We start from the raw sequence: 56,906 nt of genomic DNA, 5'->3' as shown, positions 1-56,906 counted from the left end.
TCGGCATGACGAAGGTGCCGCGTTTGACTTCGGCGGCATCGGCGATGGCGACCTGGTACACCGAGCGGCCTTTCTCGCGCATGCCCTGGATATGCTTCTCGATGCCGGCCTTGGCTTCGGCGTCGATCACCGGGCCGATGTCCACGGCCAGGCGGTCCGGGCAGCCCAGGCGGCTTTCGGCCATGGCGCCCTTGAGCATCTCGATCACGCGGTCGGCGGAGTCTTCCTGCAGGCACAGCACGCGCAGGGCCGAGCAGCGCTGGCCGGCGCTGTCGAAGGCCGAGGACACCACATCGATCACCACCTGCTCGGTCAGCGCCGAGGAGTCGACGATCATTGCGTTCTGGCCACCGGTTTCGGCGATCAGCGGGATCGGTCGGCCCTGGTTGTCCAGGCGGCCGGCCACGTTGCGCTGCAGCAGGCGGGCGACTTCGGTGGAACCGGTGAACATCACGCCCTTGACCCGCTCGTCGCCGACCAGGCCGGCACCGACGGTTTCTCCGCGGCCTGGCAGCAACTGCAGCACGCCCTGCGGAATGCCGGCTTCGAGCAGCAGGCGCACAGCCTGAGCGGCAATCAGCGGCGTCTGCTCGGCGGGCTTGGCCAGTACCGGGTTACCGGCAGCCAGGGCCGCGGCCACCTGGCCGGTGAAGATCGCCAGCGGGAAGTTCCACGGGCTGATGCACACCACCGGGCCCAGCGGGCGGTGGGCGTCGTTGCTGAAGTCGTTGCGTGCCTGCACCGCGTAGTAGCGCAGGAAATCCACGGCCTCGCGCACTTCGGCGATGGCGTTGGCGAAGGTCTTGCCGGCCTCGCGGATGAGCAGGCCCATCAGTGGCTGGATCTCGGCTTCCATCAGGTCGGCGGTACGCTCGAGGATGGCGGCGCGCTCGGCTGGCGGCGTGGCCTGCCAGATCGGTGCGGCGTTCAGCGCGCACTGGATGGCGTTGTCGACATCGGCGACGGTGGCTTCCTGCACATGGCCTACCACGTCGCGGTGGTCTGCCGGGTTCAGTACCGGTGCGGCAGCGGCCTCGCTGGCCGCGCAGGCCAGCAGCGGCGCTGCCTTCCAGTCGTTGTGGGCGGTGGCCAGCATGGCGCAGGACAGTGACGCCAGGCGGTGTTCGTTGGCCATGTCGATACCGGCCGAGTTGGCCCGCTCGCTGCCATACAGTTCACGCGGCAGCGGGATGCGCGGGTGTGGCAGGCCGAGGCTGCCTTCCTGGGTGCCCATGCGCTCGATGCTGGCGACCGGGTCGGCGACCAGTTCCTGGATGGAGATCGAGTGGTCGGCGATGCGGTTGACGAACGAGGTGTTGGCGCCGTTTTCCAGCAGGCGGCGGACCAGGTAGGCCAGCAGGGTTTCGTGGGTGCCGACCGGCGCGTACACGCGGCATGGGCGGTTCAGCTTGCCGTCGGCGACCTTGCCTACCACCTGTTCGTACAGGGGTTCGCCCATGCCGTGCAGGCACTGGAACTCGTACTGGCCCGGGTAATAGTTCTGGCCGGCGATGTGGTAGATGGCCGACAAGGTGTGGGCGTTGTGGGTGGCGAACTGCGGGTAGATGGACTCTGGCACGGCCAGCAGCTTGCGGGCACAGGCCACGTAGGACACGTCGGTGTACACCTTGCGGGTATACACCGGGTAGCCTTCCAGGCCTTCGACCTGGGCGCGCTTGATCTCGCTGTCCCAGTAGGCGCCTTTCACCAGGCGGATCATCAGGCGGTGGCGGCTGCGCTTGGCCAGGTCGATGACGTAGTCGATCACATACGGGCAACGCTTCTGGTAGGCCTGGATGACGAAGCCGATGCCGTTCCAGCCGGCCAGGGCCGGTTCGAAGCACAGGCGCTCGAGCAGGTCGAGGGACAGCTCCAGGCGGTCGGCTTCCTCGGCGTCGATGTTCAGGCCGATGTCGTACTGCTTGGCCAGCAAGGTCAGCGCCAGCAGGCGCGGGTACAGCTCTTCCATCACGCGTTCGTACTGGGCGCGGCTGTAGCGCGGGTGCAGCGCCGAGAGCTTGATGGAGATGCCCGGGCCTTCATAGATGCCGCGGCCATGGGAGGCCTTGCCGATCGAGTGGATCGCCTGCTCGTAGGACGCCAGGTACTTCTGCGCGTCATGCTCGGTCAGTGCGGCTTCGCCGAGCATGTCGTAGGAATAGCGGAAGCCCTTGGCTTCGAAGCGGCTGGCGTTGGCCAGGGCTTCGGCGATGGTTTCGCCGGTGACGAACTGCTCGCCCATCAGGCGCATGGCCATGTCGACGCCCTTGCGGATCATCGGCTCGCCGCTCTTGCCGATGATGCGGGTGAGCGAGGAGGTGAGGCCGGCTTCGTTATGGGTGGAGACCAGCTTGCCGGTCAGCAGCAGGCCCCAGGTGGCGGCGTTGACGAACAGCGACGGGCTGTTGCCCAGGTGCGGCTGCCAGTTGCCGTTGCTGATCTTGTCGCGGATCAGGGCATCGCGGGTGCCCTTGTCGGGGATGCGCAGCAGGGCTTCGGCCAGGCACATCAGGGCCACGCCTTCCTGGGACGACAGGGAAAACTCCTGCAACAGGCCCTGAACGATGCCTGCACGGCCACCGGCGCTTTTCTGGTTGCGCAGTTTTTCCGCGATGCCAGCGGCCAGCTTGTTGGTGGCCTCGGCCAGCGGCGCGCTCAGGCGCGCCTGCTCCAGCAGCATCGGCACCACTTCCTGCTCGGGGCGGCGGTAGGCGGCGGTGATCGCCGAGCGCAGCACCGACTGCGGCAGGATGCTCTCGGCGAACTCGAGGAAGCACTGGTGGGCATGGTCGGGCTGGACTTCGCCAGCGTCGTCGGCCAGGTTGTTGGCGTGACCGTTGAGTTCGGTCAGGGTGGCGCCACCCTCGAGCTTCTCCAGGTAGTTGAAGATCGCTTGCTTGATCAACCAGTGCGGCGTGCGGTCGATGGACTGCGCAGCTGCCTTGAGTCGCTCACGGGTGGGGTCGTCGAGTTTGACCCCAAGGGTGGTCGTCGCCATTTCTTATCCTCATTATTGCCACGGCTGTGGCTTTAGCTGGAGCCAAGATTAGCGGTAGCCGAATTTGGGTGCAACCAGGTGCAACCCGAATTTTTCGAGGAAAAGGTGCAACTCGTCCGGTGCAAGGTTTCCTAGGGGTAAAAGGCGCGATTATGGTGCGTTTTATTCTGAAAAAAGCATTCTTTGCTCCCAAAAGGAGCAAAAAAGCGGCTTTGCCTGAAAAAGCACGATGGGGTGCAACTTGCAAGTGAAAAATGGTTGCACCCGGTTTGCGTTGTTGCATAGGATGCGCCGCCTGGGTGCAACCGTCGGCAAGAGGGTTGTGCATGAGATAAAAACAAACGCCAGGGCACACGCATGGGCAATCCACTAACGATCACCTTCGTGATCTACATCGCGGCAATGGTGCTGATCGGTTTCGCGGCCTATCGCTCCACCAACAACCTTTCCGACTACATCCTCGGCGGTCGCAGCCTTGGCAGTGTGGTCACCGCGCTTTCCGCCGGCGCTTCCGACATGAGCGGCTGGCTGCTGATGGGCCTGCCGGGCGCCATCTATTTCTCCGGGCTGTCCGAGGCCTGGATCGCCATCGGCCTGACGGTCGGCGCCTACCTGAACTGGCTGTTCGTCGCCGGTCGCCTGCGCGTGCAGACCGAGCACAACGGCGATGCGCTGACGCTGCCGGACTATTTCTCCAGCCGCTTCGAGGACCAGACGGGCCTGCTGCGGATCATCTCGGCAATCGTCATCCTGGTGTTCTTCACCATCTATTGCGCGTCCGGCATCGTCGCCGGTGCCCGTCTGTTCGAAAGCACCTTCGGCATGCCGTATGAAACCGCCCTGTGGGCCGGTGCCGCGGCGACCATCGCCTACACCTTCGTCGGTGGTTTCCTGGCGGTGAGCTGGACCGATACCGTGCAGGCTTCGCTGATGATCTTCGCGCTGATCCTCACCCCGGTGATCGTGCTGATCTCCACCGGCGGCTTCGACACCACCTTCCTGGCCATCGAGGCGCAGAACCCGGCCAACTTCGACATGCTCAAGGGCGCGACCTTCGTCGGTATCATCTCGCTGATGGGCTGGGGCCTGGGCTACTTCGGCCAGCCGCACATCCTGGCGCGCTTCATGGCCGCCGACTCGGTCAAGTCGATCGCCAACGCCCGTCGCATCTCCATGACCTGGATGATCCTGTGCCTGGCCGGCACCTGCGCAGTGGGCTTCTTCGGCATCGCCTACTTCTCGGCGCATCCTGAAATGGCCGGCCCGGTCACCGAGAACCGCGAGCGCGTGTTCATCGAGCTGGCCAAGATCCTGTTCAACCCATGGATCGCCGGTGTGCTGCTGTCGGCCATCCTGGCGGCGGTGATGAGCACCCTGAGCTGCCAGCTGCTGGTGTGCTCCAGCGCCCTGACCGAGGACTTCTACAAGGCCTTCCTGCGCAAGAATGCCTCGCAGCTCGAGCTGGTGTGGGTGGGTCGCCTGATGGTGCTGGCCGTGGCCCTGATCGCCATCGCCATGGCCGCCAACCCGGAAAACCGCGTGCTGGGCCTGGTGGCTTATGCCTGGGCCGGCTTCGGTGCGGCGTTTGGCCCGGTGGTGCTGATTTCGGTGCTGTGGAAGGGCATGACCCGCAATGGCGCCCTGGCCGGCATCGTGGTCGGTGCGCTGACCGTGATCCTGTGGAAGCAGATCGATCCATGGGGCCTGTACGAAATCATTCCGGGCTTCCTGCTGGCGAGCATCGCCATCTTCCTGGTGAGCAAGCTGGGCAGCCCGTCGCAGGCGATGGTGCAGCGTTTTGAAACCGCCGATGCGGCGTATCACGCTGACAAGTAACACCCGTTGAATCGGAGGCGCCTGCTTCGCGGGTAAACCCGCTCCCACAGGTACTGCACTGAACCTGAAGCCAGTGCAATCCCTGTGGGAGCGGGTTTACCCGCGAAGAAGCCGCCGCCGATCGACGGCCAGGCCTGACGCCGCCTGCAAGGCAAGGTAAACTTGCCGCCTTCGCAGGAGTTGCCATGAACTATCGTCACGCCTTCCACGCCGGCAACCACGCCGACGTCCTCAAACATATCGTGCTGACCCGCCTCATCGCCCTGATGTCGCGCAAGGAGCAGCCGTTCGCCTACCTCGACACCCATGCCGGCCTCGGCCTGTACGACCTGCAGGGCGACCAGGCGACCCGCACCGGTGAGTACCTGGAAGGCGTCGCCCGCCTGTGGAACCGCGACGACCTGCCAGCCGTGGCCGCCGATTACCTGCGCATCATCAAGCGCCTGAACGGCGACGGCGAGCTGCGCTACTACCCCGGTTCGCCCGAGCTGGCGCGCCGCCTGATGCGCGAGCAGGACCGTGCGCTGCTCAACGAGAAGCACCCGGAAGACGGGCCGCTGCTCAAAGAGAACATGAAGAAAGACCCGCGCGTGACCGTGCACCTGGGCGAAGGCTGGCATGTGCCGCGGGCCTTGCTGCCGGTGCAGGAAAAGCGCGCGATCATGCTGATCGACCCGCCGTTCGAGCAGGCCGACGAGCTCAAGCGCTGCACCACCTCGATGAAAGAGGCGATCGGCCGCATGCGCCAGACGGTCGCGGCCATCTGGTACCCGATCAAGGACCAGCGTTCGCTGACCCGCTTCTACCAGGACCTGACCAGCACCGGCGCGCCCAAGCTGCTGCGGGTCGAGCTGTATGTGCACCATCAGGACAGCCCGCAGGGTCTCAATGGCTCGGGCCTGGCCATCGCCAACCCGCCATGGGGGCTGGAGGAAGAGCTGCGCGAACTGCTGCCATGGCTGGCCAGGGAGCTGGCGCAGACCGCCGGCAGCTTCCGCATGGACTGGCTGATCGCCGAGTAAGGCACACCGCGCAGTACCTGATGTTTGCGTTATAATCCCGCCCTTTAGCCGCCAGCCGCCCACGAGGCCGCTGGCGCATCTCTACCGAATGAAGAGGCTAATCCCTTGGCATTGACGATTCTTGGCCTGTCCGGCGCCCTTAGCCATGACCCTTCCGCGGCCCTGTACATCGACGGCAAACTGATTGCCGCCGCCGAAGAAGAGCGCTTCGTGCGTGACAAGCATGCGAAGAACCGCATGCCCTACGAGTCGGCGAAGTTCTGCCTGGAGCAGGCCGGCATCAAGCCGTCCGACGTCGACGTGGTGGCCATTCCGTTCGCCCCGATCAGCCTGTTCGGCAAGGCCCGCTGGCACTATGCCAAGCGCTACTGGTACGCCCCGGACCGCGCCCTCGACGCGATCCTGATGGGCAACCGTCGCTACAAGCGCTACCGCAAGAAGATCGTCTGGTGCCTGGAGCAGTTGGGCTTCGACCCGAAGAAGGTCAAGATCGAGCCGGTCGAGCACCACCTGGCACACGCCTCCAGCGCCTACCACTGCTCGGGCTTCAAGGAGAAGACCGCGATCCTCGGTATCGACGGCAAGGGCGAGTACGCCACGACCTTCTTCGGCTACGGCGAAAACGGCAAGATCCACAAGCTCAAGGAATTCTACGACCCGGATTCCCTGGGCGGCCTGTACGGCGCGATCACCGAGTTCCTCGGCTTCGAGATGCTCGACGGCGAGTTCAAGGTCATGGGCATGGCGCCATATGGCGATGCCAGCAAATACGACTTCTCGCGCCTGGCGAGCTTCGAGAACGGCGAGCTGGTGATCAACACCGAGTACGCCAACGTCATCGGCCTGCGCAGGCACAAAGAGAAGGGCAAGGGCTTCTACTTCTCGCCCAAGCTGATCGAATGGCTGGGCCCCAAGCGCGAAGGCGATATCGCCGACGAGCCGTACATCCACTACGCGGCCAGCATGCAGGCGCTGTTCGAGAAGCTCGCCCTGCAGATGATCGACCACTACCTGGGCGACACCCTGCGTGAAACCGGCAAGCTGGCCTTCGCCGGCGGCTGTGCGCTGAACGTCAAGCTGAACCAGAAGATCATCGCCCGCCCGGATGTGAAGGAGCTGTTCGTCCAGCCGGCTTCCGGCGATGCCGGTACCGCCGTCGGTGCGGCGGCCTACGTTTCCCACGCCCGTGGCGTGCCGGTGGAGAAGATGGAACACGTCTACCTCGGCCCTTCGTACTCCAACGAAGACGTCATCGCCGCCTGTGCTCGCCACCCCGACCAGCCGAAGTGGCGCAAGCTCGACAACATGCCCGAGCAGATTGCCCAGATCATGGTCGACGGCAACCCGGTGGCCTGGTTCCAGGGCCGCATGGAGTTCGGCCCGCGTGCCCTGGGTGGCCGTTCGATCATCGGCTGCCCGAGCGTCGAAGGCGTGGCCGACCGCATCAACCACCAGATCAAGTTCCGCGAGCGCTGGAGACCTTTCTGCCCGTCGATGCTCGACACCGTCGCTCCGCAGATGATCAAGGTCGACCACCCGGCCCCGTTCATGACCTTCACCTTCGAAGTGGCGGAAGAGTGGAAGACCCGCGTGCCGGAAGTGGTCCACGAGGACGGCACCTCGCGTGCCCAGGTGCTCAAGCGCGAATACAACCCGCGTTACTACGACATGATGAAGGCGCTGGAAAACCTGACCGGCAACGGCGTGTCGCTGAACACCTCGCTGAACCGTCGTGGTGAACCGATGATCTGCTCGCCGACCGATGCCCTGAACATGTTCTTCGGCTCGGACCTGCAGTACCTGATCATGGAAGACATCCTGGTAGTCAAGGACGGCGCCGCCGCGTATGACCAGCCGCTCTGAACCGCGCATCCTGCAGTTCTGCCATGGCTATGACGGGCCATTTCTCGATTGCGCCCGTCAGTACGCCAGCCTGTTCCAGGGCAGCGGCTACAAGGTCACCACCGTGTTCCTCACCGGCGCCGCCGACCCGCAGGTTGCGGCCGGCTGCGCATCGGACGAGGTGCTGTTCCTCGAATTCAGCTCCAAGGCCGTGCGCGGCCTGAAGCTCGGCGCCATCCGTGCCCTGCGGCGGATCGCGGCCGAACGCGATTTCAGCTTCTGCATCGCCCATCGCTTCAAGCCGATCTACGTCGCCCTGCTGGCCACCGGCTTGCCGGTGATCGGCGTGCACCATGCCTTCGGCGATTACCAGCGCAAGGGCCGGCGCCTGTTCGCCAACCTGTTCAGCAAGCGCCTGAGCCTGCTGGGCGTGTCGGACGCGGTGCGTGACGACATGCGCCGCTGCCTGCCGCAGTGGCCGGCCGAGCGTATCCAGACGCTGTACAACCGCATCGACATCGACGCCTTGCAAGCGGCCCTGGTGCCGCGTGCCGAGGCGCGTCAGGCGCTGGGCCTGGACCAGCAGGCGTGGGTGGTCGGCAACGTCGGCCGCCTGCACCCGGACAAGGACCAGGCCACCTTGCTGCGCGGCTTTGCCGAGGCGCTGCCAGGCCTGCCGGCCGGTGCGCGCCTGGCGATCCTCGGCATGGGGCGCCTGGAAGACAAGCTCAAGGCACAGGCTGCCGAGCTCGGTATTGCCGGGCAGGTGGATTTCCTCGGACAGGTGCCGGATGCCCGCCGCTATTTCCAGGCCTTCGACGTGTTCGCCCTGAGCTCCGACCATGAGCCGTTCGGCATGGTCCTGCTCGAAGCCATGGTCGCCGGCGTGCCGCTGCTGGCCACGGCCTGTGGTGGCGCGCGCGAAGTAGTCGAAGGGGTTGGCGTGCTGTTCCCGCTGGCCGATGCCGGCCAGTTGGCCCAGGGCCTCAGGCACATGGCCGCGCTGGATGCACGGCAACGCGAAGCCTGCGCCGCGCACATGCTGCAGCGCCTGCATGAGCGCTTCTCCGACCAGGCGGTGCGCGAGGCCTTCTGGCAGTTGCCGCAGGTTCGCGCACTGGTGGGGCAGGCCTGATGCTCAATCGTATCCAGGCCCTGCGCGAGCGCGGCTGGCAAGTCATCGACGCCAAGGCCTATGGGCAAGCATGGGCGCGCTTTGGCGGCAGTGTTGCGACGCATCCGCTGGTGGTCGAACAGTTGGCTGAGCTGGCGCAGATTCCCGTGCGCTACCTGGGCTGGTACCAGGCTGGCGAGCTGAAGGCGGCGATCCCGACCTGGGGGCGCTACCTGGCGCTGTCCAAGGAGGTGCTCAAGCAGGCGGGCAAGAAGGCCCTGTTCGACCTCGGCAACGCCGAGATCATCCTGCCGGCGGCAGCCGATGCCGGCGCGCCGCTGCGCCACAGCGTTCGCTACCTGTCGCAACTGAACCAGGGGCGCTTCGCAGGGCTCAAGGCGCAGAAAGAGCAGTTGGCGATGGCCCGCGCCCACGAAGACCTGTCGAAGAAATTCCGCTACAACCAGCGCCGCGAGCTGCGCCTGCTGGAAGAGGCCGGCGGCGTGGTGCGCCCCATCGGCGACTTCAGCGCCGCTGAAATCGCCGCCATGTACTGCGACCTGTTCCAGCGCCGCTGGGGCTTCCCCGCCACCGGTGCCGAGCGCATGGCCGATGTGCTGGAGCGCCTGCGCGAGTTGCTGATCGGCTCGGTGCTGCTGCTTGACGGCAAGCCGATCGCCATCCAGCTGGTCTATCGGGTCGAAGCGCCTGAGTGGATCAGCGTCGAGTACATCAACGGTGGTGTCGACCCGGAACTCAAGGCCTTCAGCCCCGGCAGCGTGCTGAGCTTCCTCAATACCCAGGCCGCCTGGGACGATGCCCGCGCGCGCAACAAGCCCTTGCGCTTCTCGTTCGGCCGTGCCGACCGCGAGTACAAGGAGCGCTGGTGCAACCCCGTGCCGGTGTTCCAGGCGTGAGTCGCAAGCAGCAGTTGCTCAAGCGCCACCGGCGCAACAAGCGCCTGGGCCTGCTCGCCAGCCTGGTGGCATTGCTCGCGTTGGGCGTGTTCGCCTGGTGGTGGCTGCCGCTGTTGCTCCTGCCGCTGCTGTGGGCCGCCCACGAAGCCTGGTTTGCCGATCACCTGTTCTACGCGCCGGGCGAGGACTATGCCTACCGCTTTGGCGAGCAGACCCATGCGGCACCGGTCACCCTGCGCGATGGCGTGCTCAAGGCCGATGCGGCGCTGCAAGGGGATGAAACGCTGATCCTCGAAGTGCGGGTGAAGAGCGGCTGGCTTGGGCGTTTCCTCGATCCGCGGGTAGAACTGCAAGGGGCCGATCAACACGACCGGCAGACCTTCGAGCGCGGTGTCGCGGGCGTGCGCTTCCTCAACCTCACCGGCCTGGCCGCACCGCTGCAGGCCGGCACGTTGCGCCTGCGCGGGCGGCATTGCCGGCTGCTGGGTGAGCCGCGCCTGTGGATAACCCCGGGCGTCGAGCTGCAGCGCCGCCGCGTGATGGTCATCGCACCGCACGCCGACGATGCCGAACTGGCGGCCTTTGGCTTGTACAGCCAGGCCGATGAAACCTGGGTGGTCACCCTGACCGCAGGTGAAATCGAAGCCGAGCATTACCAGCAGATGGGGCTGGGCAAGGCCGAGGCCGCTCGCCTGAAGGGCCGCCTGCGCGCCTGGGACAGCATTGCCGTGCCGCGTTGGGCCGGTGTGCCTGAATCGCGTTGCGTGCAGCTGGGTTATTTCTGCCTGCAACTGCCCGCCATGCAGGCGGCGCCCGAGCAGCCCGCCGCGTCGCGCGAAGCCGACATGGCCGATATCCGCCCGTTCCGTCAGTTCAACCCATTCCCGCTGCCGGCCGACCAGGATGGCAAGCCGACCTGGCATAACCTGCTGGCCGACCTGCGTGCCTTGCTGGACATGGCCAGGCCCGAGGTGCTGGTGATGCCGCACCCGCAGCTCGACCCGCATCCCGATCACATCTGCGCCCAGGCTGCCGTGCTGGAAGCCCTGCAAGGCCTGGCCTGGCAGCCACAGACACTGCTCTGCTACGCCAACCACCTGCACGACAATGACCGTTGGCCGATGGGCGACAGCGGCGACGGCGTGGCCTTGCCGCCCCAGTTGAGCGCCGAGCAGGCGTGGGCCCCCTGCACCCTGGTGCTGGACCTGGCCACCCAGCGGGACAAGGCCATGGCCCTGGGAATGATGCACGACCTGCAGCCATCGGCGCCGTTCAAGCGCCGCCTGCGCCGGTTGCTGCAGCGCTGGTTGGCCGCGCGCCGGCCATCGCCTTACGGAGAGAACGAGTTCTTCCGCAAGGCCGTGCGCCGGCATGAGCTGTTCTGGCGGCGTGAGCTGTAAACCTGACCGCGATGGCGCAGAGCGCCGAAGGAAAACAATGAAAGTCCTATTTCTGGTACAGAAGGAACAGCGTGCGATCCTCGATCGCCTGTACGACGGCGTCGCGGCCAACTGTGAGTGCGACCTGCGCTGGCTGACCAGCGAAGACCAGCGCAACCTGCGGCGCTACTTCAAGCGTGAGGTGCAGGTCGAGCGTTACGACCGTATCGTCTTCTTCCTGCGCTTCAAGCAGGAGATCCGCCAGGTCGCGTTCATCCGCACGGTGCCCAACCTGGTCATCCTCGAACACGATGCCTACCAGAACTACATCCCCTGCAAGTACACCGGCAAGTTCAGTGCGCATTACCGGCAACTGCCTTGGGCGCGCGTGATCAGCTCGGGCTACGGGGTCAGCCAGCGCCTGCGCCAGGAGGGCTTCGATGCGGTGTTCGTGCCCAAGGGTTATGACGAGCAGTTGCTCAATGACCAAGGCCGCGAGCGCGACATCGAACTGGCTTTCGTCGGCAGCATCAACAGTGTCGCCTACAGCGGGCGCAAGGCGCTGCTGGACGAGCTGGGGCGGGTGGAGAACCTGGTGGTGACCCGCACCAAGTCGGGCGAAGATTATTGCAACACCCTGAATCGCATCCGTTTCTTCGTCAGTGCCGATGTCGGCATGGGCGAGTACATGATCAAGAACTTCGAGGCCATGGCGTGCGGTTGCGTGCTGCTGGCATTTGACCAGGGCGAAGAGGAGAATCGCGCCCTGGGCCTGGTGGACATGCACAACGTGGTGTTCTACGACACGATCCCGACCTTGCAGGCGAAGCTGCGTGCCTTGCGCGCCGACCCGGAGCTGGCCGGGCGGATTGCCGAAAACGGGCGTCAACTGGCTGTTTCGCGCTTCAGCTTCGCTGAAGTCGGCCGGAGCATCGTCGAACACATGCGCCCGGCACTGAAGCCTCATCCACCGCTGTCGGCATGGCAACGGTTGCGCTTGAAGCTGGGCATTTAACTACAACAACTTTTGTTGCCGGGGACTGGCAGCGGAACGTCGATTGTCGCAACGCGGAGGGAGTCCGGTGCGTTTTTCCCAAGAGAGTGAGGTCACGCTGGTCGTGACCAGCTGCGGTCGATTCGATCTGCTCAAGGAAACCCTTGAGAGTTTCGATCGTTACAACACCGCGCCCATACGCGAAGTCTTCATCACCGAAGATTCCGGTGACGATGCCGTGCACGACGCCGTGCCGGAGCATTGGAAGCCTTACTGCAAGGTATTCGTCAATCGCCCCAAGCTTGGCCAGTTGGCGTCGATCGACCTGGCCTACAGCTACGTCAAGACGGCCTACATCTTCCATTGCGAGGATGACTGGCAGTTCTACCGCGAGGCGTTCGTCGAAGATTCCCAGGCGGTGCTCGAGGTCAGCCCTGATGTGCTGCAGGTCTGGTTGCGCAGCCATGCCCACGACCTGGCGATCCACAGCCCGTACATCTACCTGGGCGAACGCCAGGTGATCGCCGGTGTGCCGTGTTATCCATTGCTGTCCCAAAAGGCGGAATGGCAGGCTTTTTCGCTCAACCCCGGCCTGCGTCGGCTGAGTGATTACCAGCGTTGCGCGCCCTTTGCCGCCTATTCCGGGGAGAAGGCGCTGTCCCGGCGCTATGCCGAGCTGAACCTGACAGCGGTCAAGCTGGAAGGCGATGCCGTGTTGCACACGGGCTTCGGCAGCCACGTGACCCTGCCCGAGGAAGTCCGGCGCAAGGCCAAGCGGCGCAAGCGCGACCGGGTGAAGCTGGCGCTGACGCTGGTGATCGGCGCCTTTATCGGCGTGGGGCTTTCGTTGCTTCTCGGTTGATTTCGCCGCCCCTTCCAGGCGAACAGGCCCGGCTCGATGCCCGTGATGGACCCTCGCCGGGCACGCTGCCGGGCCAGCGCCCGGGCATTGCCGCTCAACGCGCCAGCAATGCGGCCTCGAAGTCGGCCAGCGGGAAGCGGTCGCCCAGCTTCTCCCGCTCGATGTAGCGGACCATGTGCTGCACATTACGGCGGACCATGCGTGCCGACAGCGGTGGGCGAAGGAAGCGCATGTCCGCCACGTCGATCAGGCCCAGCTGCTGGTCAGGCGTTTCCACGACGTTGCCCAGGTGCAGCGAGCGGAAGTAGATGCCGCTGCGGTGCAGCTGGCGGATCAGCGTGATCAGCCTTGGCAGGTAGGTGTCCCAGCTGAAGCCTTCATCCTGCGACATCTGCAGCAGGGTGCGCCCCGGCAGCGGGCGGTACAACACCGCAGTACGTCCCGGAATGTCCAGTTTGTGCTGGCTGATCACTTCAAGGGTCGGGATGCCCAGCTGCGCCAGGCGCGCGGCGTTGTCGACGAAACGCTGGGAGTAGGGGCGCAGCAGCGCGGATGAAAACAGGCGCTTGCGGCGAAACACCTTGAGAAAATTGCCATTGGTGAGCAGGTAGACTTTGGCGCCATGGCTATCAGCTTCCAATACCTGGGCGCCAAGTGTCAGCTGATCGAAGTCGACCTGGGAGAGGTGGGAGCACTGCATGGATAGGGCCTTGTCGTCTGGCGAGCAAAATGACCGGCAATAATGCCGAAAATAATGCGCCAGCACCATGTCGGTGTCGTCCGGATGCATCGGAGGAGAGCAAGCGGCTGCTCTGCGATCGGCATTTCCCTGTTGGCGCCGGCAGCCGTTTGCCGGTCGGTTTGGCCATGTTGCTGGCATGGGGGCGTGCTGACAAGGATGCCTGTGGTAAAATTCGCGGTTCAACCTGAACAGCGAGCTCGATGATGGCCGAAACACCGCGACCGGCGGAGCACACCTCCAGCCTGAAGATCTACTTCCGGCTGCTGAGCTATGTGAAACCCTATGTCGGCATTTTCCTGCTGAGCATTGTCGGTTTCGTGATCTTTGCCTCGACCCAGCCGATGCTGGCCGGGATTCTCAAGTATTTCGTCGATGGGCTGAGCAACCCCGAAGCGGTGTTGTTCCCCAACGTCCCCTACCTGCGTGACCTGCAACTGCTGCAGGCAGTGCCGCTGCTGATCATCCTGATCGCGGCGTGGCAGGGCCTGGGGTCGTTCCTGGGCAACTATTTCCTGGCCAAGGTTTCCCTGGGCCTGGTGCACGACCTGCGCGTGGAGTTGTTCAACAAGCTGCTGGTACTGCCCAACCGCTACTTCGACACCCACAACTCCGGGCACCTGATCTCGCGAATCACCTTCAACGTGACCATGGTCACCGGTGCCGCCACCGATGCGATCAAGGTGGTGATCCGCGAAGGCCTGACCGTGGTGTTCCTGTTTGCCTACCTGCTGTGGATGAACTGGCACCTGACCCTGGTGATGGTGGCCATCCTGCCGGTGATCGCGGTGATGGTCAGCGTCGCCAGCAAGAAATTCCGCAAGCAGAGCAAGAAGATCCAGGTGGCCATGGGCGACGTCACCCATGTCGCCTCCGAGACCATCCAGGGCTACCGCGTGGTGCGCAGCTTCGGCGGCGAGGCCTACGAGGAGCAGCGTTTCGGCAAGGCCAGCCAGAGCAACACCGAGAAGCAGCTGCGCATGACCAAGACCGGCGCGCTGTACACGCCGATGCTGCAACTGGTGATCTACAGCGCCATGGCCGCGCTGATGTTCCTGGTGCTGTTCCTGCGCGGCGAGTCGACCGCCGGTGACCTGGTGGCCTACATCACTGCCGCCGGCCTGTTGCCCAAGCCGATTCGTCAGCTGTCGGAAGTCAGCTCGACCATCCAGAAGGGCCTGGCCGGTGCCGAGAGCATCTTCGAGCAGCTGGACGAGGAACCGGAGGTGGACGCTGGCACCCTCGAGCGGGAACGGGTGCAAGGTCGCCTGGAAGTGCGCAACCTGAGCTTCACCTACCCGGGTACCGAGCGCGAGGTGCTGAGCGATATCAGCTTCGTCGCCGAGCCAGGCCAGATGATCGCCCTGGTCGGCCGCTCCGGTAGCGGCAAGTCGACCCTGGCCGCGCTGATCCCTCGTTTCTACCACCACGATCAGGGGCAGATCCTGCTCGATGGCGAGGAGATCGAGAACTATCGCCTGCGCAACCTGCGCCGGCATGTCTCGCAGGTGACCCAGCACGTCACCCTTTTCAACGACACCGTGGCCAACAACATCGCCTATGGCGACCTGGCCGGCGCCCCGCGCGCGGACATCGAGGCTGCGGCCGCCGATGCCTACGCCAAGGAGTTCGTCGATCGTCTGCCGAAAGGCTTCGACACCGAAGTCGGTGAAAACGGCGTGCTGCTCTCCGGTGGCCAGCGCCAGCGCCTGGCAATTGCCCGTGCACTGCTGAAGAACGCCCCGCTGCTGATCCTCGACGAAGCCACTTCGGCCTTGGACACCGAGTCCGAGCGCCACATCCAGGCCGCCCTGGACCATGTGATGCAAGGCCGCACCACGCTGGTGATCGCCCACCGCCTGTCGACCATCGAGAAGGCCGACCAGATCCTGGTGATGGACCAGGGCCGCCTGGTGGAGCGGGGCACCCATGCCGAGCTGCTCGCGGCCAATGGCCATTATGCCCGCCTGCACGCCATGGGCCTGGATGAGTCGGCCAAGGCCGACATCACCTGAGCCCTCCTTGATCGGGGCCTTCATGGCCCCGATTGTCACGGGAATTTTCCGGCGCTGATCTGGCCATAAAGCCGTCGTCTGCCCTGTGCTAATATCCTGCCCCTTTTCATTATTTTCATATGGGTTGCCCATGAAGTTGTCCATGCCGCGTTTCGATCAAGCCCCGGTACTGGTGGTCGGCGATGTCATGCTCGACCGCTACTGGCATGGCGGTACTTCGCGCATTTCGCCGGAAGCGCCGGTGCCGGTGGTCAAGGTCGACCAGATCGAGGATCGCCCGGGCGGCGCGGCCAACGTCGCCTTGAACATCGCCGCCCTGGGCGCGCCGGCCGCGCTGATCGGTGTCACCGGCCAGGATGAAGCCGCCGACAGCCTGGCCAACAGCTTGCAGGCCGCCGGCGTGCGCTCGGTGTTCCAGCGCATCGCGCACCAGCCGACCATCGTCAAGCTGCGGGTCATGAGCCGTCACCAGCAACTGCTGCGCATCGATTTCGAAGAGCCGTTCGCCACCGACCCGCTGTCGCTGGGCGCGGAAGTCGACAGCCTGCTCGAGGGCGTCAAGGTGCTGGTGCTGTCCGACTATGGCAAGGGTGCGTTGAAGAACCACCAGAGCCTGATCGAGGCCGCCCGTGCCAAGGGTATCCCGGTGCTGGCCGACCCCAAGGGCAAGGATTTTTCCATCTACCGTGGCGCCAGCCTGATCACCCCGAACCTCAGTGAGTTCGAAACCATCGTCGGCCGCTGCGCCGATGAGGCCGAACTGGTCGCCAAAGGCCTGCAACTGCTGCTGGACCTGGACCTGGGGGCGCTGCTGGTGACCCGTGGCGAGCATGGCATGACCCTGCTGCGCACCGGCCAGCCGGCGCTGCACCTGCCAGCCCGGGCGCGTGAGGTGTTCGACGTGACCGGTGCCGGCGATACCGTGATTTCGACCCTGGCGGCGGCCATTGCCGCCGGTGAGGATCTGCCCCACGCGGTGGCCCTGGCCAACCTGGCGGCGGGCATCGTGGTCGGCAAGCTGGGGACCGCGGCCATCAGCGCGCCGGAACTGCGCCGGGCGATTCAGCGTGAGGAAGGTTCCGAGCGTGGCGTACTGGGCCTGGAGCAACTGCTGCTGGCCATCGACGATGCGCGCGCGCACAACGAGAAGATCGTCTTCACCAACGGTTGCTTCGACATCCTGCACGCCGGGCACGTGACCTACCTGGAGCAGGCGCGGGCCCAGGGCGATCGCCTGATCGTCGCGGTCAATGACGATGCCTCGGTCAGCCGCCTCAAGGGCCCGGGCCGGCCGATCAACAGCGTCGACCGGCGCATGGCCGTGCTGGCCGGGCTGGGTGCGGTGGACTGGGTGATCAGCTTCCCGGAAGGCACCCCGGAAAACCTGCTGAGCCAGGTCAAGCCGGATGTGCTGGTCAAGGGCGGTGACTACGGCATCGACCAGGTGGTGGGTGCCGATATCGTCAAGGGCTACGGCGGCACGGTGAAGGTGCTGGGCCTGGTCGAGAACAGCTCGACCACGGCGATCGTCGAGAAGATCCGCAAGCACTGACCGACCCATTGGGCCGCTTTGGCGGCACCTGTGGGAGCGGGTTCACCCGCGAAGAATGCAACTCGGAGTATGGCACCGGCTACGCCGGTGTTCGCGGGTGAACCCGCTCCCACAGGGACCGCGCAAGCCCACGAATATCACTTGTGCAATGAAGTCCGAGCTCGCTCCAGCAGCTCGCGGGCCTTGTCGCCAAAGCGCTGCAAGTGCGTCGCCGGCACCACCTTGCGCTCCACCAGCCCCTGCTGCTTCACCCAATCCTTCCAGCGAATCCGCTCATCGCTCACCACCCAGCCTTCCTGCCGGGCAAAGCTCTCCGCCAGATGCACCCCGCGGGTACTCGCCGGCACCAGCTCGTCATGCTTCAGCGTATACAGTTCGGCCAACGGCTGCCCATCCTGCACAGGCATCAGGTACAAGTCCGGCCGCTTGCGGTTGAGGCGCGCCACCAGTTGGTCACCCTCCAGGCGTTCGTCGACGTGGAACAGGCTGAGCTTCTTGGCTTCCCTGGGCACCTGCAGGCGCATGTCGTAGATCAGCTGCAGCGACGCGGTCGGCAAATGCACGTAGGCCCGTGGCCGCTCCAGCAGCATCAGGTTACCGCAGTGCACCGGGCGGGCAGCGCCGGACTGCGGTGTCAGGACGAAGGCCAGGTCTTCGCGGTAGTGCAGCGCGGCAGCGTACGGGGCGGGCAGCCAGGTCTCGTTGAAGCGGCCGCTCAACCAGCCTTCCGGGGTTTCCAGCAGGCACTCTTCGGCCACTTCCTGAACCGCGGTGTGCAGCGGCAGGTTGAGTTCCTGGGCGGGGACATAGCCAGAGATCAGCTTCAGCACCACGTCGCCACGGTCCTGCCGCCGTTGACGCACCAGCACCCAGTAGTCGCGGTGTTGCCAGTGCAGGGTCAGGCGCACGGAAACACCCAGGTTGGCCAGCTCGACCACGAAGCGCTGCTTGTCGGTCAGGCTGATGGCACGCCGCCGTTGCTGGGTCTGGGCGAAATTCAGCGGCATGCCGATGCTCTGATAGACTAGGCCTTCGGGCGTCGCTTCGACGTGCAGCGGCAGCGTCTTGAAGTTGCTCGGGTTCTTGCGGATCAGCGTACGCGGCACGAGGCTCCTCCTTGCGTCGGGGCAGTCGCCAGGCCCTCCGGGGAGGGCGGCGGCTCAATGCTGGCCCAGGATACGGGCGACGGTGGCCACGTTGTGGGCCAGGTGTAGCGGATTGATGGTGCCGACGATAGCACTGCTGACGCCCGGGTGGGCGAACAGCAGCTCGAAGCTGGCCTGCACCGGGTCGACACCGGGGGCGAGGCAGATATGCCCGCTGGCCAGGGCCTTTTTCACCAGAATGGCCTTGCCGTGCTCGGCAGCGTAGTCCAGCACCGGGCGTTCCGCCTGCTCGTTGAGGTTGTAGGTGACCATGGCGCAGTCGCCTTGCTCCAGGGCCTTGAGGCCCCCGGCGACGGTCTTGCCGGACAGCCCGTAACCGAGGATCTTGCCTTCCTGCTTGAGCTCGGCGAGGGTCTGGTAGACCTCCTGCTGTTCGAGAATGGCCAGGTCGTTGCCGTCGGAATGCACCAGCACCAGTTCGATGCGGTCGGTTTCCAGGCGGCGCAGGCTGCGCTCCACCGAGCGGCGGGTATGGGCGGCGCTGAAGTCGAAGCTCGACTGGCCGTTGTCGAATTCCTCACCGACCTTGCTGACGATCACCCAGGCGTCGCGCTGGCCACGCAGCAGCGGGCCCAGGCGCTCTTCGCTGCGGCCATAGGCAGGGGCGGTGTCGATCAGGTTGATGCCCAGCTCGCGGGCCTGGGCCAGCAGCAGGCGGGCGTCGTCGTCGTCGGGGATGGTGAAGCCATTGGGGTATTTCACGCCCTGGTCGCGGCCGAGCTTGACCGTGCCCAGGCCCAGCGGCGAGACCGTGAAGCCGGTGCTGCCCAGTGGCCGGTGGAAGCCGTGCAGGGTCGGCAGGCTCATGGCAGCAGTTGCTCCCAGGCCGGTACGCCCAACGCCGGGCGCGGCAGGCCGGCCAGCTCGGTGTGGGCAGCAGGGCGGATGCCGTCGCGGTCGAGGCTGGCCAGCACACGGTCGCTGAAGTCCGGCGCCAGCGCCAGCTTGGTCGGCCAGCCCACCAGCAGCCCTTGCTGCTCGGCAAGGAAGGCGTTGTCCGGGCGTACCAGGCCCGATTGCGCTGGCTCTGCACGGTCGACGCGCAGGGTGGCCCAGCGCACCTGGCGCTGGTCGACCCAAGGCAGCAGGCTGGCGATTTCCTGCTGGGCCGCGGCGATCTGTGCCGCCGGCTCGCGGGCCACACCGTCGGCTTCGGCGATGTCGCCGCCGAGGTACCAGACCCACTGGCCGTCGGCGGCCGGGTGGGTGGTGATGGTCACGCGCGGCTTGGGTCCGCCGCCCAGGCAGTGGGCATACAACGGCTTGAGGTTCGGGCCCTTGGCCATGACCATGTGCAGCGGCCGGGTCTGCATCGCCGGTTGCTGCAGGCCCAGGGCGTGCAGCAGGCCTTCGGTGCCGGCGCCCGCGCTGAGGACCACGCGTTGGGCGCGGACTTCACGGTCGTCGACGCGCAGGCCGGCCAGCGTGCCACCCTCGCGCAGCGGCTCGATACGTTCACCGGCCAGCAGGCTGTCGCCGGCCAGTTCGGCCAGGTTGGCCAGCAGGCTCGGGACGTCGATGACCAGTTCGGCCAGGCGGTAGACCTTGCCCTTGAAGGCGCGGTCCTGCAAAGCCGGTGGCAGTTGTTCGCCCTTGACCTGGTCGACCCGGCCACGCACGGCCTTGCTGGCGAAGAAGCTGGTGAGGTTGCCGGCCAGGGTGCCGGGCGACCACAGGTAATGGGCATCGGACAGCAGGCGGGTGCGGCTCAGGTCCAGTTCGCCCGTGCCAGCCAGTGCCTCGCGCCAGCGCCGCGGCATGTCGGCAATGGCTTCCGAGGCGCCGGTCAGGGCACCGTGCAGGGCGTACTTGGTACCGCCATGGATGATGCCCTGGGACTTGATGGTCTGTTCGCCGCCAAGGCTGGCACGCTCCACCAGCACCGTCGAATACCCTTGGCGGCGCAGCCGGGCATTGAGCCACAGGCCAGCGACCCCGGCGCCGACGATCAGCACGTCAGTGGAAATGGCAGATGGCATGGCGGTACCTCGAAGACTGGGACAGCTGGCAAGTATACAGGCTGCCTCAATGCCCGGCAGTCTTGGAAAACAGCTGGATCACCACCACGCCGCCGACGATCATGGCCATCCCCAGCATTGCCGGCACATCCAGCTTCTGCCCATAGACCACCAGTGCCGCCACGCTGATCAGCACGATCCCCAGCCCCGACCAGATCGCGTAGGCGATGCCCACCGGGATGCTGCGCACCACCAGGGTCAGCATCCAGAACGCGATGCCGTAGCCGACCACCATCAGCAGCAACGGCAACGGCGTGCTCAAGCCCTTCACGGCCTTCATGGAGGCGGTGGCGATGACTTCGGCGCAAATGGCGATGGCGAGGTAGGTGTAGGCATTCATGGCAGGATTCTCCGGTAACTGGGCGGGCATTCTAGACCTAACCTGGATGCGGTAAAGTCATTACCCATCAACTGGGGAGATAGGTCGATGGCCGAGCAGTGGAACCTGGAGCAACTGCGCACGTTCCTGCGTGTGGCTGAACTGCGCTCGTTCTCTGCCGTCGCGCGTGAGCAGCGCAAGGCCCAGTCGGCGATCAGCAGCAGTATTGCGCTGCTCGAGGCCGACCTGGGCGTGACCCTGTTCGAGCGCAGCAGTGGCCGGCAGCCGAAACTCACCGAAAACGGCAGTGCACTGCTGGAGGACGCCCGCGAACTGCTGCGCCAGTGCGAGCGCCTGGATGGCCGCGCGCTGGCGCTGATGCGTGGGCAAGAGGCCTTGCTACGCATCGCCCAGGACGAAGCCATGCCTTACCAGCCGGTCATCGACAGCCTCGACGAACTGGCCAGCCGCTACCCCTTCCTGGAAGTGCAACTGGCCAGCGGCGCCCAGGGCGACGTGGCGCGCAAGCTGGTGGAACGGCGCGCCGACCTTGGGTTGTTCTTTCATCACGAGCGTATCCCCGACTCGCTGGAACGACGTGCCCTGGGCAGCGTGGAAATGGTCACGGTGTGCGCGATCGGCCACCCGTTGGCGCGAGAGCGGCGGGTCACCTGTCAGCAACTGGCGCGCCACCGGCAGTTGTTGATAACCCCCCAGCAAAGCGGTTACCCCGGCGGCGAGGCGGCAAGCCCGCAGGTGTGGCGCGCCGACAGCTTCTACGCCATGGCCGAACTGCTGATGCGCGGCCTGGGCTGGGCTTGGCTGCCACGGCACGTGGTGCAATACCCGACCTACCAGGCGCACATGGTCGAGCTGGACAGCGAGTGGCGCCCACCGGCCCTGGTGACCGAGCTGGCCTGGCGCCGTGACGAACCGCTGGGCCCTGCGGCGCAGTGGCTGGCCGAGCGCTTTGCGGTGCACCTGCGTGCGATCGGGTAAACTCCGCCGCCATGAACAGAACCCTCTATACCCTGCTGTTTCACCTGGGCCTGCCGCTGGTCGCGCTGCGCCTGTACCTGCGTGCACGCAAGGCGCCGGCCTATGGCCAGCGCATCGGCGAGCGCTTTGCCCGCAACCTGCCGGCCATGCGCCAGGGTGGGATCTGGGTGCATGCCGTTTCGGTCGGCGAGAGCATTGCCGCCGCGCCCATGGTGCGCGCGCTGCTCAAGGCCTACCCGGGCCTGCCGATCACGCTCACCTGCATGACCCCGACCGGTTCCGAACGCATCCGCGCGCTGTTCGCCGACGAGCCGCGCATCCAGCACTGCTACCTGCCCTACGACCTGCCGTGGGCGGCGGGGCGTTTCCTCGACCATGTGCGCCCGCGCCTGGGCATCATCATGGAAACCGAACTGTGGCCCAACCATATCCACCAATGCGCCAGGCGCGGCATTCCGGTGGCGCTGGCCAATGCACGCTTGTCCGCGCGTTCGGCCCGCGGCTACGCGCGGTTCGCCAGGCTGACCCGGCCGATGCTGGCCGAGATGAGCCTGATCGCCGTGCAGACCGAAACCGAAGCCCAGCGCTTCCGTGACCTGGGTGCACGCCCGGAATGCGTGCAGGTGACCGGCTCGATCAAGTTCGACCTGAAGATCGACGAGCAACTGCTGCCGCGTGCCCAGGCGTTGCGCACCGGGTGGGGTGCCGGGCAACGCCCGGTGTGGATTGCCGCCAGCACCCACGAGGGCGAGGACGCGCTGATCCTCGAGGCCCATCGGCAGCTGTTGCAGGTGCATGGCGATGCGCTGCTGATCCTGGTGCCGCGCCACCCTGAGCGCTTCGACGCGGTGCATGACCTGTGCAGCCTGCAGTTCGCCACGGTGCGCCGCTCCGCTGGCACGCCGGTGGACGCGCAGACGCGGGTGTTGCTGGGCGACACCATGGGCGAGTTGCTGTTCCTCTATGCGCTGGCCGACATCGCCTTCGTCGGCGGCAGCCTGGTCGCCACCGGCGGGCATAACCCATTGGAACCGGCCGCGTTGTCTTTGCCGGTGATCATGGGGCCGCATGTGTTCAACTTCCTCGAAATCAGCGCGATGTTGCGCGAGGCGGGGGCGTTGCGGCAGGTAGACGATGCCGAGGGGCTGGCCGAGGCGGTGCGGCGCCTGATCGAGTTGCCGCAGGATGCCCGGCGCATGGGCGAGGCGGGCAGGGCGGTGATGCAGGCCAACCAGGGGGCCTTGCAGCGCTTGCTGGAGGGTTTGGGTAAGTTTCTGGGCTGATTCTTGGGTTGGCTTCTTCGCGGGTAAACCCGCTCCCACAGTTACTGCACAAAGCTGAGCCTTTGCACGGTCCCTGTGGGAGCGGGTTTACCCGCGAAGAAGCCAGCGCCTATCTCAAGGCCTGCGCTCGAAGTTCTTCGCTGCAGCGGCTGCCAGGTCCGGCGGCAGGAAGTCCTTGTCCGGGTTGTAATCCGGCTTCAGGTACCGCGCCAGGTCCTGCAGATCCTGCGGGCTCAGGGTCCCGGCCGCCTGCTTGAGGCTGAGGTTGTCGAGGATGTAGTCATAGCGGCTGTTGTTGTAGTCGCGTACCGAGGTGTACAGCTGGCGCTGGGCATCGAGCACGTCGACGATGTTGCGGGTACCGACCTGGTAGCCGATCTCGGTGGCCTCCAGCGCACTCTGGTTGGAAATGATCGACTGCTTGCGCGCCTTCACCTGTTCCACGTCGGTGTTCACCGCACGGTGCAGGTTGCGGGTGTTTTCCGTGACCTGGCGGCGCAGGCTTTCGCGCTGCTGTTCGCTCTGGCTCAGGCGCTGGTAGGCCTCGCGCACCTGCGAGCTGGTCAGGCCACCGCTGTAGATCGGAATGTTCAGTTGCAGGCCGATGCTGGTCTGTTCCACGTCGCCGCCGTAGCGCTGGCCAAACGGCGAGGGGTTGGTGAAGCCCAGGCTGTCGTTGTCGCCCTTCTGGTACTTGGCCACCGCATCGACGGTCGGTGCGTGGCCGGCCTTGCGCTGGCGCAGGGTCTCTTCGGCGGCGACGACCGCGTGATTGGTGGCCAGCAGGTTGAGGTTCTGGCGCCCGGCGGTTTCCACCCAGGCCTTGGCGTCGTTGGGGGTCGGCACCTGCACCGGCAAGGTATGCACCACGCCCTGGATCGAGCTGTACTCACGGTTGGTCAGGGTCACCAGGGCCTCGAAGGCATCCTGCACCTGGCGTTCGGCAATCAGCCGGTTGGCCCGGGCGGTGTCGTAGCTGGCCTGGGACTGCAGCACGTCGGTCTTGTCGGAAAGGCCGACATCGAAGCGTTCGTTGGACTGGTCGAGCTGGCGCTTGAAGGCGGCTTCCTCGGCCTTGGTGGCGGCCAGGTTGTCCTGGGCGCGGAGCACCGAGAAGTAGCTTTGCGCACTTTGCAGGATGAGGTTCTGCTCGGTGGCCGACAGCTCCAGCGCGGCCTGCTCGTTGACCGCCTCGGCGGCCTGCAGCTGGAACCAGCGGTCGGCGCGGAAGATCGGCTGGGCCAGGGTCGCGCTCCAGGCGTTGCCGCTGCGGGTGCTGGTGGCCGAAGGTTGGTCCAGCTTGGTGCGGGTGTTCATCATCTCGGCACCGGCCGACAGGTTCGGCAGCAGGCCGGCGCGGGCCTGGGGCACGACTTCGCGGCGGGCGCCATAATCGGCGCGGGCGGCCGCAAGATCGGCGTTGTTGTCGACCGCTTCCTGGTAGACGCTGACCAGGTCGGTCTTGACCGTGGTGGGCACATCCGCGGCCCAGACCACTGTGTTGGACGCACAAGACACGGCAATCGCCAGTGAGAGTTTGCGCAGCATAGGGGCAATCCTTGTACGAAGAATAATTACTGAACTGTTGAGTATTGTTCGGTGCGCCAGTGTAGTGCCACGCGCCCTCCGGCAACAATCGCCATGTGTGCCTTTCATCATGCCGCGTTCTAGCCGCTTGGCTTTGCCGACCACTCCAGTCTAGACTGCGCATGTTCTTGTCGGGGTGCCTTGAAGCAAAGGCTGAGATCGCAGAGGTGCGGATCCCGTTGAACCTGATCAGGTTAACGCCTGCGTAGGGAACAAGATTGCTCGCCTTCCCGGGGAGCCTCTTGTGCCAGGTCCGGGAATGTCGCAGCTGCATGCAGCTTCAGGCACCCCCGTCTCCGGCACTGCACCCGTCAAGGGGTGCGTCCATGCCTTTCAGGTTCTCCCCCGACATTCCGCCCGCTTGGAAGCCGTCTGGAGAGCCTGTGATGACCAAACAAGAAAAATCGATCAACCTCAGCGAATCGGCACAAGTCGATCAGCAGTCCGTGCAACCCTTCCCGCGTTCGCGCAAGGTCCATGTCGAAGGCTCGCGCCCGGACATCCGCGTGCCCATGCGCGAAATCAGCCTGCACGACACCCCCACCGACTTCGGCGGCGAAAGCAACGCCCCGGTGCTGGTGTACGACACCTCTGGCCCGTACACCGACCCTGAGGTCATCATCGACGTGCGCAAGGGCCTGGCCGACGTGCGCGGCAACTGGCTCGACGCCCGTGGCGACACCGAGCGCCTCGGTGGCCTGAGCTCGGACTTCGGCCAGCAGCGCTTGCACGATGCCGAGCTCGCCAAGCTGCGCTTCGCCCACGTGCGCAACCCGCGCCGGGCCAAGGCCGGCGCCAACGTCACGCAGATGCACTACGCGCGCCAGGGCATCATCACCGCCGAGATGGAATACGTCGCCATCCGCGAGAACATGAAGCTGCAGGAGGCCCGCGCCGCCGGCCTGCTGGCGCAGCAGCACGCCGGCCACAGCTTTGGCGCCAGCATCCCGAAAGAAATCACCGCCGAGTTCGTGCGCGAGGAAATCGCCCGCGGCCGCGCGATCATCCCGGCCAACATCAACCACCCGGAACTGGAGCCGATGATCATCGGCCGCAACTTCCTGGTGAAGATCAACGGCAACATCGGCAACAGCGCCCTGGGTTCCTCGATCGAGGAAGAAGTGGCCAAGCTGACCTGGGGCATCCGCTGGGGCTCGGACACGGTCATGGACCTGTCCACCGGCAAGCACATCCACGAAACCCGCGAGTGGATCATCCGCAACTCGCCGGTGCCGATCGGTACCGTGCCGATTTACCAGGCCCTGGAGAAAGTCGGCGGCGTCGCCGAGGACCTGACCTGGGAGCTGTTCCGCGACACCCTGATCGAACAGGCCGAGCAGGGCGTGGACTATTTCACCATCCACGCCGGCGTGCTGCTGCGCTACGTGCCACTGACCGCCAAGCGGGTCACCGGCATCGTCAGCCGCGGCGGTTCGATCATGGCCAAGTGGTGCCTGGCGCACCACAAGGAGAACTTCCTGTACACGCACTTCGACGAGATCTGCGAAATCATGAAGGCCTACGACGTCAGCTTCTCGCTGGGTGACGGCCTGCGCCCGGGCTCGATCGCCGATGCCAACGACGCCGCCCAGTTCGGTGAGCTGGAAACCCTCGGCGAGCTGACCAAGATCGCCTGGAAGCATGACGTGCAGTGCATGATCGAAGGCCCCGGCCACGTGCCGATGCAGCTGATCAAGGAGAACATGGACAAGCAGCTGGAGTGCTGCGACGAGGCGCCGTTCTACACCCTCGGGCCGCTGACCACCGACATCGCCCCGGGCTATGACCACATTACCTCGGGCATCGGCGCGGCGATGATCGGCTGGTTCGGCTGCGCCATGCTCTGCTACGTCACGCCCAAGGAGCACCTGGGCCTGCCGAACAAGGATGACGTCAAGACCGGCATCATCACCTACAAGATCGCCGCGCATGCCGCGGACCTCGCCAAAGGCCACCCGGGCGCGCAGATCCGTGACAACGCGCTGTCCAAGGCGCGCTTCGAATTCCGCTGGGAGGACCAGTTCAACCTGGGCCTGGACCCGGACACCGCGCGGGCCTTCCACGACGAGACGCTGCCGAAGGAATCGGCCAAGGTCGCGCACTTCTGCTCGATGTGCGGGCCGAAGTTCTGCTCGATGAAGATCACCCAGGAAGTGCGCGAATATGCCGCCAAGATCGAAACCGTGGACGTGACGGTCGAGCAGGGCATGCGCGAGCAATCCGAACGCTTCCGCCAGGAAGGCAGCCAGCTGTACCACAAAGTCTAACTGCAAGGCTGACCTTTGTAGGAGCGGCCTTGTGTCGCGAAAGGGCTGCGAAGCGGCCCCAGGTTTTCAGCTTCGCTGCTGAAAATGCAGGGGCCGCTTTGCGGCCCTTTCGCGACACAAGGCCGCTCCTACACCACTCCAACACTTCGTCGAGCGTCTGAAAGCATGACCACCCACAGCCAATTCTCCCCCGACCACCCGGTCCCCAGCCATCAGCGCATCTTCGGCGCCCGTGACCTGTTCTCGCTATGGTTCTCCCTCGGCATCGGCCTCATGGTCCTGCAGGTCGGCGCCATGCTCGCCCCGGGCCTGGGCCTTGCCGGGGCAGTCCTGGCGATTGCCCTCGGCACGGGTGTCGGTGTGCTGCTGCTCGGCGCTGCCGGGGTCATCGGCAGCGACACCGGCCTGTCGGCCATGGGCACCTTGAAACTGAGCCTGGGCCGCCATGGCGCGCGCCTGCCGGCATTGCTCAACCTGCTGCAACTGGTGGGCTGGGGCGCGTTCGAGATCATCGTCATGCGCGATGCCGCGAGCCTTCTGGGCGCGCGGGCGTTCGGCGAGGACAGCGCCTGGAACAGCCCGATGCTCTGGACCCTGTGCTTCGGCGCCCTGGCCACCCTGCTTGCGGTCAGCGGGCCGCTGGCGTTCGTGCGCAAGGTGCTGCGCGCCTGGGGCATCTGGCTGCTGTTGGGCGCATGCCTGTGGCTGACCTGGAACCTGTTCGCCAAGGCCGACCTGGGCGAGCTATGGAACCGGGCAGGGGATGGTTCGATGTCGCTGGCCGTGGGTTTCGACATCGTCATCGCCATGCCGCTGTCGTGGCTGCCACTGATCGCCGACTATTCGCGCTTCGCCCGCAACGGTCGCCATGTGTTCGGCGGTACCGTGCTGGGTTATTTCATCGGCAACACCTGGCTGATGAGCCTGGGCGTGGCCTACACCCTGGCCTTCGCCGCCAGTGGCGAGGTCAACGCGCTGCTGCTGGCGCTGGCCGGTGCCGGCATGGGCATCCCGCTGCTGCTGATTTTGCTGGACGAGTCGGAAAAGGCCTTCGCCGACATTCACTCGGCGGCTGTTTCCAGCGGGGTGCTGGTGCCGCTGAAAGTCGAGCACCTGGCCCTGGCCATCGGCGTGCTGTGCACCCTGATCGCCCTGCTGGCGCCCCTGGCCCAGTACGAAAACTTCCTGCTGTTGATCGGTTCGGTGTTCGCGCCGCTGTTCGGCGTGGTGCTGGTGGACCACTACCTGGTCCGTCGTCGCCGCCTGCCGGCGCAGGTCGACGGCTTGCACTGGCAGGCGCTGCTGGCCTGGGCGGCGGGCGTGGCGGCCTATCACATGATTGCCGCCAAGGCTCCGGAACTGGGGGCGACCCTGCCAGCGCTGCTGCTGGCAGGTGCGCTGCACGCGCTGTTGAGCCTCAGCCGCGGCCGGGAAACAGTTCGGGCTTGAGCACGCCGTTCAGGCGCGGGTAGGGGATCTTCAGTTCCACGTGGCCCATGGAGTAGGGCGCAATGGCATAGACCTCGTACTTGACCACCAGCGCGCCGTACGTCAGGGCGATGTGCGGCGAGCGCTTGAAGGGCCAGGTCTTGACGAACTCGGCGTCCTTGTCCATGCCGACGCTGATCTGCCAGGCGCGGTGCGACTCTGCAACGGTCTTCCAGAACGTCTCTTCCTGGCCCGGCAGCAGCATGTCCTGCAAGGTCAGGACCTTGTCCAGCCTGCGCGAGTAGTTGATGAAGCCGCGCCCCGGCATGCCGTGGGCGCCGCCGCTGTCGAGGTAGCTGGACAGCTCGACGATCACCAGGCCGTCATGCTGCTCGCGTACCTTGGCTTGCAGGTAGCTGCTGTTGCGTTTGTCGGCACTGGCCAGAAACTGCTGCTCGTAGGCCTGCAGGGTGGCCGGCGCGGTGCCATGCTGGTTGTCTTCGGTCAGCTGCAGCAGGCGCTGTTCGACGATGGCGTCGAGCTTGGGCAGGGCCGGGAAGTGGATCATGTCGATGTTCACCAGCGGGCAGTCGCTTTCGCTGCAGCCGGGCTTGACGTGCTCCCAGGCATCGCGCTTGACCTCGAGCGGGGCCCGGTAGTTGGGTGCGAACAGGCTCTGGCAGGCAACCAGGGCGAGTGCCAGCACGGCCACGGACGTCAGTTTGACAAGTGTCATGATGATCCTTGCAGAACAGGGAAAGTCGGCCTTTGACCGTCTGCGCGGCCTTCAGTTCGCCACTAAGCTAACAGAGTGAGGACGTGCTGTCCCGAGTGCGCGAACGGTTGCCGGAAAGGGGTGAAACCGGCCACCTTGCAGAGTAGGATGGCGCGATGCGGCATTTGCGCTGTTGCTGTAGCCATGAGGATTTCCATGTCAGACACGTTGAATTCGACACCCAAGGCGGTCGAGATCGCCGAGCGGGCCAACTGCTTCAAGGGCTTCTACAAGCTCGACAAGGTGCGCCTGCGCCACGAGCTGTTCGCCGGCGGCATGAGCCGCGAAATCAGCCGCGAGCTGTTCGTGCGTCACGATGCCGTGTGTGTGCTGCCCTACGATCCGCTGCGTGATGAAGTGGTCCTGATCGAACAATTCCGCGTGGGTGCCCTGGGCAAGATCGACAACCCCTGGCTGATCGAAATGGTCGCCGGGCTGATCGACAAGGCAACCGAACAGCCCGAAGAGGTCGCCCATCGCGAAGCCGAAGAGGAAGCCGGCCTGGCGATCAGCGCCCTGTGGCCGATGACCCGCTACTTCCCCTCGCCAGGTGGCAGTGACGAATACGTGCACCTGTTTCTCGGCCGCTGCACCAGCGAGGGCGCCGGCGGCCTGCATGGGCTGGAAACGGAAGGCGAAGACATCCGCGTGCGCGCCTGGTCGTTCGAAGATGCGCTGCAGGCGGTACGCGATGGCCGCATCTGCAACGCGGCGACCATCATCGGCCTGCAATGGCTGGCGCTGAACAAAGACGAAGTCCGAGGTATGTGGAAGTGAACCTGCTGCGTGAGCGTTATCGGGTCGATCTGGCCGGGCTGCAGGCAGCCTGCGAGGCCAACTACGCCCGGCTCATGCGCCTGTTGCCCGATATGCGTACCACCCAGAGTTCGCGGCGCATCGGCATGACCCAGGGCGATCAGATGCTTGGCGTGCTGGTGCTCGACGTGGTGCTGGCCTGCCCTTACACCACCACCCTGCGGGTGCGCCAGGAGCACAGCCTGCCGTGGTTGCCGGTGCCGCACCTGGAAGTGCAGGTGTACCACGATGCGCGCATGGCCGAAGTGGTCAGCGCCGAGCATGCCCGGCGGCTGCGCAGCATCTACCCGTATCCGAACGAGGCGATGCACCAGCCGGACGAAAAGGCCCAGCTCAACCTGTTCCTTGGCGAATGGCTGAGCCACTGCCTGGCCTGCGGCCATGAACTGGCGAGTGTGCGCTGAGCCGCGTTTGCCGAATTGTGACCTGGGTCGGTTTCGAGTGTTTGCGGCAAACCGTTCCCCGGCCATAATCGCTGCAGAAACCGTTCGAGGAGCCGGCCGTTGCCGCACCCAGCCCCATTCCCTGCGCCCGTGCATGTGGTGCAACTGACCGACGCCCACCTGTTCGCCGACCCGGCGGGCACCTTGCTGGGCCTCAATACCCGCGACAGCCTGCGCCATGTGGTGGCCCAGGTGCGCCGCGAGCAGCCGCGCGTCGACCTGCTGCTGTGCACCGGCGACCTGTCCCAGGATGGCAGCGTCGCCTCCTATGAGGCATTTGCCGAGTTGACCGGCGAATTCGCCGTGCCAACCCGCTGGTTGCCGGGCAATCATGATGAAGCCAGGGTCATGGCCCAGGTGGCGCCTGCCCTGGTCCAGGCTGTGACCGACATCGGCGCCTGGCGCGTGGTCATGCTCGACAGCGCAGTGCCGGGCGCCACCCACGGGTTCCTCGAAGCGCAACAGTTGTCGACGCTCGATGACGCTCTGGCCTCCGCTGGAGAGCGTCATTGCCTGGTGTGCTGCCACCACCAGCCGGTGGATATCGGCTGCGCCTGGATCGCGCCGATCGGCCTGCGCAATGCCGATGCGCTGTTGCAGCGGTTGCGCGGTTATCCACAGGTCAAGGCGCTGCTCTGGGGGCACATCCATCAGGAATGGGACGAGGTCAGCGATGACCTGCGCCTGCTGGCCACGCCCTCGACCTGCATCCAGTTCGCGGCGGGCAGCGAGGACTTCAAGGTCAGCGAAGAGCAGCCGGGCTATCGCTGGCTGCGCCTGCATGCCGACGGGCGGCTGGAAACCGGGGTGCAGAGGGCCCTGGACTTCGAGGTGAAGCTCGACTTCAACAGCCCGGGGTACTGAAGTCTTCGAAGCCCGCGCGAATCCCTGTGGGAGCGGGCAAGCCCGCTCCCACAGGGATTCGCGGTGAGTGGCCCCGTTGAAGAAATTGTTGCGAAATTGGCCATCCGGCGCCAAAACCCGGCGAACACGCTACACTGCGCGTCCCTGCGCCCGCACCATCGGGCGCGAAGCCACAGTTTCCGGGGGCAGCATGTCGGGTTCCATCCTCTATATCCATGGCTTCAACAGCTCGCCGCTTTCCACCAAGGCGCGCCAGCTCGAGGCCGTGATGCAGCAGCTGGGCCTGTCGGCCCAATTGCGCATGCCCGCCTTGCACCACCACCCGCGCCAGGCCATGGCCCAGCTCGAAGCCGCCATCGCCGAACTGGGTGCGCCGCTGCTGGTCGGCAGTTCGCTTGGCGGCTACTATGCCACCCATCTGGCCGAACGCCACGGCCTCAAGGCCCTGCTGGTCAACCCGGCAGTCACCCCGCACCGGCGCTTCGACGGCTACCTGGGCACCCAGCGCAACCACTACACCGACGAAACCTGGGAACTGACCCTGGACCACGTGCAGGCCCTGGCCGAACTGGAAGTGCCGGCACCCACGGACCCCGGCCGCTATCAAGTGTGGCTGCAGACAGCCGATGAAACCCTGGACTACCGCGACGCCGAGCGTTATTACCGGGCCTGTGCCCTGCGCATCCAGGCCGGTGGCGACCACAGCTACCAGGGCTTCGCTGCGCAGCTGCCGGGGCTGCTGGCATTCGCCGGCATCGCGGCGCAGCAGTATGCGGCGCTCGATTTCTCCGTATTTTGACCTTTTTGCATTCACCTGACTGACGACGAGAACCCATGGCCAATCCCAGCGCTAGCGCCTATAACGCAGACGCCATCGAAGTCCTCTCCGGCCTTGACCCGGTGCGCAAGCGCCCGGGCATGTACACCGATACCAGCCGGCCGAACCACCTGGCCCAGGAAGTCATCGACAACAGCGTCGACGAAGCCCTGGCCGGCCATGCCCGTTCGGTGCAGGTCATCCTCCACGCCGACCACTCGCTGGAAGTCAGCGACGACGGCCGCGGCATGCCGGTGGACATCCATCCGGAGGAGGGGGTATCCGGTGTCGAGCTGATCCTCACCAAGCTGCATGCCGGCGGCAAGTTCTCCAACAAGAACTACCAGTTCTCCGGCGGCCTGCATGGCGTGGGCATTTCGGTGGTCAACGCCCTGTCGACCCAGGTGCGCGTGCGCGTCAAGCGCGACGGCAACGAGTACCAGATGACCTTTGCCGACGGCTTCAAGGCCAGCGAGCTGGAAGTGGTCGGCACGGTCGGCAAGCGCAACACCGGCACCAGCGTGTACTTCAGCCCCGATCCGAAGTACTTCGATTCGGCCAAGTTCTCCATCAGCCGCCTCAAGCACGTGCTCAAGGCCAAGGCGGTACTGTGCCCGGGCCTGCTGGTCAGCTTCGAGGACAAGGCCAGCGGCGAGAAGGTCGAGTGGCACTACGAGGACGGCCTGCGCTCCTACCTGGTCGATTCGGTCAGCGAGTTCCAGCGCCTGCCTGACGAGCCGTTCTGTGGCAGCCTGGCCGGCAACAAGGAGGCCGTGGACTGGGCCCTGCTGTGGCTGCCCGAAGGCGGCGACAGTGTGCAGGAAAGCTACGTCAACCTGATCCCCACCGCCCAGGGCGGCACCCACGTCAACGGCCTGCGCCAAGGCCTGCTGGATGCCATGCGCGAGTTCTGCGAATTCCGCAACCTGCTGCCGCGCGGGGTCAAGCTGGCACCGGAAGACGTCTGGGAGCGCATCACCTTCGTCCTCTCGATGAAGATGCAGGAGCCACAGTTCTCCGGCCAGACCAAGGAACGCCTGTCGTCCCGCGAGGCCGCCGCGTTCGTCTCCGGCGTGGTCAAGGACGCCTTCAGCCTGTGGCTCAACGCCCACCCCGAGCTCGGCATGCAGCTGGCCGAACTGGCCATCAGCAACGCCGGCCGGCGCCTCAAGGCGAGCAAGAAGGTCGAGCGCAAACGCATCACCCAGGGCCCGGCACTGCCAGGCAAGCTGGCCGACTGCGCCGGGCAGGACCCGATGCGTGCCGAGCTGTTCCTGGTCGAGGGTGATTCCGCCGGCGGTTCCGCCAAGCAGGCGCGGGACAAGGAGTTCCAGGCGATCCTGCCGCTGCGCGGCAAGATCCTCAATACCTGGGAAGTGGACGGCGGCGAAGTCCTGGCCAGCCAGGAAGTGCACAACATCGCCGTGGCCATCGGCGTCGACCCGGGCGCTGCCGACCTGACGCAGCTGCGCTACGGCAAGATCTGCATCCTCGCCGACGCCGACTCCGACGGCCTGCACATCGCCACCTTGCTCTGCGCCCTGTTCGTCCAGCACTTCCGCCCGCTGGTCGAGGCCGGCCACGTCTACGTCGCCATGCCGCCGCTGTACCGCATCGACCTGGGCAAGGAAATCTACTACGCCCTGGACGAGGCCGAGCGTGACGGCATCCTCGACCGCCTGGTGGCCGAGAAGAAACGTGGCAAGCCGCAGGTCACCCGATTCAAGGGCCTGGGCGAGATGAACCCGCCGCAGCTGCGTGAAACCACCATGGACCCGAACACCCGGCGCCTGGTCCAGCTGACCCTGGATGACCTGGCGGGTACCACCGAAATCATGGACATGCTGCTGGCCAAGAAGCGCGCCAGCGACCGCAAGAACTGGCTGGAAACCAAAGGCAACCTGGCCGAGGTACTGGTTTGATTCGTCTGCTGGTCGCGGCCTGCCTGGCGCTGCTTGCCCTGCCTGGCCTGGCGGGCAACTGGCCGGAGCTGAAACTGTCGTCCGAGCACCCGATCGACGGCATGCGCGGTGGCAACCTGTCCGGCCTGGCCCAGTGCCGGGGCGGGCTGTGGGGTGTTTCCGACCGTGACGACGATCGTATCTATCGCTTTGACCAGCAGAGCGCCACCTGGCGCGCCCAGCCGCTCACCTTCACTCCGCCTGCGCCGCCGGAAAGCGGCCTGCCGTGGGGCCTGAAGTCGCGCAATTGGGCGGCGTCGTACATGCGCGGCGGTGAGCTGGATTATGAGGGCATCACCTGCGATCAAGCGGGTAACCTCTACCTGGTCAGTGAGGCCCACGCGGCAGTGCTGCAATTGCCGGTCGAAGGCGAGCCGTACTGGCTGAAGATCGACCCTGCCCTGGTGCGCCAGGCCCGGGCCAGTGGCATGCTGTTGAACTTCAATGCGCTGTTCGAAGGCCTGGCGATCAACCCGGCAGGCGACCGTCTGTGGCTGGCGGCCGAGCGCGAGCGCCGTGGCCTGGTGGCCATCGAGCGCCAGCAGTCGGTGTGGACCTGCGGGCGCCGCTGCGTGCTGCTGAGCGAGGCCGGGGTCGAGATGCAGCCGGAGCAGATGCCCAACGCCCGTGCCCTGTCGCGGGACTTTGCCGACCTGGCCTGGTTCGAGGGCAAGCTGTTCACCCTCGAACGCAACGCCTACCGCGTGTGCCGGCGTGATGCCGACAGCGGCAAGGTCGAGCGTTGCTGGTCGTTCGCGGCCGATGCCTTGGTGCCTGAGCGCCGCTACAAGCAGCCCTTCGGCCTGGCCGAAGCGTTGGTGGTCGATGCCAAGGGCGCCTGGATCGGCCTGGACAACAACAACGGTGACCGTGCCGATGGCGAATCCCGCCCGGTGGTGTACCGCTTCGACGCGCCCCAGGGCGGCTGGAGCGCCAACCCATGAGCCAGCCACCGGGCAAACGCGCGGGCAAGGTACTGATGATCGTCGCCTGGGCGGCGGGGATGTTCCTGGCCGTGCGCTTCTTCGGCCATTGGGAAGAGCGTGAGCGCAACCCCAACACGGTGGTGCAGTCGTCCCACGGCGATGGCTTCATCGAAGTGCGCCTGCTGGGTAACCGCCAGGGCCATTTCGTGCTGGATGGCGCGATCAACGGCCAGGTCGCGCATTTCATGCTCGACACCGGTGCCACCGATGTGGCGATTCCCGAAGCGCTGGCCAAGGACCTTGACCTGCAGCGCGGCAGCCCGGTGGTGCTGAGTACCGCCAATGGCCGCACCGAAGGCTACCGTACCCGCCTGGACACCTTGCAACTCGGCGATATCCGCCTGCAGAACGTGCGCGCCCTGGTGGTGCCGGGCCTGGATGGCCAGACCGTGCTGCTGGGCATGAGCGCCCTGAAACAACTTGAATTCACCCAGCGCGGCGGCACCATGCTGCTGCGCCAGAACCTGAAATGACGAGGCCCGCATGAGCGACCCACTGGAACTCAGCCTCGACGGCGTCGAACGCCGCTCGCTGGCCGACTTCACCGAACAGGCCTACCTCAACTACTCCATGTACGTGATCATGGACCGGGCCCTGCCGCATATCGGCGACGGCCTCAAGCCGGTGCAGCGCCGCATCGTCTACGCCATGAGCGAGTTGGGGCTCGATGCCGACGCCAAGCACAAGAAGTCCGCCCGTACCGTGGGTGACGTGCTCGGCAAGTTCCACCCCCACGGCGATTCGGCCTGCTATGAAGCCATGGTGCTGATGGCGCAGCCGTTCAGCTACCGCTACACCCTGGTCGATGGCCAGGGCAACTGGGGTGCGCCGGACGATCCGAAGTCGTTCGCCGCCATGCGTTACACCGAGGCGCGGCTGTCGCGCTACGCCGACGTGCTGCTCAGCGAAGTGGGCCAGGGCACCGTGGACTGGGTGCCGAATTTCGACGGCACGCTGGAAGAGCCGGCAGTGCTGCCGGCGCGCCTGCCCAACATCCTGCTCAACGGCACCACCGGCATTGCCGTGGGCATGGCCACCGACGTGCCGCCGCACAACCTGCGCGAAGTGGCCAGCGCCTGCGTGCGCCTGCTCGACGAGCCCAAGGCCACCATCGAGCAGCTGTGCGAGCACATCCAGGGCCCGGATTACCCGACCGAGGCGGAAATCATCACGCCGCGAGCCGAGATCCAGAAGATCTACGAAACCGGCCGCGGCTCGATCCGCATGCGCGCCGTATACCGCGTCGAGGATGGCGACATCGTCGTCACCGCGCTGCCGCACCAGGTCTCCGGGGCCAAGGTGCTGGAGCAGATCGCCGCGCAGATGCAGGCCAAGAAGCTGCCGATGGTCGCCGACCTGCGTGACGAGTCGGACCACGAGAACCCGTGCCGCATCGTCATCATCCCGCGCTCGAATCGCGTCGATGCCGACGAGTTGATGCAGCACCTGTTCGCCACCACCGACCTCGAGAGCAGCTACCGAGTCAACGTCAACATCATCGGCCTCGACGGCCGCCCGCAGCTGAAGAACCTGCGCGCGCTGCTGCTGGAATGGCTGGAATTCCGCACCAACACCGTTCGTCGCCGCCTACAGCACCGCCTGGACAAGGTCGAGAAGCGCCTGCACCTGTTGGACGGCTTGCTCACCGCGTTCCTCAACCTGGACGAAGTGATCCACATCATCCGCACCGAGGAGCATCCCAAGCAGGCCCTGATCGCCCGCTTCGAGCTGACCGAGATCCAGGCCGACTACATCCTCGAGACCCGCCTGCGTCAGCTGGCGCGCCTGGAAGAGATGAAGATCCGCGGCGAGCAGGACGAACTGCTCAAGGAGCAGGCCAAGCTGCAGGCCCTGCTCGGCAGCGACGCCAAGCTGCGCAAGCTGGTGCGCAGCGAGCTGATCAAGGACGCCGAGACCTATGGCGACGACCGGCGCTCGCCGATCGTCGCGCGCGCCGAAGCCAAGGCCCTGTCGGAAAACGAGCTGATGCCGACCGAGCCGGTCACGGTGGTGCTGTCGGAAAAGGGCTGGGTGCGTTGCGCCAAGGGCCACGATATCGATGCCACCGGCCTGTCGTACAAGGCCGGCGACGGCTTCAAGGCCGCTGCCGCGGGCCGTTCCAACCAGTTTGCCGTGCTGATCGACTCCACCGGCCGCAGTTATTCGGTGGCCGCGCACACCCTGCCGTCGGCGCGTGGCCAGGGCGAGCCGCTGACCGGCCGTCTGACGCCGCCGCCGGGGGCCACCTTCGAGTGCGTGCTGCTGCCGGACGACGACGCGCTGTACGTGGTGGCCTCGGACGCCGGCTACGGCTTCGTGGTCAAGGGCGAGGACCTGCAGGCCAAGAACAAGGCCGGCAAGGGCCTGCTCAGCCTGCCCAACGGGGCCAAGGTCATGACCCCGCGCCCGGTGGCCAGCCGTGAGCAGGACTGGCTGGCGGCGGTCACCACCGAGGGGCGCCTGCTGGTGTTCAAGGTGTCCGACCTGCCGCAACTGGGCAAAGGCAAGGGCAACAAGATCATCGGCGTGCCCGGTGATCGGGTCGCCAGCCGTGAAGAATATGTCACCGACCTGGCGGTGATTGCCGAGGGCGCGACCCTTGTATTGCAAGCCGGCAAGCGTACCCTGTCCCTTAAAGCCGACGATCTGGAGCACTACAAGGGCGAGCGCGGCCGGCGCGGCAGCAAACTGCCACGCGGCTTCCAGCGGGTCGATGCACTGCTGGTAGAGGCGTAGGAATAATCCGATGAAACGTCTGGAGCGGCAATTTCAGCGCTGTTCCAGGCAGAAATGCTGGAGTCGGACCGATATTTCGCGGATGATAGTGCCCCTGCGGTGACGGCGTGGCCGTGTGCCCGATTGAATCGATATCAGTATCACTGCGGTTGCCTGGTAGCGACCGCCTGGATGGGTTGAATGAAATTCCTGCGCCTTCCATTTGCGCTGTTGATGACGGGTTTGCTGGGGCTGGGCGGGTGCAGCATGCACCAGCCGGTGGCCCTGTACCAACTCGACAGCGGTGATCCTGGCCAGCCTTCACAGAGTGCGGGCATGGCCGTGGTGCTCGGCCCTGTGTCGGTGGCCGATTACCTGCAGCGCGAAACCTTTTTGCAGCGTCAGGCCGATGGCAGCCTGAGTTCGGCGACCGACGGTCGTTGGGCAGGTAGCCTGTCGGCGGACATCGACCAGTTGCTGGTGCGTCAGCTGGCCTGGCGCCTGGACAGCCAGCGCGTGGTCCTGGCCCCGGCCAGCACCGGCTTCTCCCCGGACGTGCAGGTGTTGCTGTCGATCACCCGCCTGGACTCGGGCAAGAATCAGCCGGCGATCCTCGATGCCCAGTGGCGCCTGCTCGATCGCCGTGGCCATGTGCGTGACAACCGCATCGTCCATCTCGAACAGCCCCATGAAGGCAGCGAGTCGTCCCAGGTTCAGGCCCAGGGGCAACTGCTGCAGAAGTTGGCCGAACAGTTGAGCAGCGCGGTCAAGCCACTGGCCAACCAGCCGGCGATCGTCGAAGAGCAGCCGAAGAAGCCGGCGGCGCCGGTGCAGGTGAAGAAAGAGCCGGAGAAGTCGAAAATCCCGATGGCTTCGCCGATTCGTACCGATATGGAAGTCTATCGGTTCTGATGCACCTGGCAGCCCGAAGCCCGCAGCGATGCGGGCTTTTTTGTGGCTGTCGCGCTGTCGCGCTGTCGCGCCGGAGCAGGAAAGGCAGGAGCACGTGCGTCAGTTATGTACTACAGGGCGTTCTGGCGCAGCGATATGTTCATCCTTACCTCAACCGTGTAAGGAATCTGGGCATGAGCTACCAACCCATCCTCCCCGAACGTCCCGCCCCCGGCGAGCCCTACAGTCCCGAGCCAGCCTCCCACCCCGATGCCAGCGTCGAGTCCGGCCAGCACCATTTCGCCGCGCTGATTCCCGCCACCACGGAGCAGGACGAAGACATCCTGCTTTCGATCAAGCAGGTCTTCGATCGTGAACAGGTCACCCTGCAAAGCCCCCATGATTACGCTGCCGACGCCTTGCGTGAGTACCTCGCCCAGCACGGTATCGAGGATGATCCTGACGATCTGGTGCTTGCCACCTTGTACCTGGAGTTCGCCGATGTAGACGAAGGCCCCTGGCGTGCACAAGTCGCTCATGCCATGACCTTGACCCAGGCGCTGATCGCCAACTGGCAGCAGCAGGGAAGCGGCAGCTGGACTGACCACCTGGGGCGCCCCATGGCGTGGCGCCGGCAAGCTTACGAAGTGAGTGAAATTGTCGAGCTGAGCCCGGCACAGCTGGCGAACAGTGTCGCCTACGACGCCATCTACCAACGCGACCCTGCCCAGACCTACGGGGCTGCCACCCAGGTGAACCTGGACCCGGCCACATTCCGTGCCTTTGTCTGGGAGACCGGGTTGCAAAGCCGTTATCTGGAGTACTTGCGGCATTTCTGGAGCCATCAGCAGCACACCTACCATCTTCTGCTCAAGGGCAGCGTCGTCCATGCCGCTTTGCTGCAGCGCGACGAAGGCACCCTGAGCCGCGCCCATGCGGAGCTGGTGCTCAAGAGCCTGATGCTCAGCCCCGACACGAGCTGGGAGGGCACCTCGTTCCGCTATTTTGCCGATAACCCGGTTTCAAGAACCCGCACGATCTCGCCATTGAAGATTCATGGTTATGAGGCCAGTGACATCATGGTCTTCGGCGAACATGGCCAGGACCACCAAGTACTGTACATCCCTGGCAATTCGTCACCCTTGCATGGCTTTGCAAATGTTCGAGAACTTCGCGATTGGTTCACCCATCAATGCCGGAATCCACGCAAGCGGGCAGCCCTCGCCAGTCACTTCAGCAGCAAGGACAGGCAGGACGGTAACTTCTTCAGCGGCGTCGATGTCGCCCTCGCCGGCCTGGCGGCGCACCCTCGACGCTTGAATGACGCCACCGGGCACTGGTACCCCAGCAGCACCATCACCATCGGTGGTGCACGCTACCCGTACCCCCTCAGCTACTTCCGCGACCGGATCAAGCAACGGTTGTTCAGCGATGCCGACTATGACATCGGTAGCAAGAGCCAGTATTACCGCAAGCTTACCGCCTATGGGGTGGAGATCAGCGCCAACGTGGTGGGCGCGATCGCCCTGGCCGTGCCAGCGCTGGCGCCGCTGGCTGCCGCTCTGGGCGTTGCCCTGCTAGGGGTGGGCGCGGGAGAAATGCTCACGGCACACAATCGTGAAGAGCAAGCCGAAGGCGCACAACGGCTCGTGTTCGGCTTCCTCAACGCGCTGCCGCTGGCAGGGGAGCTATCGCAGCTCAAGGCCTTCGGCGCGACGCTGGATGAAACCCAGCGAGCGGTCGCAGAAGCCGCCGAAGCGGAGCACGCCACCCAGGTGCTGCAGGACGCTGCGGTCGAAGGTGCCCAGGGCCCGGCCTTGGAGGCTACGGCGGAATACAAGGCGGCAAGGCCCGTACACGATACGCTGCAGCCTGATCTGCGAAACAACCTGAAGCGTCTGGCGACCGATCGGCCATTGCGGGTGGCTGGCAGCGGTAAAGGCGTGTTCATCGACCAGGGAAAAATGTATGTAAGGGTCCGCCCTGACGTGTACCGCGTGCAATGGCTGGAGCACGAACAGCAATTGCGTATCCGCTCAGAGGACGAACCGCTGCAATGGGGGCCGTTTCTGACCTGCATGGACAACGGCTACTGGGATATCGACCTGCGCTACGGCTTGCGCGGCGGCACGGGTGGGGTCAAGGTCATCGAGCGTCCTCCGTTGCCGGCGGAGGAGATCGAAGGTATCGAGTGCCAGCCGCTGATACCCAAGGTCGAGGTGAGCTTCGCCACCGATGGTCTGTTCTGGAGCCATGAGAAAGACTGCTACGAAGCGGACATCGTCTTCACCCATGATGACCATGGGGAAACGCTCGATCGCAAGGAGGTGGCCCGTGATGCGGTGTGGTACGACGCCGATTCGGCGGCATGGCGTCGTCGCGGCAAATACCTCTGGCGGGTGAAGAGTGGAAAGGCCTACCGCTGGAAGCAGCTCAGCGCCCAGGACTATGAGCGGGTGCGGCATACCCTGGTTCAGGATGAAAGCATTGCCGAATACCGCTTCCCGGATCTGCCTCAACTGCCGGCCAACGCGACACCGATTCCAAACGAGATTCACATGATCTGGGTCGGAGAAAAAGAGCTGGGGTACATGATCAAGCGCACCATCAGCAAGAATCTGCGGGTCAAGGGCTACAAGTTCATCATGCACCTGGATAACGACGCTGCGGCGTTGGAGGCTAACCGGGCATGGTGCAACGAGGTGGGTATCGAAGCGCGTGACTTGCGTGAACAGCCGTACTTCCAGCGTTTTATCGCCGGGCGAGAGGGGGTCGCCTACAACTACTTCCGCTCCCCGACAGCCAGCTCGCGCAATTACGCAGCTGCCTCGGACTACCTGCGTCTGCGCATCATCGATGAGCTGGGCGGTATCTACATGGACATCGATGACTCGTTGATGGTGAGCGAGGCCAGGCCGCTCCCTGCCGGGGCCAACGATGTGTTGCTCGGCGGGGAGTACAAGATGCCCTGGCACTTGCAAAAGCGCATCGCCACTTCGCATTTCGCCAGCCACCGCAACAACCCGGTGCTCAAGCGTCTGCTGCAAGGCGCCAATGAACGATTCGAACAATTGCCCGAATCGTTCAAGTCGACCCCGCGACCGCAGGTGAGCGACTTCAAGAGTCAAGCCGAAGGTGATCTGAAAATGAACGCCTACATGCAAACCATCTCGAACCTGGCCGGCCCCGATGCGTTCAACCAAGGCCTGAAGACGCTACGGCCCGACTACATGGGGTTGATGGACATCGACCCCGACGAGTCATGGGTTCAGTCCCGCATCTATGAGGACTTCTACCATGAGGCGATGGTGCACTGGTTCCCGCTGCGCATGGACGGTGTTCTGGGCATCCAGCCAGGTAGCGCCCATACCTGGCTGACGACCTGACAGCGTGTTCGATCAGGCGCGGCGCTCGTGCATCCGCGCCAGCTGCCGCTCCAGCATCGACGGGTAAGGTTCCATCAGCCGCTCCACGCAGCAAGCGCCTTCAGGGCTGGCAATCGGGCGAATGCGCGCACGCTTGCGGATCAGCTCGTCATCGCTGATCTGCCGCTCCACCAGCAACAGGTTGCGGCTGTGCTGCGACAGCGCCAGTGCATCCTGGGCCTTCTCGGCCATCAGCAGGTCGACCTGTTCCAGCCCTTGCAGGTCATCGCCCAACGCCAGGCCCAGCTGCAGTTGCAGGGTGATGCCGCTGTCGGCCACCTCGATCTGCAGGGCATGGCCCAGGGCGCGCAGCAGCTCGCCGCAGCAGATGGCGTTGGTCAGGTAATCCTCGCCGCAGTCACGGCTGTGGAACAGCACCAGGGTGCTGCCGTCGTTGAGCGTGTGGACTTCGCCGTCATACAGCGAAGCTGCCTGCTCCAGGCAGCCGCGATAGCGCTCCAGCAGTTCGGTCAGGCGGGTGCGCGGCAGGCGGCGCAGTTGTTCCTGGGAGCCCAGTTGCACGGCCAGCACGGCCGTGTTCTGTGGCTCATCGGATTCGACCACGGCAGGCTTGGCCGCAGGTTGCTGTTCGTCGTCCAGCAGGCCGGCGAAGGCCTCGTCGTCATCCTCGTCCGCCTGGACCACCGCCTTGGCGCGTTGTGCAGGCTTGACCGGGGCTTCGTCGCGCAGGTCGTCGAAATCGTCTTCGTAGTCTTCCTCGGGCTCAGGATCAGGCTCTGGCGGCGGCGGCGGGGCCAGGCGCGCGTGCAGCTGGCGGGCGATGTCGCCGATCTCGTCCTGGCGGTCGGTGGCCGGGGTGTAGGGGTGCGGGTCGCGCAGCCAGACCCGCAGCTGCAACAGCGGCAAGGTGATATGGCGCCCTTGGCGCAGGCTCAGGCTCAGCGCCAGGGCCAGCAGGATGGCGGCGAGGATGCCCATGCTCTGCAGGCTGATCAGCATCGGCTGCTGGAACTGGCTCATGTCCAGGCTGATGCGCAACTGACCGGCGGTCACGTCCTGGAAGGTGATCTTGGTCTGGTACAGGCCCTCGGTCTCGCCCAGCAGGCTGTTGCGCGGGCGCTGGCCGGCCTCGGCGAGGATGCGGTTGTCCACGCTGTAGATCGCCGCATGGGCCACCAGCGGGTTCTTCACCAGGTTGCCCAGCAGCACGTTGAGGCTGAGGATGTCGTTGGACACCAGCAGCTCGGTCGCCGAGGTGGCGGTCTGGGTGGTCAGGCTCTGGCCGAGGGCGTCGGCCTGCTCGTGCATGGCCTGCTTGAACTGCAGGCCCATCACGCAGGCGTAGATCACCAGCGCCAGCGCCACCAGGAAAATGTTGGTGCTGGCGATGCGCAGGGCCAGGGGCACGCGCCGTTGGCGCAGGGCTCGGAAGATCATGATGAAGAAGTTGTCGGTCTTGACGGGCGTGGGCCGGTTCACAGAGCGCGGCTCTTAATGGCATAAAAGTGTTGCGCAGTATAGCGAGCCGTGTTTTGTCGGCAAAGTATCGTTGGTGCCCGATGGTCATGGAAAATCGGTAGAATGCGCATTTTTCATCGAAGTCGGAGCCAGGTTGTGCGCGAAATCGTTCTGATCAACATCACCGGTGAGGACCGCCCCGGTCTCACCGCCGCCATCACCGGCGTCCTGCTCCAGGGCGGTGTGAACATCCTCGACATCGGCCTGGCGGTAATGCACGGCACGTTGTCGTTCGGCATCCTGGTCGACATTCCCGACAACGAAGTGGCCACCAGCCTGCTGCAGAGCGTGCAATCCAAGGCCCACGAGCTGAACCTGCAGGCGCGCTACACGCCGATTTCCGAGGCCGACTACCAGCACTGGGCCGATGGCCAGGGCGAGCCACGCCATATCGCGACCCTGCTCAGCCGCAAGATCACCCCTGAGCAACTGCAGCGAGTGAGCGCGATCATCAGCCAGCACGGCCTGACCATCGAGCGCATCGAACGCCTGTCGGCCCGCGTGGCCCTGGATGCGCCGAGCGAGAAGGGCAAGGCGGCGCTGGAAATCTCCGTGCGCGGCGTGCCGAACGATGCCCAGGCACTGCGCGCCGACTTCTTCGCGCTGTCCGAAGCGCTGAATATCGACATCGCTTTCCAGAAGGACGACCTGTTCCGCCGCAACCGCCGCCTGGCGGTGTTCGACATGGACTCGACGCTGATCGAGGCCGAGGTCATCGACGAGTTGGCCAAGGCGGCCGGCGTGGGTGAGCAGGTGGCGGCGATCACCGAGCGGGCGATGCGTGGCGAGCTGGACTTCCGCGCCAGCTTCAAGGAGCGCATGGCGCTGCTCAAGGGCCTGGATGTGGGCGTGCTGGACGAAATCGGCGCGTCCCTGCGCCTGACCGAAGGGGCCGAGAAGCTGTTTGCCGAGCTCAAGCGCATGGGCTACAAGACCGCGATCCTCTCCGGTGGGTTCTCCTACTTCGCCCGCCAGGTGCAGGCGCGCCTGGGCATCGACTACGTGTTCGCCAACGAACTGGAGGTGGTCGACGGCAAGGTCACCGGCGTTGCCGTCGAGCCGATCGTCGACGCCCAGCGCAAGGCCGACCTGTTGCAACAGCTGGCCAGCGAGGAAGGCCTGCAGCTTGACCAGACGATTGCCGTGGGCGATGGCGCCAACGACCTGCCGATGCTGTCGCTGGCCGGCCTGGGCGTAGCCTTCCGCGCCAAGCCACTGGTGCGCCAGTCGGCCAAGCAGGCGATCTCCACCCTGGGGCTCGACGGCGTGCTCTACCTGCTGGGCCTGCGCGACCGCGACGCGCGTCACTGATCTGCCCAAGTCTTGCGGGCCTCTCGCGACCAAGGGTCGCTCCTACGGGGGCAGTGTGCACCTGCAGGAGCTCGCGAGAGGTCCGCAAGACAGCCTGAAATCTCCGCTACTACACTGATTGCGAACTGTTCTAAGTTCCCCTCGCTCATCCATCTAGGCTTGGATCCGTACGGCTCACCCATCGACCGTACTGGCCCGGGGGGAGTCCTCGCGGCCGTCAACTTCAAGGAGAAGAAGTTCATGTCCAAGTATGCAGTGGAGAATCAGTGGGGCGGTAATTCGGCACCTTGGCACCCGGGTGGAATCTGGGTGATCGGGGGCCGCGACAACCAGAAGGTGGTGTCGGTCGACGTCAAATCGAATGATGGCGGCCAGACACTGCAAGGTGTCATGACCTATGCCGGCGAGGGACCGATCGGCTTCCAGGGCAAGCGCATCGCGCAGAATCGCTACCAGGTGCAGAACCAGTGGGGTGGCAACAGTGCCCCTTGGCACCCGGGCGGCGAGTGGGTGATCGGCGGGCGCGACAACCAGAACGTTGTTGCCCTGGCCGTCAAGTCCGACGATGGCGGCCTCACCCTCAACGGTACCAGCACCTACATCGATGAGGGCCCGATCGGCTTCCGCAGCCTTCTCGGCTAACCCCGCCGAGCAGACGCGCCCCGGTCACACACCGAGGCGCGTTCAGGCGTCAGGCCTGCTGAGGCTGGGCGAGGAATTCGCCCATGCGCACGGCGGACCCTGCACCCAGCGACTCGGCCCACTTCACCTGCTCTGGCCCGAACAGCACGATGGCGGTCGAACCCAGCTTGAAGCGCCCCAGTTCGGCGCCTTTTTCCAGGTGGATCGGCGCACGGCTGCCTTCGTCATAGCGGAAGGTCTTCAGTTCACGCTTCGGTGGAGTGACCAGGCCAGCCCACACGGTCTCGATCGAGGCGACGATCATCGCGCCCACCAGCACCACGGCCATTGGCCCGCGCTCGGTGTCGAACAGGCACACCACGCGCTCGTTGCGGGCGAACAGCTCGGGGACGTTTTCCGCGGTGGTCTGGTTCACCGAGAACAGCCGGCCCGGCACATAGACCATTTCGCGCAGGGTGCCGGCCAGCGGCATGTGCACGCGGTGGTAGTCCTTGGGCGAGAGGTAGATGGTGGCGAACTCGCCGCCCATGAACGGCGCGGCCAGCGCCGGGTCACCGCCCAGCAGTTCCAGCGCGCTGAAACTGTGGCCCTTGGCCTGGAAGATGCGCCCGTGCTCGATCGGGCCCAGCTGGCTGACGGCACCGTCGGCGGGGCAGAGGACCGCCCCCGGGGTTTCGTCCAGCGGCCGCGCGCCTGGCTTGAGGGCGCGGGTGAAGAAGGCGTTGAAGTGCTCGTAGGCGGTGAGGTCTTCGACCAGCGCCTCGCTCATGTTCACCTGGTAGCGCTTGGCGAACCAGGCGGTGAAGGCGTTCTTGAACCAGCGCGCGCGGCACTCGGCGACGCAGCCGGCCAGGCGCGACAGCAGGTGGTGCGGCAGCAGGTACTGGCTGATGATGAACAGACGGGATTTCATGCAGGTTCCTTAGACTTCTACAGGCGTGTCCGGGTGGTTGCCCCATTCGCTCCACGAGCCGGCGTAGGCCTTGATGCGTGGGTAGCCGAGGGCCTTGGCCACCAGGTAGGTGAAACCGGAGCGGCGGTGGGTCTGGCAGTGGGTGATCACCTCCTTGTCGGGGGTGATGCCCAGTTGTTCGAGCACTTGGGCGATATCCTTGCGGATGCGCAGGTGGTCGTTGAGGTCCATGCCGGCGGTCCATTCGAAATTGACGGCGCCGGGGATGTGCCCGGCCTTGGCCGCCAGGACCTTCTCGCCGTTGAATTCCTGCGGGCCGCGGGCGTCCCAGATCACCAGGTCATCGGCGCCCAGGCGGCTTTGCAGGTATTCGCGGGTGGCGGTGGGCTCGTCGTGCCGTGCCAGGTGCACAGGCGCGTTGCCCGGCGCGGGCACGTCGGTGGACAGCTTGTCCGCCGGCCAGGCCTGGATGCCGCCGTTGAGGTAGTGGTAGTGCGGGTGGCCGATGACGTCGAGCAGCCAGATGAAGCGACCGGCCCAGCCGCCGCCCTCATCGTCGTACACCACGTAGACCGCATCGTCGCGGTGGCCGAGTTCGCTGAACAGTTTTTCCAGGTCGGCCTGGGCCGGCAGCAGCCCCGGTGCCGGGGGCTGGCCGAGCTGGGTGCGCTTGCCCTCGACGAAGCGGGCGCCGGGGATATGGCCGCTGACGTAGCGGTTGGCGCTGCTCAGGTCGACCAGGATCAGCTCGGGCGAACCCAGGCGCGGCAGCAGGTCTGCCGCTTCGATCAGCAGGGGCAGGCCGGAAAAATCAGTCATCCACGTTCTCCAGTGTGGAAAGAGGGGCGATTGTAGCGCAAGGCTCAGGCACCGCGGTTGGCAAACACGGCCAGGGCACGCTCGATGCATTGCGAGGTTTTGCCAAAGGCCTGCACGCTGACATCGGCCAGTGGCTTGCCGCCCTGGTCGGCCACCGCCAGCATCAGCACCTGCTCGCCAACCGCCAGCGAGCGCAGCAACAGGTGTTCGCTGTGGAACAGCGCGCGCAGCGGGGCCGGCAGCAGCGCCGCGAACTGGGCGTGGTTGTCGGGGGTCAGGCGCAGCTGGCCGACCTTGCTCATGAGCTTTTGCAGCAGCTTGTTCTGCTCGATGTCCAGGGCGATGCCCCCTGCCTCCTTGGGCAGGCCGGCGATCTGCTGCACGCGCAGGTAGTCGGCGGCCTTGTCCAGGCTCAGCAGCATGATGCGCTGCATCCCGCAGGCTTCCAGGGCCTCGCGCGCATGGGTGGCCAGGTGCACGGCATTGCTGAACGGGCTGGGCTGGGCCAGCAGTTGCTGGCACAGCGCACGCCAGCGGGTGAGCGCCTCGCTGGAGGGCGGCGGTGGCGCCAGCATGTCCGGGTGCGGGCGGCGCTGGTCCCAAGGCCAGATCAGCGCCTCGGCAGGGTGGAACAAGGCGTGGCGGGCGTGGCGCCGGGCGCTGGCGGCGGCCTGCTGGTGAACCTGCTGCTGCACGTCTTCCAGCGACGTCTGCAGGTACAGCGCGGTCAGCAGCTGCCAGCGCAGCAGGTGCGGGTTGTCCCAGCCGACCTGCGCCGCCAGGGCCAGGTTGTTGGCCAGCAGCACGGTGTTGGCCGGTTCGTTGAACCAGCGGCGCAGGCCGGGGGCTTCGTCCAGGCGGTGCTGCTGGCTCAGCAGGTCTTCGTCACGGGCGATGCTCAGCACCAGGGCCAGCTGGTCGCGCTCTTCGAGCAGCAGGCGGTAGCCCTGGGTCACCCAGCGGGGCAGGCGCCAATGTTCGGCCACGGCCTGGCACAGGGCGAAAATGCGCACGCCGAACAGTTCCTGTTCCACGTCGGCGGCGGTTTCGCCCTTGTGGATGACCCGCAACTCCCAGGCATCCAGCAGTTTCGGGTAGGCCTGGGCCAGCGGCCACAAGGGCGCCAGGAACAGCAGGCTGCCCCAGTGGATCTCCTGCCACAGGCGTGCCAGGCGGCTGGCGAACAGGCCATTGGCCTGTTGCGTGGCGTGCTGGCTGATCAGCAGGAACTGGCGCAGCACCGGCGGAATGTCGTCTTCGGGTACCGAGGGCAGGCGCATCAGCAGCTCGCGGCTGCGCACCAGGCCGAGGCGGTTGAGGGCGATTTCCAGGCTTTCGGCCGGGTCGGCCTGGCTGGCGTTGGCCGGGTGATTGGCCTCGCGCATCACCGACAGCACCAGGGCCGGGCTGTCCTGCATCAGTTCGGCGATGTCGCGCAGTGAGCGGCGGCTATCATTGATGGCGCTCATGACCCGGTCGTAACTGTGCTTCGGGACCGGCAGGTGAATGCCGTCCAGCAGCTTGATCCAGGCCTCTAGCGTACGCGGAGTCTGAGTGGGCACCTTGGTTTCCATTGGCATTTTGACATCAGTCCGAACTGGCTTTTCGCTTTGAGTGGCTATAGTCTGGCGCAGTTCTGCCGATAAGTAGAAGAAGAGTTTTAAAGCTCCCGTCCCTCACCCTGACCACGACAGCAAGTGCTTTGAACCTATGGCTAAAATTATCGGCATCATCGTCGTATTCGCGAGCGTGCTCGGCGGATATGTGCTCTCCCACGGCAAGATCGCGGCGCTGATCCAGCCGTTCGAAGTGCTGATCATCGGCGGTGCCGCCTTTGGCGCCTTCATGCAGGCCAACCCCGGCTACATGACCATGCACGTGGTCAAGAAGTCGATGAAGATGTTCGGCTCGCGTTTCACCCACACCTTCTACCTGGAAGTGCTGGGCCTGGTGTACGAAATCCTCAACAAGAGCCGTCGCGAAGGCATGATGGCGATCGAGAGCGATATCGAAGACGCCGCAGCCAGCCCGATCTTCGCCAAGTACCCGGCGGTGCTGGGCGACGAGCGCATGACCGCGTTCATCTGCGACTACCTGCGCATCATGTCCACCGGCAACATGGCCCCGCACGAGCTCGAAGGCTTGTTCGACATGGAGCTGCTGAGCATGAAGGAAGAGCTCGAGCACCCGTCGCACGCGGTCACCGGCATCGCCGACGGCATGCCCGGTTTCGGTATCGTCGCGGCGGTACTGGGTATCGTGGTGACCATGGCCTCGCTGGGCGAGGGTGACCAGGCGGCCATCGGCATGCACGTGGGCGCGGCACTGGTCGGTACCTTCTTCGGTATTCTCGCGGCCTACGGCTTCTTCGGCCCGCTGGCCAAGTGCCTGGAGCACGATGCCAAGGAAGAGATCAACCTCTACGAGTCGATCAAGGCCTCGCTGGTGGCCTCGGCTTCGGGCATGCCACCTTCGCTGGCCGTCGAGTTCGGGCGCAAGGTGCTGTATCCCAAGCATCGCCCGAGCTTCGCCGAGCTGGAACAAGCAGTTCGCGGTCGCTGATCCATGGAAAACAATCAGCCGATAATCATCAAGCGCGTCAAGCGCTTCGGTGGCGGGCATCATGGCGGCGCCTGGAAGATCGCCTTCGCCGACTTCGCCACGGCGATGATGGCGTTCTTCCTGGTGCTGTGGTTGATGTCCACCGCCACGCCCGAGCAGAAGATCGCCATCGCCGGCTACTTCAAGGACCCGATCGGCTTCTCCGAAAGCGGCACGCCCTACATCATCGACCTGGGCGGCTCGCCGCAGCTGGCGCCCGACAAGACCATCAACCCGGAAATGAAGTCCGAGCCTACGCCTGACACCAGCATCCAGCTGGACAAGGACAAGGTCGAGACCATGGCCGAGCAGGTCGAGCGCGAGCGCCTGCAGCTGCTGCTGCAGGAGTTGAAGGACAAGGTCGAGGAAAACCCGCAGCTGCAGAAGTTCAAGGACCAGATCCTGTTCGAGATCACCCAGGACGGCCTGCGCATCCAGATCATGGATAACGACAAGCGGCCGATGTTCGACATCGGCAGTGCGCGGCTGCAGCCGTACTTCGAGGACATCCTGCTGGCCATGGCCGACACCATCAAGGCGGTGCCGAACAAGATCAGCGTCAGCGGCCATACCGATGCCAAGCCGTACGCCGGCACCGGCGACTTCGGCAACTGGGAGCTGTCGGCCAACCGTGCCAACGCCGCGCGCCGTGCGCTGGTCGCCGGTGGCTACCCGGATGGCCAGGTGGCGCGGGTGGTGGGTTATGCCTCGTCGTCGCTGTTCGACAAGGAAGATCCGTTCAACCCGGTCAACCGCCGTATCGACATCATCGTGCTGACCAAGAAGGCCCAGCAGGATATCGAGGGCCAGCAGGGTGCGCCGCAGGCGCCAGCCCAGCCCGCACCGCCGGCACCGCCGGCAGCTCCAGGGGCAGGTGATGCGCCGATGCAGCCGCGCGAGTTGCGCCAAAAGCTGAATATCTTCGAGGACGGGACCTTGAAGATGGACGAGCAGAAGGATCAGTAACTGCCGGGGCCGCCTTGCGGCCCTTCGCGGGCAAGCCCGCTCCCACATGAGCTGCACCGCCTTCGGTTTTGCGCGGTCCGTGTAGGAGCGAGCGTTGCTCGCGATGGGCTGCAACGCAGCCCCAAGGTTCTCAGAACCCTCGCCTGATCTTGGCCTTGAGATCAGCATGAAAGAAATCCGCATTGTCCCGGTCGACACACGAACCGCGCCCCGCCGGCAACACCATCGCCCGTTCGAACGTGCATTCATCGTGATACGCCCGCACGAACAGGTCGATATGCGCCCGCTCGCGCATCACCGGCCACTTGCCCAGATACCCGGGTAACGCCTCATCCCCCGCCCGATAGAAACTCACCCGCCGGTTGGCCATTACCGCCGCGCCCAGCAGCCAGGCCGTCCACCAGTGCTCGCCGGGCCCCGCAGGCAGCAGGCCGATCCAGTGGGTGGCATCGCTCATCTGCTGGCAGCAGCTGCCATAGAGGTCGTCGGGGGTCTGCCCGACATCGCCGAACAGCACGAGCTGTGCGGTAATGCCTTCGAGCAGCAGGCGCTCGTTGAGGATGAAGGCGTCTAGCTGCGCCTCCTGGCAATAACTGATGAACACCGGCATCGGTGTGGCCCTCCCTGAAAGAAGACATGACCTTCAGGGAAAGCGCGGAGCGGGGCAATAGATGACAGAAAATCCGGAAACGTCCTACAAATACAGGTAACTTTTCCTACGGATCAGTAACTGTCCTCAGGCAGGCTGGCGATGATCGAGCGGTAGCTGCTCATCCGTTGCGGCTTGATCCGGCCATCGTCCAGGGCCTTGAGCAGTGCGCAGCCCGGCTCGCGATCGTGCTTGCAGTCGCGGAAGCGGCAGTTGCCGAACAGGTCGCGGAACTCGATGAAACCATCTTCCACATCGGCGCGGCTGACATGGCCCAGGCCGAACTCGCGGATACCCGGCGAATCGATCAGGTCGCCGCCATTGGGGAAGTGGTAAAGGCGCGCGGTGGTGGTGGTGTGGGTGCCCTGGCCGGACCACTCGGACAGGTCGCCGACGCGGGTGCCGGCGTCCGGCAGCAGGCTGTTGACCAGCGACGACTTGCCCACGCCCGACTGGCCGACGAACACGCTGATATGGCCGTCGAGCATCTGCTGCAGGCGCTGCATGCCATCGCCGTGGTGCGCCGACACTTCCAGCAGCGGGTAGCCCAGCTCGCGATAGACCTCCAGCAGGGCATGCAGGCCGGGGCCATTCTGGTCGTCGATCAGGTCGGCCTTGTTCAGCAGCAGCAGCGGGCGGATGCCGGCGTGTTCGGCGGCCACCAGGTAGCGGTCGATCAGGTTCGGGTGCGGTTCGGGGGCCGGGGCGAAGACGATGACGATCAGGTCGACGTTGGCCGCCACCGGCTTCAACTGGCCATGGTTGTTCGGCCGGCACAGTTCGGTGCTGCGCGGCATCTGTGCGACGATCACGCCGATGCCCTGGTTGCCCGCGCGCCAGACCACCCGGTCGCCGGTCACCAGCGCGGGCAGGTTGGCCCGCAAGTGGCAACGGAACACCTGGCCGGCGACGTCGCCGTCCTGGGCCTCGACCTCCACCTGCACGCCGAAGTGGGCGATCACCAGGCCCAGCTGTTCCGGCCCCAGGTCGCCGCCTTCCAGTTCATGCAGCACGTGCTGTTCGCGTTTGGCGGCGCGAGCGGCGCGTTCGTTCTGGATCTTTTCGATACGCCAGTTCTGGCGGCGATTGAGCTGGCGTTTGGCCATGGACCTTCCAAGGTGGGGCAAGTTGAAAACGGCAGGCAGTTTAGCACGCCCGCCCACCGACCATTCTGCTTACCTTTGCGCCGCGCATGCGCAGGCCCTCGTCGCTAGGCTAATATGACGGCCTATACGAGGAGCCCTTCATGCAGAACCCACAGAACCTGATCTGGATCGATCTGGAAATGACCGGCCTGGACCCGGACCACGATGTCATCATCGAGATGGCCACCATCGTCACCGACAGCGAACTGAACACCCTGGCCGAGGGCCCGGTGATCGCCATCCACCACAGTGATGAAGTGCTGGCGCGCATGGACGAGTGGAATACCCGCACCCATGGCGGCTCGGGCCTGACCCAGCGTGTGCGCGAGAGCAAGGTCAGCATGGCCGAGGCCGAGGCGCAGACCATCGCCTTCCTCGAACAGTGGGTGCCGAAGGGCAAGTCGCCGATCTGCGGCAATAGCATCTGCCAGGACCGCCGCTTCCTCTATCGGCACATGCGCGGCCTGGAAAACTACTTCCACTACCGCAACCTCGACGTCTCCACCGTCAAGGAGCTGGCCGCACGCTGGGCGCCGGACGTGCGCGACAGCTTCAAGAAGGGCAGCACCCACCTGGCCCTGGACGACATCCGCGAGTCGATCGCCGAGCTGCGCCACTACCGCGAGCACTTCATCAAGGTGTGAGCCGAAAGGGCGCAGATATTCCTCCTGCGCCCCCTTTTGGTGCCCTGGGCAACTGGTTAGACTGCGCGCCTTTCCCGCACGGACCTGCGCCATGTTGTTGATGCTCTATCTCATCGCCATCACCGCCGAAGCCATGACCGGCGCGCTGTCCGCCGGGCGCCGCGGCATGGACTGGTTCGGCGTGGTGCTGATCGCCTGCGTCACCGCCCTGGGGGGTGGCTCGGTGCGTGACGTGCTGCTCGGGCACTACCCGCTGACCTGGGTGAAGCACCCGGAATACCTGGTGCTGACCAGCCTGGCCGCGCTGCTGACGATCTTCATCGCACCGATGATGCGCCGCTTGCGCTCGCTGTTCCTGGTGCTGGACGCCCTGGGCCTGGTGGCCTTTACCCTGATTGGTTGCATGACCGCGCTGGAGATGGGGCAGGGCATGCTGGTGGCGTCGATCAGCGGGGTGATCACCGGGGTGTTTGGCGGGATCCTGCGGGACATCTTCTGCAACGACATCCCGCTGGTGTTCCGCCGTGAGCTGTATGCCAGCGTGTCGTTCGCCGCGGCGTGGTTCTACCTGGGCTGCGTGTACTTCAAGCTGCCGGCCGAGCAGGCGACGCTGCTGACCTTGTTTGGCGGGTTCCTGGTGCGCTTGCTGGCGATTCGTTTTCACTGGGAAATGCCCAAGTTCCACTACAACGACCAGCAATGATTCCCGGGCTTCACTGTGGGAGCGGGTTTATCGAGGCGTCGAACCGCCGCGAACACGGGCGTAGCCCGTGCCATCCATCGCGGTGGCTTCTTCGCGGGTAAACCCGCTCCCACAGGGGGCTGCGTTGTTAGTTGAGGCCATGCCGGGCCAGCGCCCACGCCACATGCTCGCGCACCAGCTCCGACTCATCCTCGCGCCGCGCCTTGAGCGCCTCGATCACCGGGATCGTCGAAGGCGCATTGCCCAGCCCCACCGCCAAATTGCGCAAGAATCGCTCATACCCAGCGCGCCGCAACGGCCCGCCCTCGGTCTTGCGCAGGAAGGTCCGCTCGTCCCACAGGAACATCTCTGCCAGCTCGGCGTTCTCCAGCCCGTGCCGCGGCTGGAAGTCGCTTTCCTTGCTGTGGCTGGCGAAGCGGTTCCACGGGCAGACGATCTGGCAGTCATCGCAGCCGAATACCCGGTTGCCCATCTTCGCGCGCAACTCCACGGGGATCGGCCCGCGCAGCTCGATGGTCAGGTACGAGATGCAGCGCCGCGCATCCAGCACGTAGGGCCCGACGAAGGCCTGGGTCGGGCAGATGTCCAGGCAGGCCTGGCAGCGGCCGCAATGCTCGCTGGTGTGGGCGCCGTCCACCGGCAGGGGCAAGTCGACGAAGAGTTCGGCGAGGAAGAAGTAGCTGCCCGCCTTGCGGTTGAGCAGCAGGGTGTTCTTGCCGATCCAGCCCAGCCCGGCCTGCTCGGCCAGGGCCTTTTCCAGCACCGGGGCGCTGTCGACGAAGGCGCGGTAGCCGAACGGGCCGATGGCTTCCTGGATGCGGTCGGCCAGGAACTGCACGCGCTTGCGCACCAGCTTGTGGTAGTCGCGGCCCAGGGCGTAGCGCGAAATGTAGGCTTTTTCGGGCTGAGCCAGGCGCTGGGCCATCTCGGTGTCGCCGGGCAGGTAATCCATGCGCAGCGACACCACGCGCACCGTGCCCGGGATCAACTGCTCGGGGTGGGCTCGCTTGCTGCCGTGGGCGCCGAGGTATTCCATCTCGCCCTGGTAGCCGGCATCGAGCCAGCGCTGCAAGTGGTGTTCGTGCTCGCCAAGGTCCACCCCGGCAATGCCGACGTGGGCAAAACCGAGGTCTTGGCCCCAGATCTTGATCGATTGGGCCAGTTGGGCGAGGTCAGGGGTGTGAACGGACATGGATGGGCAAGGCAATACGGGCTCAGGTGCGTATAATTCTGCCAGACATTGGAGCCTTTGACCCCATGCCGCAGACCAAACACCCCAGCCATGCCCCGCAACGGCTCAGCAGCGTGAGCGTCGCGCACCTGCCGGCACGCCAGGCGCAAGCCCATAAAGGCGACTTCGGCCATGTGCTGGTGGTCGGTGGCGACCTCGGCACCGGCGGTGCCGTGCTGCTCAGTGCCGAGGCCGCGCTGCGCTGCGGCGCCGGGCTGGTCAGCGTGGCGACCCGCCCCGAACATGTGGCCGCAAGCCTGGCGCGCCTGCCCGAGGTGATGTGCCTGGGGGCCAGTTCCGCCAACCAGTTGATGGCTGTGCTGGAGCGCGCTTCGGTGCTGGTGGTCGGCCCTGGCCTCGGCCAGGCGGCCTGGGGCCGCAGCCTGTTGTCGGCGGTGGCCAATGCCGAGCATCCGCAGGTGTGGGACGCCGATGCGCTGAACCTGCTGTCGCGCATGCCGCTGGCCCTGCCCAGCGGCAGCATCCTTACCCCGCACCCCGGGGAAGCGGCGCGGTTGCTGGGCATTTCCACCGAAGCGGTGCAGGCTGACCGGCCGGGCGCCGCACGCAAGCTGGCACGCCGCTACAACAGTGTCTGTGTGCTCAAGGGCGCCGGCACCCTGGTGGCGGACCCGGCCGGGCAGCTGGCGTTGTGCGAGCGTGGCCACCCGGCCATGGCCGGTGCCGGCCTGGGCGATGTGCTGAGCGGCGTGCTGGCGGCGCTGCTGGCCCAGGGCCTGGATGCCTGGAACGCGGCGTGCCTGGGGGCATGGCTGCACGCCTGTGCCGGCGAGCGCTTGGGTGTCAAAGGTAGGGGCCTGGCGGCCAGTGATCTGGCGCCGGTCATTCGTGAGTTGTTGGAGGAGCATTCTGCGTGTCTGGCTTAACCCTGTTTCTGGCCGATGAAGCGGCTACGGTGGATTTCGGTGCAAAGATGGCCGAGGTGACCGGCGGTCGTGGCGTGATTTTCCTGGAAGGTGACCTGGGGGCGGGCAAGACCACGCTTTCGCGTGGCCTGATCCGTGGCCTGGGCCATACTGGTGCAGTGAAAAGTCCGACCTTTACCGTGGTAGAACCCTACGAAATCGGTGAAGTGCGCGCCTTCCATTTCGACCTGTACCGCCTGGTCGACCCGGAAGAGCTGGAGTTCATGGGCATTCGTGACTATTTCGAAGGCGATCCGCTGTGCCTGTTCGAGTGGCCACAAAAGGGTGCGGGCGTTTTGCCAAAGCCCGACCTGACCATTACCATAAGCCCCCAAGCGAGCGGCCGCTCGCTTGTCCTTTCGCCGCAGGGGGCTCGCGGCGAGGCCTGGTGCCTGGCACTGGGCAAACACTATAAACAGTAAGTGGGGTAGGTATGCGCATACGCGCACTGGTCGCTGTCGTTGGGCTGCTGCTGACAGCGGTGACCGTTGACGCTCTGGCCGTCACTCAAGTCAAGAGCATGCGCCTGTGGCGCGCACCGGACAACACGCGGCTGGTCTTCGACCTGTCTGGCCCCGTGCAGCACAGCGTCTTCACCCTGAGCGCACCCGATCGCCTGGTCATCGACATCAATGGCGCGACCCTGGCTGCGCCCTTGAACGTGTCGACGTCCAACACGCCGATCACCAGCGTGCGTTCGGCCCAGCGTACCCCCACCGACCTGCGCGTGGTGGTCGACCTGAAGAAGTCGGTCACGCCCAAGAGCTTCACCCTGGCGCCCAATGCCCAGTACGGCAACCGCCTGGTGGTCGACCTGTACGACCAGGAAGCCGACGCCATCGCCGCC

Annotated in this window: 48 protein-coding genes and 1 riboswitch (2 of these 49 cut by a window edge); of the genes, 33 read left to right on the top strand and 15 right to left on the bottom strand. The window is 65.4% G+C overall.

Annotated elements, in window-relative coordinates; genetic code table 11:
- On the bottom strand, positions 1 to 2,998 hold the 5' portion of the coding sequence (gene putA / locus ACIP21_RS11340) for a trifunctional transcriptional regulator/proline dehydrogenase/L-glutamate gamma-semialdehyde dehydrogenase (RefSeq protein WP_400687389.1). Its footprint begins 956 nt before the window's first position; the window shows 2,998 of its 3,954 coding nt (coding positions 1-2,998); the start codon lies at positions 2,996 to 2,998; its stop codon lies beyond the left edge, outside the window.
- A 357-nt stretch (positions 2,999 to 3,355) separates the two neighbouring features.
- Between putA and putP the strand changes: the two genes are divergently transcribed.
- From putP to ACIP21_RS11300, 8 genes are all read left to right on the top strand, one after another.
- Positions 3,356 to 4,834 (top strand): sodium/proline symporter PutP, encoded by a 1,479-nt coding sequence (gene putP / locus ACIP21_RS11335; RefSeq protein WP_400687387.1) that lies wholly within the window; start codon positions 3,356 to 3,358, stop codon positions 4,832 to 4,834.
- 185 nt (positions 4,835 to 5,019) lie between these two features.
- Positions 5,020 to 5,856 (top strand): 23S rRNA (adenine(2030)-N(6))-methyltransferase RlmJ, encoded by an 837-nt coding sequence (locus ACIP21_RS11330; protein ID WP_400687385.1) that lies wholly within the window; start codon positions 5,020 to 5,022, stop codon positions 5,854 to 5,856.
- A gap of 105 nt (positions 5,857 to 5,961) precedes the next feature.
- A complete protein-coding gene (locus ACIP21_RS11325; RefSeq protein WP_400687383.1) occupies positions 5,962 to 7,719 on the top strand; it encodes a carbamoyltransferase in 1,758 nt (585 codons plus the stop codon).
- On the top strand, positions 7,703 to 8,833 hold the full coding sequence (locus tag ACIP21_RS11320; RefSeq protein WP_400687381.1) for a glycosyltransferase: 1,131 nt from the start codon (positions 7,703 to 7,705) through the stop codon (positions 8,831 to 8,833). Before ACIP21_RS11325 ends, ACIP21_RS11320 begins: the two co-directional genes overlap by 17 nt.
- On the top strand, positions 8,833 to 9,729 hold the full coding sequence (locus ACIP21_RS11315; RefSeq protein ID WP_400687379.1) for an antimicrobial resistance protein Mig-14: 897 nt from the start codon (positions 8,833 to 8,835) through the stop codon (positions 9,727 to 9,729). Before ACIP21_RS11320 ends, ACIP21_RS11315 begins: the two co-directional genes overlap by 1 nt.
- The gene (locus ACIP21_RS11310; protein WP_400687970.1) at positions 9,726 to 11,129 is read left to right on the top strand and encodes a PIG-L deacetylase family protein; all 1,404 of its coding nucleotides are present in this window, start codon (positions 9,726 to 9,728) and stop codon (positions 11,127 to 11,129) included. The genes ACIP21_RS11315 and ACIP21_RS11310 overlap by 4 nt, the downstream gene beginning before the upstream one ends.
- Positions 11,130 to 11,166: 37 nt before the next feature.
- Positions 11,167 to 12,123 carry a glycosyltransferase gene (locus ACIP21_RS11305; RefSeq protein WP_400687377.1) on the top strand — a complete coding sequence of 319 codons (957 nt, stop codon included), beginning with the start codon at positions 11,167 to 11,169 and terminating at the stop codon, positions 12,121 to 12,123.
- Positions 12,124 to 12,190: 67 nt separating this feature from the next.
- On the top strand, positions 12,191 to 12,964 hold the full coding sequence (locus ACIP21_RS11300; protein WP_400687375.1) for a glycosyltransferase family 2 protein: 774 nt from the start codon (positions 12,191 to 12,193) through the stop codon (positions 12,962 to 12,964).
- A gap of 94 nt (positions 12,965 to 13,058) precedes the next feature.
- On the opposite strand, the gene ACIP21_RS11295 is transcribed toward ACIP21_RS11300, so the two are convergent.
- Positions 13,059 to 13,664, bottom strand: a complete 606-nt coding sequence (locus tag ACIP21_RS11295) for a toluene tolerance protein (protein WP_400687373.1) — start codon at positions 13,662 to 13,664, stop codon at positions 13,059 to 13,061.
- 245 nt (positions 13,665 to 13,909) lie between these two features.
- On the opposite strand from ACIP21_RS11295, the gene msbA reads away from it, so the two are divergent.
- Both msbA and hldE read left to right on the top strand, forming a co-directional pair.
- Entirely contained in the window at positions 13,910 to 15,718 is a 1,809-nt protein-coding gene (gene msbA / locus ACIP21_RS11290; protein WP_400687371.1) for a lipid A export permease/ATP-binding protein MsbA, read from the top strand.
- A gap of 130 nt (positions 15,719 to 15,848) precedes the next feature.
- Positions 15,849 to 17,270 (top strand): bifunctional D-glycero-beta-D-manno-heptose-7-phosphate kinase/D-glycero-beta-D-manno-heptose 1-phosphate adenylyltransferase HldE, encoded by a 1,422-nt coding sequence (gene hldE / locus ACIP21_RS11285; protein ID WP_400687370.1) that lies wholly within the window; start codon positions 15,849 to 15,851, stop codon positions 17,268 to 17,270.
- A gap of 137 nt (positions 17,271 to 17,407) precedes the next feature.
- Here hldE and ACIP21_RS11280 read toward each other — a convergent pair whose 3' ends face one another.
- Genes ACIP21_RS11280 through ACIP21_RS11265 form a run of 4 tightly spaced genes read right to left on the bottom strand, consistent with a single transcriptional unit; the run spans position 17,408 to position 20,794 of the window.
- Entirely contained in the window at positions 17,408 to 18,376 is a 969-nt protein-coding gene (locus ACIP21_RS11280) for a metal ABC transporter ATPase (protein WP_400687368.1), read from the bottom strand.
- Positions 18,377 to 18,430: 54 nt separating this feature from the next.
- Positions 18,431 to 19,243 (bottom strand): aldo/keto reductase, encoded by an 813-nt coding sequence (locus ACIP21_RS11275; RefSeq protein ID WP_400687366.1) that lies wholly within the window; start codon positions 19,241 to 19,243, stop codon positions 18,431 to 18,433.
- The gene (locus ACIP21_RS11270) at positions 19,240 to 20,415 is read right to left on the bottom strand and encodes an NAD(P)/FAD-dependent oxidoreductase (protein WP_400687365.1); all 1,176 of its coding nucleotides are present in this window, start codon (positions 20,413 to 20,415) and stop codon (positions 19,240 to 19,242) included. The genes ACIP21_RS11275 and ACIP21_RS11270 overlap by 4 nt, the downstream gene beginning before the upstream one ends.
- A 46-nt stretch (positions 20,416 to 20,461) precedes the next feature.
- Positions 20,462 to 20,794: a multidrug efflux SMR transporter gene (locus ACIP21_RS11265; RefSeq protein WP_054887895.1), complete on the bottom strand. Its 333-nt coding sequence runs from the start codon at positions 20,792 to 20,794 to the stop codon at positions 20,462 to 20,464.
- Positions 20,795 to 20,881: 87 nt separating this feature from the next.
- Between ACIP21_RS11265 and ACIP21_RS11260 the strand changes: the two genes are divergently transcribed.
- Together ACIP21_RS11260 and waaA are read left to right on the top strand one after the other, a co-directional pair.
- On the top strand, positions 20,882 to 21,772 hold the full coding sequence (locus ACIP21_RS11260; RefSeq protein ID WP_400687363.1) for a LysR family transcriptional regulator: 891 nt from the start codon (positions 20,882 to 20,884) through the stop codon (positions 21,770 to 21,772).
- A gap of 11 nt (positions 21,773 to 21,783) precedes the next feature.
- Positions 21,784 to 23,055, top strand: coding sequence for a lipid IV(A) 3-deoxy-D-manno-octulosonic acid transferase (gene waaA / locus ACIP21_RS11255; protein ID WP_400687361.1), 1,272 nt, complete (start codon positions 21,784 to 21,786; stop codon positions 23,053 to 23,055).
- A gap of 114 nt (positions 23,056 to 23,169) precedes the next feature.
- Here the strand turns inward: waaA and ACIP21_RS11250 are convergent, their stop codons facing one another.
- Positions 23,170 to 24,603 carry a TolC family outer membrane protein gene (locus tag ACIP21_RS11250; protein ID WP_400687360.1) on the bottom strand — a complete coding sequence of 478 codons (1,434 nt, stop codon included), beginning with the start codon at positions 24,601 to 24,603 and terminating at the stop codon, positions 23,170 to 23,172.
- A 161-nt stretch (positions 24,604 to 24,764) separates the two neighbouring features.
- Positions 24,765 to 24,871, top strand: a riboswitch (TPP riboswitch).
- 157 nt (positions 24,872 to 25,028) lie between these two features.
- Between ACIP21_RS11250 and thiC the strand changes: the two genes are divergently transcribed.
- Complete coding sequence (thiC, locus tag ACIP21_RS11245) at positions 25,029 to 26,909, top strand: phosphomethylpyrimidine synthase ThiC (protein ID WP_400687358.1); 1,881 nt, start codon at positions 25,029 to 25,031, stop codon at positions 26,907 to 26,909.
- 165 nt (positions 26,910 to 27,074) lie between these two features.
- Positions 27,075 to 28,358 carry a putative hydroxymethylpyrimidine transporter CytX gene (gene cytX, locus ACIP21_RS11240; protein ID WP_400687356.1) on the top strand — a complete coding sequence of 428 codons (1,284 nt, stop codon included), beginning with the start codon at positions 27,075 to 27,077 and terminating at the stop codon, positions 28,356 to 28,358.
- Here the strand turns inward: cytX and ACIP21_RS11235 are convergent.
- Positions 28,327 to 29,073 carry an RsiV family protein gene (locus tag ACIP21_RS11235; protein ID WP_400687354.1) on the bottom strand — a complete coding sequence of 249 codons (747 nt, stop codon included), beginning with the start codon at positions 29,071 to 29,073 and terminating at the stop codon, positions 28,327 to 28,329. The genes cytX and ACIP21_RS11235 overlap by 32 nt on opposite strands.
- Positions 29,074 to 29,268: 195 nt before the next feature.
- Here ACIP21_RS11235 and ACIP21_RS11230 point away from each other — a divergent pair, with 195 nt between their 5' ends.
- The 10 genes from ACIP21_RS11230 to ACIP21_RS11185 all read left to right on the top strand — a co-directional run bounded on the left by ACIP21_RS11230 (position 29,269) and on the right by ACIP21_RS11185 (position 41,991).
- Positions 29,269 to 29,889, top strand: a complete 621-nt coding sequence (locus ACIP21_RS11230) for an NUDIX domain-containing protein (protein ID WP_400687352.1) — start codon at positions 29,269 to 29,271, stop codon at positions 29,887 to 29,889.
- Positions 29,880 to 30,332, top strand: coding sequence for a DUF1249 domain-containing protein (locus ACIP21_RS11225; RefSeq protein ID WP_400687351.1), 453 nt, complete (start codon positions 29,880 to 29,882; stop codon positions 30,330 to 30,332). The genes ACIP21_RS11230 and ACIP21_RS11225 overlap by 10 nt, the downstream gene beginning before the upstream one ends.
- 99 nt (positions 30,333 to 30,431) lie before the next feature.
- On the top strand, positions 30,432 to 31,235 hold the full coding sequence (cpdA, locus tag ACIP21_RS11220; protein WP_400687349.1) for a 3',5'-cyclic-AMP phosphodiesterase: 804 nt from the start codon (positions 30,432 to 30,434) through the stop codon (positions 31,233 to 31,235).
- A gap of 190 nt (positions 31,236 to 31,425) precedes the next feature.
- A complete protein-coding gene (locus tag ACIP21_RS11215) occupies positions 31,426 to 32,034 on the top strand; it encodes a YqiA/YcfP family alpha/beta fold hydrolase (RefSeq protein WP_400687347.1) in 609 nt (202 codons plus the stop codon).
- A 35-nt stretch (positions 32,035 to 32,069) separates the two neighbouring features.
- Positions 32,070 to 33,974, top strand: coding sequence for a DNA topoisomerase IV subunit B (parE, locus tag ACIP21_RS11210; protein WP_400687345.1), 1,905 nt, complete (start codon positions 32,070 to 32,072; stop codon positions 33,972 to 33,974).
- Entirely contained in the window at positions 33,971 to 34,957 is a 987-nt protein-coding gene (locus ACIP21_RS11205; protein WP_400687344.1) for an esterase-like activity of phytase family protein, read from the top strand. The genes parE and ACIP21_RS11205 overlap by 4 nt, the downstream gene beginning before the upstream one ends.
- Positions 34,954 to 35,472, top strand: a complete 519-nt coding sequence (locus tag ACIP21_RS11200; RefSeq protein ID WP_400687342.1) for a TIGR02281 family clan AA aspartic protease — start codon at positions 34,954 to 34,956, stop codon at positions 35,470 to 35,472. Before ACIP21_RS11205 ends, ACIP21_RS11200 begins: the two co-directional genes overlap by 4 nt.
- Before the next feature lie 10 nt (positions 35,473 to 35,482).
- On the top strand, positions 35,483 to 37,735 hold the full coding sequence (gene parC / locus ACIP21_RS11195; RefSeq protein ID WP_400687340.1) for a DNA topoisomerase IV subunit A: 2,253 nt from the start codon (positions 35,483 to 35,485) through the stop codon (positions 37,733 to 37,735).
- 180 nt (positions 37,736 to 37,915) lie between these two features.
- Complete coding sequence (locus ACIP21_RS11190; RefSeq protein ID WP_400687338.1) at positions 37,916 to 38,626, top strand: membrane integrity-associated transporter subunit PqiC; 711 nt, start codon at positions 37,916 to 37,918, stop codon at positions 38,624 to 38,626.
- Positions 38,626 to 41,991: a dermonecrotic toxin domain-containing protein gene (locus ACIP21_RS11185; RefSeq protein ID WP_400687336.1), complete on the top strand. Its 3,366-nt coding sequence runs from the start codon at positions 38,626 to 38,628 to the stop codon at positions 41,989 to 41,991. The genes ACIP21_RS11190 and ACIP21_RS11185 overlap by 1 nt, the downstream gene beginning before the upstream one ends.
- A 12-nt stretch (positions 41,992 to 42,003) precedes the next feature.
- Here the strand turns inward: ACIP21_RS11185 and ACIP21_RS11180 are convergent, their stop codons facing one another.
- Positions 42,004 to 43,470 (bottom strand): histidine kinase, encoded by a 1,467-nt coding sequence (locus ACIP21_RS11180; protein WP_400687334.1) that lies wholly within the window; start codon positions 43,468 to 43,470, stop codon positions 42,004 to 42,006.
- Positions 43,471 to 43,605: 135 nt separating this feature from the next.
- Between ACIP21_RS11180 and serB the strand changes: the two genes are divergently transcribed.
- Both serB and ACIP21_RS11170 read left to right on the top strand, forming a co-directional pair.
- Positions 43,606 to 44,820 (top strand): phosphoserine phosphatase SerB, encoded by a 1,215-nt coding sequence (serB, locus tag ACIP21_RS11175; protein WP_400687332.1) that lies wholly within the window; start codon positions 43,606 to 43,608, stop codon positions 44,818 to 44,820.
- Positions 44,821 to 45,060: 240 nt separating this feature from the next.
- Complete coding sequence (locus tag ACIP21_RS11170; RefSeq protein ID WP_400687330.1) at positions 45,061 to 45,462, top strand: lectin OAA; 402 nt, start codon at positions 45,061 to 45,063, stop codon at positions 45,460 to 45,462.
- A 49-nt stretch (positions 45,463 to 45,511) separates the two neighbouring features.
- Here ACIP21_RS11170 and asd read toward each other — a convergent pair whose 3' ends face one another.
- Genes asd through ACIP21_RS11155 form a run of 3 tightly spaced genes read right to left on the bottom strand, consistent with a single transcriptional unit; the run spans position 45,512 to position 48,774 of the window.
- Complete coding sequence (asd, locus tag ACIP21_RS11165) at positions 45,512 to 46,375, bottom strand: archaetidylserine decarboxylase (RefSeq protein ID WP_400687328.1); 864 nt, start codon at positions 46,373 to 46,375, stop codon at positions 45,512 to 45,514.
- 9 nt (positions 46,376 to 46,384) lie between these two features.
- On the bottom strand, positions 46,385 to 47,194 hold the full coding sequence (locus ACIP21_RS11160) for a rhodanese-like domain-containing protein (RefSeq protein WP_400687326.1): 810 nt from the start codon (positions 47,192 to 47,194) through the stop codon (positions 46,385 to 46,387).
- A gap of 44 nt (positions 47,195 to 47,238) precedes the next feature.
- Positions 47,239 to 48,774: an HDOD domain-containing protein gene (locus tag ACIP21_RS11155; RefSeq protein WP_400687324.1), complete on the bottom strand. Its 1,536-nt coding sequence runs from the start codon at positions 48,772 to 48,774 to the stop codon at positions 47,239 to 47,241.
- Between the two features lie 130 nt (positions 48,775 to 48,904).
- Between ACIP21_RS11155 and motA the strand changes: the two genes are divergently transcribed.
- Both motA and motB read left to right on the top strand, forming a co-directional pair.
- Positions 48,905 to 49,756: a flagellar motor stator protein MotA gene (gene motA / locus ACIP21_RS11150; protein WP_400687322.1), complete on the top strand. Its 852-nt coding sequence runs from the start codon at positions 48,905 to 48,907 to the stop codon at positions 49,754 to 49,756.
- A gap of 3 nt (positions 49,757 to 49,759) precedes the next feature.
- Complete coding sequence (motB, locus tag ACIP21_RS11145; protein WP_400687320.1) at positions 49,760 to 50,761, top strand: flagellar motor protein MotB; 1,002 nt, start codon at positions 49,760 to 49,762, stop codon at positions 50,759 to 50,761.
- A 130-nt stretch (positions 50,762 to 50,891) separates the two neighbouring features.
- Here motB and ACIP21_RS11140 read toward each other — a convergent pair whose 3' ends face one another.
- Together ACIP21_RS11140 and rsgA are read right to left on the bottom strand one after the other, a co-directional pair.
- Positions 50,892 to 51,371, bottom strand: coding sequence for a molecular chaperone Tir (locus ACIP21_RS11140; protein WP_400687318.1), 480 nt, complete (start codon positions 51,369 to 51,371; stop codon positions 50,892 to 50,894).
- A gap of 113 nt (positions 51,372 to 51,484) precedes the next feature.
- On the bottom strand, positions 51,485 to 52,516 hold the full coding sequence (rsgA, locus tag ACIP21_RS11135) for a small ribosomal subunit biogenesis GTPase RsgA (protein ID WP_400687316.1): 1,032 nt from the start codon (positions 52,514 to 52,516) through the stop codon (positions 51,485 to 51,487).
- Positions 52,517 to 52,656: 140 nt separating this feature from the next.
- Between rsgA and orn the strand changes: the two genes are divergently transcribed.
- Together orn and ACIP21_RS11125 are read left to right on the top strand one after the other, a co-directional pair.
- Positions 52,657 to 53,199, top strand: coding sequence for an oligoribonuclease (orn, locus tag ACIP21_RS11130; protein WP_400687314.1), 543 nt, complete (start codon positions 52,657 to 52,659; stop codon positions 53,197 to 53,199).
- A gap of 91 nt (positions 53,200 to 53,290) precedes the next feature.
- Complete coding sequence (locus ACIP21_RS11125; protein WP_400687313.1) at positions 53,291 to 53,902, top strand: trimeric intracellular cation channel family protein; 612 nt, start codon at positions 53,291 to 53,293, stop codon at positions 53,900 to 53,902.
- 127 nt (positions 53,903 to 54,029) lie between these two features.
- Here ACIP21_RS11125 and queG read toward each other — a convergent pair whose 3' ends face one another.
- Positions 54,030 to 55,094, bottom strand: a complete 1,065-nt coding sequence (gene queG / locus ACIP21_RS11120) for a tRNA epoxyqueuosine(34) reductase QueG (RefSeq protein WP_400687311.1) — start codon at positions 55,092 to 55,094, stop codon at positions 54,030 to 54,032.
- A 65-nt stretch (positions 55,095 to 55,159) separates the two neighbouring features.
- On the opposite strand from queG, the gene ACIP21_RS11115 reads away from it, so the two are divergent.
- The 3 genes in view from ACIP21_RS11115 to ACIP21_RS11105 are tightly spaced (at most 11 nt apart) and all read left to right on the top strand, a layout consistent with a single transcriptional unit that may run on beyond the window.
- On the top strand, positions 55,160 to 56,020 hold the full coding sequence (locus ACIP21_RS11115) for an NAD(P)H-hydrate dehydratase (protein ID WP_400687309.1): 861 nt from the start codon (positions 55,160 to 55,162) through the stop codon (positions 56,018 to 56,020).
- Complete coding sequence (gene tsaE / locus ACIP21_RS11110; protein ID WP_400687308.1) at positions 56,008 to 56,481, top strand: tRNA (adenosine(37)-N6)-threonylcarbamoyltransferase complex ATPase subunit type 1 TsaE; 474 nt, start codon at positions 56,008 to 56,010, stop codon at positions 56,479 to 56,481. Before ACIP21_RS11115 ends, tsaE begins: the two co-directional genes overlap by 13 nt.
- A gap of 11 nt (positions 56,482 to 56,492) precedes the next feature.
- Positions 56,493 to 56,906, top strand: partial view of an N-acetylmuramoyl-L-alanine amidase gene (locus ACIP21_RS11105; RefSeq protein ID WP_400687306.1) — the beginning only. It continues 1,017 nt past the right edge of the window; the window shows 414 of its 1,431 coding nt (coding positions 1-414); the start codon lies at positions 56,493 to 56,495; its stop codon lies beyond the right edge, outside the window.

It is taken from the genome of Pseudomonas sp. NPDC089401, assembly GCF_044749485.1.
Taxonomy (GTDB): domain Bacteria; phylum Pseudomonadota; class Gammaproteobacteria; order Pseudomonadales; family Pseudomonadaceae; genus Aquipseudomonas.
The sequence above is the reverse complement of the archived record's forward strand: the minus strand, read 5'-3'. Positions and strand labels throughout refer to the sequence as shown.

Bases quoted from the DNA above. Each gene is read 5' to 3' on its own strand.
- ACIP21_RS11115 (WP_400687309.1), top strand. From the start codon at position 55,160: ATGCCGCAGACCAAACACCCCAGCCATGCCCCGCAACGGCTCAGCAGC.
- ACIP21_RS11275 (WP_400687366.1), bottom strand. From the start codon at position 19,243: ATGAGCCTGCCGACCCTGCACGGCTTCCACCGGCCACTGGGCAGCACC.
- motA (WP_400687322.1), top strand. From the start codon at position 48,905: ATGGCTAAAATTATCGGCATCATCGTCGTATTCGCGAGCGTGCTCGGC.
- thiC (WP_400687358.1), top strand. From the start codon at position 25,029: ATGACCAAACAAGAAAAATCGATCAACCTCAGCGAATCGGCACAAGTC.
- ACIP21_RS11190 (WP_400687338.1), top strand. From the start codon at position 37,916: ATGAAATTCCTGCGCCTTCCATTTGCGCTGTTGATGACGGGTTTGCTG.
- ACIP21_RS11320 (WP_400687381.1), top strand. From the start codon at position 7,703: ATGACCAGCCGCTCTGAACCGCGCATCCTGCAGTTCTGCCATGGCTAT.
- ACIP21_RS11215 (WP_400687347.1), top strand. From the start codon at position 31,426: ATGTCGGGTTCCATCCTCTATATCCATGGCTTCAACAGCTCGCCGCTT.
- hldE (WP_400687370.1), top strand. From the start codon at position 15,849: ATGAAGTTGTCCATGCCGCGTTTCGATCAAGCCCCGGTACTGGTGGTC.
- ACIP21_RS11170 (WP_400687330.1), top strand. From the start codon at position 45,061: ATGTCCAAGTATGCAGTGGAGAATCAGTGGGGCGGTAATTCGGCACCT.
- ACIP21_RS11305 (WP_400687377.1), top strand. From the start codon at position 11,167: ATGAAAGTCCTATTTCTGGTACAGAAGGAACAGCGTGCGATCCTCGAT.
- ACIP21_RS11235 (WP_400687354.1), bottom strand. From the start codon at position 29,073: ATGACACTTGTCAAACTGACGTCCGTGGCCGTGCTGGCACTCGCCCTG.
- ACIP21_RS11315 (WP_400687379.1), top strand. From the start codon at position 8,833: ATGCTCAATCGTATCCAGGCCCTGCGCGAGCGCGGCTGGCAAGTCATC.
- msbA (WP_400687371.1), top strand. From the start codon at position 13,910: ATGGCCGAAACACCGCGACCGGCGGAGCACACCTCCAGCCTGAAGATC.
- ACIP21_RS11160 (WP_400687326.1), bottom strand. From the start codon at position 47,194: ATGACTGATTTTTCCGGCCTGCCCCTGCTGATCGAAGCGGCAGACCTG.
- ACIP21_RS11295 (WP_400687373.1), bottom strand. From the start codon at position 13,664: ATGCAGTGCTCCCACCTCTCCCAGGTCGACTTCGATCAGCTGACACTT.
- cytX (WP_400687356.1), top strand. From the start codon at position 27,075: ATGACCACCCACAGCCAATTCTCCCCCGACCACCCGGTCCCCAGCCAT.
- ACIP21_RS11330 (WP_400687385.1), top strand. From the start codon at position 5,020: ATGAACTATCGTCACGCCTTCCACGCCGGCAACCACGCCGACGTCCTC.
- ACIP21_RS11140 (WP_400687318.1), bottom strand. From the start codon at position 51,371: ATGCCGGTGTTCATCAGTTATTGCCAGGAGGCGCAGCTAGACGCCTTC.
- queG (WP_400687311.1), bottom strand. From the start codon at position 55,094: ATGTCCGTTCACACCCCTGACCTCGCCCAACTGGCCCAATCGATCAAG.
- orn (WP_400687314.1), top strand. From the start codon at position 52,657: ATGCAGAACCCACAGAACCTGATCTGGATCGATCTGGAAATGACCGGC.
- rsgA (WP_400687316.1), bottom strand. From the start codon at position 52,516: ATGGCCAAACGCCAGCTCAATCGCCGCCAGAACTGGCGTATCGAAAAG.
- parC (WP_400687340.1), top strand. From the start codon at position 35,483: ATGAGCGACCCACTGGAACTCAGCCTCGACGGCGTCGAACGCCGCTCG.
- ACIP21_RS11200 (WP_400687342.1), top strand. From the start codon at position 34,954: ATGAGCCAGCCACCGGGCAAACGCGCGGGCAAGGTACTGATGATCGTC.
- ACIP21_RS11265 (WP_054887895.1), bottom strand. From the start codon at position 20,794: ATGAATGCCTACACCTACCTCGCCATCGCCATTTGCGCCGAAGTCATC.
- ACIP21_RS11260 (WP_400687363.1), top strand. From the start codon at position 20,882: ATGGCCGAGCAGTGGAACCTGGAGCAACTGCGCACGTTCCTGCGTGTG.
- asd (WP_400687328.1), bottom strand. From the start codon at position 46,375: ATGAAATCCCGTCTGTTCATCATCAGCCAGTACCTGCTGCCGCACCAC.
- motB (WP_400687320.1), top strand. From the start codon at position 49,760: ATGGAAAACAATCAGCCGATAATCATCAAGCGCGTCAAGCGCTTCGGT.
- parE (WP_400687345.1), top strand. From the start codon at position 32,070: ATGGCCAATCCCAGCGCTAGCGCCTATAACGCAGACGCCATCGAAGTC.
- ACIP21_RS11270 (WP_400687365.1), bottom strand. From the start codon at position 20,415: ATGCCATCTGCCATTTCCACTGACGTGCTGATCGTCGGCGCCGGGGTC.
- ACIP21_RS11155 (WP_400687324.1), bottom strand. From the start codon at position 48,774: ATGCCAATGGAAACCAAGGTGCCCACTCAGACTCCGCGTACGCTAGAG.
- waaA (WP_400687361.1), top strand. From the start codon at position 21,784: ATGAACAGAACCCTCTATACCCTGCTGTTTCACCTGGGCCTGCCGCTG.
- ACIP21_RS11250 (WP_400687360.1), bottom strand. From the start codon at position 24,603: ATGCTGCGCAAACTCTCACTGGCGATTGCCGTGTCTTGTGCGTCCAAC.
- ACIP21_RS11185 (WP_400687336.1), top strand. From the start codon at position 38,626: ATGCACCTGGCAGCCCGAAGCCCGCAGCGATGCGGGCTTTTTTGTGGC.
- ACIP21_RS11125 (WP_400687313.1), top strand. From the start codon at position 53,291: ATGTTGTTGATGCTCTATCTCATCGCCATCACCGCCGAAGCCATGACC.
- ACIP21_RS11230 (WP_400687352.1), top strand. From the start codon at position 29,269: ATGTCAGACACGTTGAATTCGACACCCAAGGCGGTCGAGATCGCCGAG.
- putP (WP_400687387.1), top strand. From the start codon at position 3,356: ATGGGCAATCCACTAACGATCACCTTCGTGATCTACATCGCGGCAATG.